This is a genomic window from Variovorax sp. CCNWLW186 (assembly GCF_037203865.1).
Classification (GTDB): domain Bacteria; phylum Pseudomonadota; class Gammaproteobacteria; order Burkholderiales; family Burkholderiaceae_C; genus Variovorax.
Map to the genome: position 1 here is coordinate 56,043 of NZ_JBBCBO010000010.1, position 55,589 is coordinate 111,631.

Consider the following 55,589-nt stretch of genomic DNA (forward strand, 5'->3'; position numbering starts at 1 on the left):
CCTGCCCGGCACGCCGGTCATGCGCTACGGCGACGAGATCGGCATGGGCGACGACCTGAGCCTGCCGGAGCGCAACTGTGCGCGTACGCCCATGCAGTGGTCGACGGAGCGCCAGGGCGGGTTCACCACCTCGTCCAAGCCGGTGCTCCCGGTGGTCACGGGCGGCGCCTACGGCTTCGAGCATGTGAACGTGGCGGCGCAGCGGCGCGACCCCGACTCGCTGCTCAACTGGATGGAGCGCGTGTTCCGCATGCGCAAGGAGGTGCCCGAGATCGGCTGGGGCGACTTCACGGTCATTCCCAACGATGAGCACGCGGTGCTGGTGGTGCGCTACGAATGGCGCGGCAACGCGGTGGTCTTCGTCCACAATTTCGATGCGAACCCGCTGGAGATCAAGCTCGATGCCAAGGCGCTGGGCAAGCACGGCGGGCAACTCATCAACCTGTTGTCGAACGCGCACAGCCGCGCCAATTCAAAAGGAAAGCACTGCATGGTGATCGAGTCGTACGGCTACCGGTGGTTTCGCGTGGGCGCGCTGGACTACCTGCTCAAGCGAGACGAGATGTGAGCCCCTCCCCGGTAACGCAGCGAGGCATGGGGGATTGCGCGAAGTACCCGGGACCCTGCTTCTGACACACTACATGCGCAACGCGGATTCCCTCGCGATGCCTGTCCACGACAATGAACACATCAGGTCTCCGGAAGATTCGCATCAACTTGAATACGCGCCTCGGCATCGGCGTTGCCGCGGTGGTGCTGGCAGCCACGGCCGCCATCGGCACGGTGGCATTGCAGCTGGTCAAGTCCAGCATGAGGGCCTCGATCGAAAGCGAAGAGTTCGCGAGACTGTCGGCCGTTGCAAACACGGTCGACCAGAAGTTCGTCAGCCGGCGCATCCTGCTCGAGACCTTTGCCACCAGCGTGGAATCGAACGACTTCCAGGACCCGGAGGCACTGCAGGCCTTTCTTGAAAAGCACCAGCCGCTGCACAAGGCTTTCAGTAATGTGGCGTTCTTCACCGCCGAGGGCGACCTGATCGCCAGCCTGAACGGCGCGCAGCAGTCCGGCAGGGTGAACATCAAGGACCGCCCCTATTTCCAGAAAACGCTTGCGTCCAAGGCCAGCGTCATTTCGGAGCCCTACCTCAACCGGCTGAGCGGCCTGGCGCAGATCGCCATTACCGAGCCGGTGCTGGACCCGGCCAACAACGTGAAGTACGTGATCTCGGGCGCCCTGAACCTGAAGGACCGCAACCTGCTGGGCGAGCTGGCCGACGTGAAGTTTGGCGAAACCGGCTACCTGTTCATCACCAGCACTGAGGGCGTGGTGATCGACCACCCGCGCACCGAACTCATCATCAACCAGACCGGCCTGAAGGGTGCCGGCAACCCCGAGATCGACCGCCCGATGGAGGGCTACGAAGGCGCCGCGGAAGGCGTCAACCACGCGGGCGTGCAAGGCCTTTATTCCTTCAAGCGCATACAGCAGACGAACTGGGTCATCGGCGCGATGTACCCGACCGCGGAAGCGTTTGCGCGCATCGATGCCATCGAACGCGCAGCCTGGGTGGGCGCGCTGGTGCTCGCGGTCATTGCCGGGGCCGTGGCGCTCACGGTCGTGAGCTGGCAGCTCAGGCCGCTGCGCTACCTGCACCGGCACATGCTGGACGTGGACAACGCGGCGCTCGAAAGAACCTTGCCCCGCACCTATCCGAACGATGAGATAGGCGACATTGCGCGAACCTTCGACGAACTGATGCGCCAGCGCAAGACGGGCGAGAAGTTCCTGCGCGACATCACCGACAACCTGCCCGCGCTGGTGTCGCACGTGGATGCGCAGGGCCGCTATACCTTCGTGAACGCCCCGCTCTGCAGAAAGCTCGATCGCGGCGCGGCGCAGCTGATCGGTCGCACGGCGCAGCCGATTGGCGAGAACGAAGCGGTGGACGCCGCCGTTCAGCGCGTGCTGGCCGGCGAGGCGGTCAGCTTCGAAAGCCGGGGCGACGCACGCCTTCGCGAGGAAGACCGCTTCTTCCAGACCGAGCTGATTCCCGACCGCGACCAGGCCGGGCAGGTGCGCGGCTACTACGCCATGACCTTCGACGTGACCGAGCGCAAGCGCATCGAGGTGAGCCTTGCGCACAGCGAAGCGCAGGTGCGCATCATTGCCGACAACATCCCCGCCCTGGTCTCGCATGTCGATTCGTCCCTGAGATACACCTTCGTGAATGCGAAGGTCAAGGCGCTGCACAAGGACAGGGCCATGATCGGTCGCTCGATGCCCGAGGTGCGCGGCGCCGAGGACTTCGCCGTCGTCGAAGACTCCTACCAGCGCGCGCTTGCCGGCGAAACGGTGGTCATCGAAAAATCCGGCGATCCCTCGTTGGGCATCGGCCACCGCACTTTCAAGGCGCACTACATCCCAGACCGGGACGCGGACGGCGTGGTGCAAGGCGTGTTCGCCATGACCTTCGACATCACCGACGAGGTGAACATCCGCAAGGCCCTGACTGAACAGCAGAAGCGGCTACGCGACGTGACCGACAACATTCCCGCGCTGGTGGGCTACTTCGACAACGACGAGAACTGCCTTTTTGCGAATGTGCGGGCGCGGCGGATGGCGGGCCTGGACGACGGCCCGCTCACCGGCGTAAACCTGCACAGGGCCGTGGGCGACACGGTGTACCGGCAGCAGCAGCCCTACCTTCCCATGGTGCGCGAGGGCAAGGCGGTGAGGTTTCCGGTGCGCACGCCGCTGCATGGCAAGACCGGCTACTTCCAGGTCAACCTCATTCCCGACAAGGACCTGGAAGGCAAGGTGCTGGGCTTCTATCTCATGACCTTCAACATCACCGCGCTGAAGAAGGCCGAGGTGCGGCAGGCCGAAAGCGAGATGCGCCTGCGCACCATCACGGACAACCTGCCGGCGCTCATCACCTACATCGACCGCGACGAAAAGATCACCTTCGCCAACGCCACTTACCGCGAATGGCTGGGCGTGGAGCCATCCGCCATCCTGGGCCACCACATCAGCGACGTCGCGGGCCCCGACCTGTATCTCTCGCGCAAGCCCATGATCCAGCGCGCGCTGGCGGGCGAGCGGGTCGAGTTCGAGGCCCAGACCCTCACGCAGGGAGGCGAGCGCGTCACACGCGTGAGCTATGTGCCCGACACCGGCCCCGACGGCGTCACGCGCGGCATCTTTTCTCTGAGCCTGGACATCAGTGCGCTGAAAGCGGTGGAGCGCAAGCTGATCGACCTGGCGCGGGTGGACACGCTCACCGGCCTGGCCAACCGGCTTGCGTTCAACGAGTTCCTGCCCGGTGCCATTGCCCGCGCGCAGCGCACGCAAAGCGCGCTGGCGGTGCTGTTTCTCGACATCGACCGCTTCAAGACCATCAACGACACGCTCGGCCATGCAACAGGCGACGGCGTGCTGGTGGAATACGCCCGCCGCCTGCTGGCGAGCGTGCGAGCCACCGACACCGTGGCCCGCCTTGCGGGCGACGAATTCGTGGTGGTGCTCGAAAACCTGCAGGCGAAAGAAGCGGCCGCCGCCATTGCGCGGAAGATCGTCGATCAGATCGGCGGCGCGCCGTTCGAACTCGACGGGCAGCGCCTTCGCGTCACCACCAGCATCGGCGTGGCATTTCACCCCGCGGACGAAGCGCCCGCCACGCCGTCGGAGTTGCTCGCGCGCGCCGACGCCGCGCTGTACCGCGCGAAGTCCGCGGGACGCAATACCTACGGTTTTTCCGATTGACGCGCTTCAATTGAGAAATTGAGAACTTTGGTAGTGACGCGGCATTGCAGCGAGCCTTCGCACGAGGTCTGCTCCTGCTGACAAGCCTGCCCGGGCACCCCAGAATCACCGCAACAGGAGATTCAATTCAATGTCGCCCACCGAAGTCGTCACGCCCGAGCAGTTGCTGCACGCCCTGGAAGTTCAAAGCCGCATGCCGATCCTGCGGATCGGCCAGGCGCTGATGGCCCTCGGCGCGGTGACCGAGGAGCAGTTGCGCGAAGGCTTGGCGCAGCAGCAGCTCGACCGCAGCGTGCCGTTGGGCGAAACCTTGGTCCGCATGGGCGTGGTCACCCGAGAGCAGCTGAAGGCCGCGCTGGTACGAAAGATGGGTTACCCGCTGGTCAACCTGCACTTGTTCCCGGTCGCCATCGACGCCTTGCGTACCATCAGCCACGGCGTTGCGCGTCGCCTGCAGGTCATGCCGCTGATGATCCACCAGGGCCGCCTCATCCTTGCAATGGACGATCCGGCCAGCCGCCACGCCGCCATCGACGAAGTGGAGTTCATCTCGCAGATGAAGGTGGTGCCGGTGATCGGCGAATGCCTTGTGCTGGACACGGTGCTCTACAAGGCCTATGGAAAGATCGGCAGCGACACCGTGCTGGACCCGACCATCGTGCACGATCCGTCGCGCCCGCTCGACTTCGAGCCGGCCGCCACCAGCGAGCTCCTGGTCACGCTCGAGAAGGAACGCCCCACTCCCGCGCTCGAAGAAGAAAAAAGCATCGAGCAGTCGGACAACTCGCTGGTGCGAATGATCAACAGCATGATCGTCGACGCGCACCGCGAGGGCGTGTCCGACATCCACATCGAAAGCTATCCAGGCAAGGAAAAGACGCGCATCCGCTTTCGGCGCGACGGACGGCTGCGCACCCACCTGGAGCTGCCGGCCAGCTACCGCAACGCGGTGGTCGCGCGCGTGAAGATCATGTGCGACCTGGACATCAGCGAAAAGCGCAAGCCGCAGGACGGCAAGATCAACTTTGCCAAGTACTCGCCGCAGCACCGCATCGAGCTGCGCGTGGCAACCATTCCGACCAGCAACGGCCTGGAAGACGTGGTCATGCGCATCCTGGCTTCGGCAAAACCCATTGAGCTGGACCAACTCGGCCTGTCGCAGCGCAACCTGTCGGAGTTCACCAAGGCGGTGGAGCGCCCCTACGGCATGGTGCTGTGCGTGGGCCCCACGGGTTCGGGCAAGACCACCACGCTGCACTCGGCGCTCATGCACATCAACACGCCGGAACGAAAGATCTGGACGGCCGAGGACCCCATCGAAATCACCCAGCCGGGCCTGCGGCAGGTGCAGGTCAACCCGCGCATCGAGTGGACCTTTGCCAAGGCGCTGCGCGCCTTCGTGCGCGCGGACCCGGACGTGATCATGGTCGGCGAAATCCGCGACGAGGAAACCGCCAAGACCGCTATCGAGGCCTCGCTGACGGGCCACCTGGTGCTCTCGACGCTGCACACCAACAGCGCGCCCGAAACCGTGACCCGGCTGCTGGACATGGGCATGGACCCGTTCAACTTCGCGGATTCGCTGCTGGCCGTGCTGGCGCAACGCCTGGTACGCCGCCTTTGCAGCCACTGCGTGACCAGCCGGCCGATGCGCCCCGAAGAGGTCGAGGAACTGCTGTCCGACTACATGCATTCGTTCGGCGCGCACGACACCCCGGCCGAGCGCGAGTCAGTGCGCCACGGCTGGCACCGCCACTACGGGCAGGACGGCCAGCTGCTCGCCTATGCAAGCACCGGATGCAAGCACTGCGACAACACCGGCTTCAGTGGCCGCGTGGGCATTCACGAGCTGATGGTGATCTCGAAAACGCTGCGGCGGCTGGTGCAGGGCGGCGCCCGTGCCGAAGAGCTGCAGGAAGCGGCGCTGCGCGAAGGCATGCGCACCCTGCGGCAGGACGGCATCGAAAAGGTCCTGGCCGGAAAGACCACCATCGAGGAGGTCCGCGCGACCAGCAACGTCTGAGTCAGCGCCGCGTGCGGCAGCGGCCCGTCACGGAATGGCTGGTCGCTTCAGGCGGCATCCCATGCCACCGCCGGCAGCATGGCCACGGCGGGCCGGGCAAACAGGAAGCCCTGGAACAGGCCCACGCCCAATGCCTGAAGTGCGTGCACTTCGTCGGAGCTTTCGACGCCCTCGGCCACCACCCGGATGCCGAGTTCGCTGCAGGTGCCGACAAAGCCTTTGACGATGCTGAGCCGGACGGGATCGGTGTGGATGTTGCGCACCAGGCCCATGTCGACCTTGACCACGTCGGGCTGAAAGCCCGCCAGGAGTTCGAAGCCGGCATAGGCGGCGCCGAAGTCGTCGATGGCGGAAGTGAAGCCGAAGGCCTTGTGGGCATGAAAGGCGGCGGCAAGCCCCGGCAGATCGGCCACGTGTTCGCACTCGGCAATCTCGAACATCAGGCGGTGCACCGGAAAGTTGCACCGCCGGGCCGTGTCCATGGCGGTGTGGAAGCACTCGGTGCGCTCGGTGAGATCGTTGGGCCACACGTTGAGGCTGAGCCTCGATTCCATGCCCAGCGCCGAAGCCGTCTCGATGGCCTTGATGCGGCAGGCCTCGTGAAACGCGAACCGGTGCCGCGGACTCACGCGTGAAAGCACCTGGACCGCGCCTTCCCCCGACATGCCGCGCACCAGCGCCTCGTGCGCGAAGATCTCGCGCCGCTCGAAATCCACGATCGGCTGGAAAGCCATCACAAACCCGGCATCGGAGCCGGGAAAGCTGGCATTGGCCGCTGTTGGGGTAGTCACTGGTGTGGATTCTCGCGGGGAGAGTGATGTTAATTACTTTTACCTACAACGCGGACGATAGCGTATAAATGTAACCCGCCCATCAGCCAATACCCTTTTGAGCCAACTGGCGAGCGCGTTCGGCGATGGCGAGCCTCTTGGCTTCATCGTAGCCATGGGCCTTGATCGAGAACGCCTTGCTCACGCTGCCCTTGCCTGCGGTGTAGGTAATGGCCAGCCAATAACCGGGGTGGTCGTGGCGGGGCTGCTTGTAGTGCACGCCGCTCACGCCGCTGGAGTTCGACTTGCGAAGGATCTCGGAGCGGGAGCGCTTGCGCGGCGCGGGAGTCGCGGTCGGCGCGCTTGCGGATTTGCGGATCGACTCTTCGGCGGGATGCAGGGCCGCCAGGCCCGTCATGTGCTGCAACTGCTTCGCCCGCTCCTCGATGGCCATGGTGCGCGCCGCATCGCCCCAGTTTTGAATCGGAAAGTTGGCGCGCAGTATTTCGTCGGCCGCGATGTAGGTCTTGGCAAGCCACGACAGCCCTCTTCCGTCGGGCGACACGAGGCAGAAGACGCCCGTCACGCCAGTGGTGTTGTTCGCCCGTTGCTTTTCCGCCCGCTCGCGCCGCGTGGCCGGTGGCACGCTCCGCACGACGGCATCGCGCCATTCCTGCGCCTGCCGCAGCGCATGCTCGGCGCCGCCGTAGCTGCCGTTGCCGAACTGCTGGAAATACCGGACCCCGCGCCGGACGATGGAAACCTCGAAGCCCCACGGGCGGGCATAGATCCCGTACATGGGCGCTGGATTGGGAACACCTTTGGGCATTGGCGAGAATTCTAGGAGGGCAATTCGAGTCCGATCCACACCGGCGCATGATCGCTCGCGCCCGGACGGCCGCGCACCTCGCGGTCCACATTGGCGTCGACCAGCAAAGGCGCGAGCTCCTCGTTCAGCAGCAGGTGGTCGATGCGCAGCCCCGCATTGCGCGGCCAGCGGTTGCGCCAGTAGTCCCAGTAGGTGTAGATCGCCTCGCCCGGATGGCGGGTCCGGATCGCGTCGGTCCACCCCTGGGCCAGCAGGCGCGCAAAGGCGGCGCGGCTTTCGGGCTGCAGCAGCGCGTCATTGCGCCACGAGGCCGGGTTGTAGATGTCGGCGTCGGTCGGCACCACGTTGAAGTCGCCGGCCAGCACAACCGGCAGGCCGCAGCCGTAGAGGCGCTGCGCATGGGCATTGAGCCGCTCGAACCATTCGAGCTTGTAGTCGAACTTGGGGCCAGGCTGCGGATTGCCGTTGGGCAGGTACAGGCAACCGATCACCACGCCGTTCACCACGGCTTCGAGGTAGCGGCTCTGGCTGTCTTCGGAGTTTCCGTCGAGCCCGCGGCCGGTTTCTATCGGCTCCCTTCCGCGCGCGAGGATGGCCACGCCGTTCCATGAACGCTGGCCATGGAACAGCACGCCGTAGCCCGCCTCGCGGATCGCCGCCGCGGGAAAGTTGGCGTCGGGAGACTTCAGTTCCTGCAGGCAGGCGACGTCGGGGCGGGACTCCTCGAGCCATTCGAGCAGGCGTGGAAGCCGACTGTTGATGCCGTTGACGTTGAAGGTCGCAATCTTCACGGGCGCTGCATGAAACAAGAGGAAGTCGGCGAATCATGGCCCGAAAGCCGCCTTCATCTTGTCGGAGAACACGCCCTGCGATGGAGACGTGCGCTGCCTGCCCTTGCCCGTCAGTGCGCCTTGGCACCTTTTTCGTACCACCCCTGCGACCGGTTGACCACGGCAACCACCAGCAGCATCACCGGCACTTCGATCAGCACACCCACCACTGTTGCCAACGCAGCGCCCGATTGAAAGCCGAACAGGCTGATGGCAGTGGCCACTGCAAGCTCGAAGAAGTTGCTGGCGCCGATGAGCGCCGACGGACCGGCCACGCAGTGCGCCACGCCCAGCTTGCGGTTGAGCAGGTAGGCCAGCCCCGAGTTCAGGAACACCTGGATGAGGATGGGCACCGCGAGCAGCGCAATCACCAGCGGCTGGCCGATGATGGCTTCGCCCTGGAACGCGAACAGCAGCACCAGCGTGAGCAGCAGCGCCGAGATCGACCACGGCCCGAGCCGTGCCGCAACGGCCTGGAAGTGCGCCGTGCCCTTCTTGAGCAGTTGCTTGCGCAGCACTTGCGCAATGATCACCGGCACCACGATGTACAGGCCGACCGACGTCAGCAGCGTGTCCCACGGCACGGTGATCGACGAGAGCCCGAGCAGCAGCGCAACCACGGGCGCGAAGGCCACCACCATGATCGCGTCGTTGAGCGCCACCTGCGAGAGCGTGAAGTACGGATCGCCCTTGCACAGCTGGCTCCACACGAACACCATCGCCGTGCACGGCGCGGCCGCCAGCAGGATGAGGCCCGCGATGTAGCTGTCGAGCTGCGTTGGCGGCAGCAGCGGCGCGAACACGTGGCGAATGAAGATCCAGCCTAGCAGCGCCATCGAGAACGGCTTGACCGCCCAGTTGATGAAGAGCGTGACGCCGATGCCGCGCCAATGCGCCTTCACCTGCCCGAGTGCCGCGAAGTCGATCTTCAGCAGCATCGGGATGATCATCACCCAGATGAGCACGCCTACCGGCACGTTGACCTTGGCCACCTCGAGCGAGGCGATGCCCCGGAACACGCCGGGCAGCCACTGGCCCAGCGCAATGCCTACAACGATGCATAGCGCGACCCAGATCGTGAGGTAGCGCTCGAAGAAGCCGATGGCGGGGCGCGGTGCGGATGATGCAAGGGCCGTAGCGGTATGGGTGCTCATTTCAGCACGCACATGCCTGGGCCGCCGCGGGCAGGCAAGCCTCGCCCTGGCAGCAGTTCTCGGTGAGGTAGCCGATGAGCGCGTTCATTCGTTCGAAGGCGGCGCGGTAAATCAGGTTGCGGCCGCTTCGCTCTTGCGTCACAAGGCCGGAATGGGTCAGTTCCTTGAGGTGGAACGAGAGGCTGGTCGCCTGCACGTCCAGCGCATCGACCAGCGCACCGGGCGTAAGCCCCGCGGGGCCCGCCACCACCAGCGCGCGAAAAACCTGGAGGCGCACGGGCTGGGCCAGCGCGGCCAGGGACTTGACGATGTCTTGTTCTTCCATAATTCAATAATAGTTGCATAATCGCAAGAATGCAATCGCCTAACCCATCCATCACCATCTTTCACAACCCCGCGTGCGGCACCTCGCGCAACACGCTGGCGCTGATCCGCAACAGCGGCGAAGAGCCCCGGGTGGTCGAATACCTGAAGACGCCGCCCGGCAAGGAGACGCTGCTCGAGCTGCTCGCCGCCATGAAGATGCAGCCCCGCGCGCTGCTGCGTGAAAAGGGAACACCCTATGCCGAACTCGGGCTGGCCGATCCAAAGTGGACGGACGAACAACTGGTCGACTTCATGCTCGCGCACCCCATCCTGATCAACCGGCCCATCGTGGTCACGCCCCTGGGCACCCGGCTCTGCCGCCCATCCGAAGAAGTGCTCGACATTCTTCCCTCGCCGCAAAAAGGCCCGTTCACCAAGGAAGACGGCGAAGTCGTCATCGACGCGGAGGGCCGCCGTGTCAAACCCGCTGCCTGAGCTTCCGAACATCGATCCCGCCCTGTTCGACCGGCCCTCGCTCGAGCGCCTCTCCGGCAACCCGCCGGCGCGCCACGCACCGCGCTTTCTGCTGCTGTACGGATCGCTCCGCGACCGCTCCTACAGCCGCTTGCTGACCGAAGAGGCCGCACGGCTGCTGCAGGCCATGGGCGGCGAGACACGCATCTTCAACCCCGCCGGGCTGCCCCTGCCGGACAGTGCTCCCGACGACCATCCCAAGGTGCAGGAGCTGCGCGACCTGGCGCAATGGGCCGAAGGCATGGTGTGGTGCTCGCCCGAGCGCCACGGCTCGATGACCGGCATCATGAAGGCGCAGATCGACTGGATTCCGCTGAGCATGGGCGCCGTCCGGCCCACGCAGGGCAAGACGCTCGCAGTCATGCAGGTGTCGGGCGGCTCGCAGTCGTTCAATGCGGTGAACCAGCTGCGCGTGCTCGGGCGCTGGATGCGCATGCTCACCATTCCCAACCAGTCTTCCGTTGCCAAGGCTTTTCTCGAGTTCGACGAAGCCGGGCGCATGAAGCCCTCTTCGTACTACGAGCGGGTGGTCGACGTGATGGAAGAGCTCGTGAAGTTCACCCTGCTCACGCGCGACGCGGCCGGCTACCTGGTCGACCGCTACAGCGAGCGCCGGGAGAGCGCCGAAGAGCTTGCCAAGCGGGTGAACCAGCGCGCGATCTAGGCCATTTTCGCGCCGCGTCCTACGCCGGCATGCAGGCTTTCCGACATCAGCATGCAGAGGCGTAGTTAAGGTGGGTCCGTTCAGGAGGCATGCATGAACCCATCCAAGCCGAACCCCACCCGCACCCCGCGCACCGTGCAGCCCGCAACAAGCCAGCGGGCGCCCGCCACGAAGAAATCCGAAGGCCCGGTGGCCACGCCCAAGGTCAACGAAGGCGCATCGCTCGGCAAGTCCGCCAACTCTTCCGCCGGCGGCGCGGCAGGACAGCTGACACCCAAGGACTGAAGAGGAAAGCCGGGCGCGCGTTGGCCGACAATCGGCGCCCATGAATGCCAAGCCATCGGCAACAGCCCCGGCGACCCCGCCGCAGCCAGCGCCCCGCCCCGTCCGCATTGCGGCCACGTTGATTCTCTTGCGCGACGGCGCCAGCGGCATGGAAGTGCTGCTGCTTCGCCGCGCGGACAAGGCCGACGATCAGAACAGCGGCGCCAGCGTGTTCCCCGGCGGCGTGGTCGACACGCACGACCGCAGCCTGCACCTGATGTGCAAGGGGCTCGACGACGCAGGCGCGAGCAGGCGGCTCGGCGTGGCCGAAGGCGGGCTCGACTACTACGCCGCCGCCGTACGCGAGTGTTTCGAGGAAGCGGGCGTGCTGTTCGCCTGCGACGCCGAAGACCGCGTGGTCGAGCTCGACAGGCTGCCCGCCTCGCGCCTCGAGGCCATGCGGCATGCCGCCGAGCAAGGCACCGACGCGCTGCTGGCCATGTGCGACGCGCAAGGCTGGCGCCTCGCGGTCGACCGGCTCGCCTACTTCAGCCACTGGCTCACGCCGCCCGGCATGCCGCGCCGTTTCGACACGCGCTTTTTCATCGCGGAGATGCCCGCCGGGCAAGGCGTGAAGCCGGACGGCCGCGAGACCGTCGAGCACATGTGGCTCAAGCCGGCCGATGCGGTGCACCCAGACCGCGGGCTCAAGCTGATGAACGTGACGCGCCGCACGCTCGAGCAGCTCGCCGCATTCGAAAGCACCGCCAGCTGCATGGCGCATGCGCGCGGCCTGGCCGGCATTGTGCTGAACATGCCACGCTTGGCCGACGGCCCTGCGGGGCGCCGCGCGGTGAACATCGACGAGCCGGCCTACCAGGAAATCGGCCGCCTCGACCCGCACGGCAACGGCCATGCGCGCTATGCGCTCGAGGCCGGCCTGGCCATGCAGTTGTCCGCACGCGTGCGACGGGTCACGGGGAGCGCCGGCGCATCATTGTCGGAGCCGGGTTCGAACAGCTATTTCATCGGTGGCGAAAGCGGCCCGTGGGCATTGATCGCCCCGCTGCCGCACGGCGCGTTGCCGAACGAGCTGCTGCGCAAAACGGCGCCGGGAGAGGTGCAATGGCTGCTCTCGACCGCGCCGCGCACAGAGGCGGCCGATAAAGCGCTCGAAAGCCTGCGATCGTCGTGGCCCGGTGCCGTCGCGCTGTGGCCTGCTCCTGGCGAATCGCTCGACCTGGGCGGCGCCACGCTGGTGGCCCTTCCCGCCCCGGGCGGCATCTCAGCTCCCGCGCTTCAGTTTCTGCTGCCCGAGGAAAGCACGCTGTTCACCGGCGCAGCCGACCCAACCGCCGTGCATGCCGGCAACGAGGTCGAATGGATTGCGCCTGCCAGCGGCTTCCTGCTGCGGCACGGTGCCTGACCCGCGCACACCTGCACACGCTCACTGCAGCTTGCCGATGGCCGCCTTGAGCTCGTCGATGGAGGCGGGCTTGGGCAAATGCGCATTGAAGCCGGCTTCCAGCGCGCGGCGTGCGTCGGCACGCCGGCCGAAGCCGGACATGGCAATGGAGCGCAGCTCGCGCGTCTCCGGCCGCCGCCGCACTTCGGCAATGAACTGGTAGCCGTCCATCTCGGGCATGCCGAGGTCGGACACCAGCAGGTCGTAGGCATTCGATTCGAGCAGCTCCAGGCCCTTTTTTGCGCTTGGCGCAATATCGACGATCGCGCCCTCGAGCCTCAGCACCTCGGCAAACGGGGCCAGCGCGTCGGCATAGTCGTCCACCGCAAGCACGCGCCAGCCGCGCAGGCTCACTTCGGCCGGGGCTTTTTCCACCACCGCTTCGACCGCCGCCCCCACGCGGGGCAGCCACACGCTGAACTCGGCCCCCAGGCCCAGCCCCGGTGAATGCACTTCGACGCGGCCGCCGTGGGCCCGCGTCAGTTCATGCACCAGCGCCAGGCCGATGCCCAGCCCGCCGTTGGGGGGCGTCACATCGCTGCTGGCCTGGTTGAACATGCCGAACACGTGCGGCAGAAACTCCGGCGCAATGCCGCAGCCGGTGTCGGCCACGATCAGCTTGCCGAAGTTCTCGTCGGCCGCAACGCGCACCGTGATGCGGCCGCCGTCGGGCGTTAACTTCACGGCGTTGCTGAGCAGGTTCCACACGATCTGCTCCATGCGTATGCGGTCGCCGTTGCACAGCACGCCGGCTTCGCAGCTCGCGTCCAGCGTCAGCTTCTTGCCGGCCACATCGTTCACCGCGGCCTGCGCCGTGGTCTGCACCAGCTCGCCCAGGTCGACGGGCACGCGATTCAGCCGCAGCTTGCCGGTGCGGATGCGCGAAAGGTCGAGCAGGTCGTTGATGATGCGCGTCTGGCTGGCCACGGCGCGCTTGATGGTTTCGCCCAGCCGCCGCACCGCCGGCACCTCCGCGGTGGCCGGCATGTGCATCAGCAGCTCGGCATTCATCTGGATGAGGTTGAGCGGCTGCTTCAGCTCGTGCGACATCACCGCCAAAAACTTGTCTTTCAGCTCGTTGGCCGCCTGCGCGCTGAGGCTGGCCTTCTTTTCCTTGAAGAGCCGGTGCTCCTGGGCGAGCTCATGCTGCTTGGTGCCCGTCATGTCGCGCGCGATCTTGGCAAAGCCACCGCCCGCGGCGGGTTCCATCGGCGTGGTCACGCCACTGCAGAAAAAACGGCTGCCGTCCTTTCGCTGGTGCCAGCGCTCGTCTTCGGCCCGGCCCAGTTCCACCGCGCGGCGCATCTCGCGCTCGGGCACGCCGTTGGCCTGGTCTTCGGCGGTGAAGATCACCGCCAGCGGCCGGCCGATCATCTCTTCCTCGCTGTAGCCGAAGATGCGCTGGGCGCCTGCGTTCCAGGTGGTGATCTGGCCCTGCTCGTCGCAGGTGATGATGGCAAAGTCGCGCGTGGTGGCGGCCACCATGCGCAGCCGCTCTTCGCCCGCGCGCACCTTCTCTTCCGCGGCACGCAGTTCGGTAATGTCGAAGAAGTTGAGGATCGCGCCTTCGATCTTGTCTTCGGCCGTGCGGTACGGGAGTATTCGCGCCATGAAGTGGCGCCCGTCCACGCTGGCAACGTGCCGCTCGGTAATGCGCAGGTCCTTGAAGGCCGCGGCCGTGTCTTCCGCAAGCTCCGGGTAGTTGAGCCGGCTCGTGATGTCGAACAGCGAGCGCCCCAGGTCCGACGGAATCAGGTTGAACAGCTTGCTCGCATGCGGCGTATAGCGCTTGATGTGCATGCCGCGGCTCACGAACACCGTTGCAATCTCCGACGAGGTAATGAGGTTCTGCAGGTCGTCGTTGATGTGCCCGCGCTCTTCCACCTTCATCTTGAGCTCGAAGTTCACCGTCACGAGTTCCTCGTTCATCGACTGCAGCTCTTCCTTGCTGGTCTCGAGCTCTTCGGTGGCGGAGCGCAACTCTTCGTTGATGGCCTGCAGCTCCTCGTTGGAGGCCTTCAGTTCCTCGGTCGAGGTTTCGGCGCCTTCGATGGTTTCCTGCAGATGCAGCTTGAGCTGGCGGATCTGGTCTTCCATCTGGCCGATGAGCAGCTCGCGCGCCGCATCGGCCGTCTCGGCGCCCTCGGGACGCACGCTGTCTTCGACCTCGTCGAACACCACCAGCGTAAGCCGCGGTGCGTCTTTGTCTTCACCGTCGCCCTGTTGAAGCGGGCGCACCGTGATGTTCAGGAACACCTGCCGCCCATCGTCACGGCGTTGCACCAGGCGCGTTTCCACGCTGCCTGAAGTTTGCGCGGCTTTGAAGAGCGCGGTGCGCAGCTCCAGCCGCAGGTCGGGCCGCACGTTGTTCAGCAGGTTGTTCGACGGCTCGCCCCCGGCGCGCTCCAGAAAGCGGCCGACACCGCTGGACAGGTGCAGCACCTCGTACTCGCCGTTGATGAGCACGCTGGGCGGCGAGAACTGCTCGAGCGCGCGCTGGTGCAGCTCGGCAAAGCTCAGGCGTTCGGCGCGCTTGGGGGAGCGCAGCGCTTCCATGGGGCTGGGCGCGCCCGGCTTGAACGGCGCATCGCTGATGAGCGGCATGTGGCGCCCGCTCGGCAACTCTGGGTTTGCGCGGTAGATGCGGTTCTTCTTGTCGACCGCGGTGAACAGGCTGCCCACCGCGTCGATCGATTCCGAAGTGCCCAGGAACAGGTAGCCCCCCGGCCGCAGCGCAATGCGGAACATCTCCAGCACATGCGCTTGCGCCGCGCGGTCCAGGTAGATCAGCAGGTTGCGGCAGCAGATGATGTCCAGCCGCGAGAATGGCGGATCGCGCAGCAGGTTGTGCAGCGCAAAGAGCACCGGCTCGCGCACCGTGGTCGCCACGCGGTACTGGTCCTGTTCGGGCACGAAGAACTGCTGCAGCCGCGAGGGTGAAATGTCCTCGGCGATGCCCTGCGCATAAAGGCCCCTGCGCGCCGTGGCAATGGCCCGCCCGTCGATGTCGGTGGCAAAGATCTGTATGTCCAGCGGCTTGGCCTGCTTGTCGATCTGCTCGCGCAGCAGGATGCTCAGCGAATACGCCTCCTCGCCGGTGGCGCAGCCCGCCACCCAGGCGCGCACCTGATCGCCGGGCTGCTTGCTCTCGATCAGCCCCGGCAGCGCATCCTGCTCGAGCGCCTCGAAGGCTTCGGGGTCGCGAAAGAAATTGGTCACGCTGATGAGCATGTCCTGCAGCAACGGAGTCGCCTCTTCGGGATGGTCGTGCAAAAAGTTGCGGTAGGCCGGCAGGTCGGCCAGGCGGTTCACCTGCAGCCGGCGCTCGATGCGCCGCAGCACCGTCGCGCGCTTGTAGTGGCGAAAGTCGTGCCGCGTGTAGGTGCGCAGCAGGCCCATGATTTCCTGCAGCGCTTTTTCTGCCCGCTTGGCCGCCTCGCCCGTGTCGGGCTCCTGGACGAGTTCCGCATGCCCGTCGTAGGGCATGCGAATGCGCTGTGCGTTGAGCCAATGCTGGACCAGGTGCTCGCCCATCTCGGCCGCGGGCAGCACGATGTCGACCATGCCGGTGGCAATGGCGGCGCGCGGCATGCCGTCATGCGCCGCGTCTTCGGGCGACTGCGCCATGGCAATGCCGCCGTGCTCCTTCACGCGCGTGAGCCCCACCGCGCCGTCGCTGCCGGTGCCCGACATCACGATGCAGACGGCCCGCTCCTTGTGCACTGCGGCCATGGTGCGAAAGAACACGTCCACGGCCAGGTGCTGGCCCTTGATCCGCTCGCTGGGCGTGGCCTGCAGGTGGCCGTCGTTCATCGTCAGGTCGACGCCGGGCGGAATCACGTACACGTGGTTCGCCTCGACCGGCACCGGCTGCGTGACCTGCATCACAGGCATTTGCGTGGAGCGCTGCAGTATGGCGGCCGCATTGCTTTCATGCGTGGGCGACAGGTGCAGGATGACGACGAAGGCCATGCCCGCGTCGGCCGGCATCTGCTCGAAGAAGCGGATCAGCGCCTCCAGCCCGCCCGCGGAGGCGCCAATGCCGACGACCGGAAAACTCAGCGTGCTGGGCGTGAGCTTGCGTTCATCGGCGGAGGAAGGCGAAGGCGGATTCGATTTGGGCATTGGGATGTCATTGCGGGAGCCGCGGCCCCCGAGCCTGCCGCGCGGCGGCATTCGATCCTGAAATTCTGCCCCTTGTGGCTGCCATATTCCGGGTTTGCGGTCGGTTTTTTCCCTGATTTTCGCGGTTTGCACCGTGCGGGCCGGGCAAGCCCGCAGACGGCAGGGTTTTCGCGCTGTTCCTACACACCGCGTCGGCCGCATCTTGCCGCCGACGGGCGCTCGCGGCGCATGGTCGCGGTTTTCTCTTCTCCTTCTTGTGAACCCACCATGCAAGCCATGCCATTGCGATTTCTCCTTCCGCTTGCCCTGGGCGCACTGCTCACGGCCTGCGGCGGCAGCAACACCGGTTCCGCCGTCGAATCGCCGGGTGCCGGCAAGAGCGCAAAAATCGCCACGCTCGAAGCCGGCGCCGCCGCCCTGCAGGACAAGCCGCCGCTCGATGCGCTGAACGCGTACCTGGACGGCTTTCATTTCTACAGCGGCAACATGCAGGCCCAGATGGAGGCGCACCACTACTGCTCGGTGCTGAACGAAGAGCTGATCCAGTGCGTGATCTACGACGGCAACGTGAAGAACGCCAGGATCATGGGCGTCGAATACATCGTGAGCGAGCGGCTCTTCAAGTCGCTTCCGCCGCAGGAAAAGGCCCTGTGGCACAGCCATGTGCACGAGGTGAAGTCCGGGCAGCTCATCGCGCCCGGCATTCCGCAGGCCGCCGAACACGAGCTCATGAAGAAACTCATCGGCACCTACGGCAAGACCTTTCACACCTGGCACACAGACATGCACAAGGAACTCCCTACCGGCGTGCCGCAGCTCATGATGGGATTCACCGCCGACGGCCAAGCCAACGCCGACATGGTGGCGCAGCGCGACAAGCGCTTCGGCGTCGATTCCGCGGAGAAGAAAAAGAACCGCGAGGACATACCCGTTCCCGCCATTGCCGAAGGCGCGGACAGCTGGCAAAACGGCAAGGCGGTGCAGCTCGCGGACCCCACCGGCGCCGAGCCCCACGCTGGGCACGGGGCACCGCCCCCCGGCAAGTAGGACGACTGCCATCGCCACAGGGTGCTCGCACCGGCCGACGGCACGTCGTCCGACGTATCGCTCGCGATGCAATGCCTAGCTTCGGAGCGATGCAACCGCCCGCCCTCACCTCCCTTGTCCTTGCCTTCGATTCGTCAGCCCATGCGCCGGCGCCTCCCGCAGCGCAGCCGATGAACATCGGCGTGCTCACCTTTCATCGCTGCATCAACTACGGCTCGTACTGGCAGGCGCGCCTGCTGGCAGAAGCGCTTCGGAACATGGGCCACCGTGCGGTGCTGCTCGACCATCACTCGCACCGCGTGAACATGGCCGAATGGCGCTGCGCCCTTCAGCCGGTGCTGCCCACTCCGGTCTGTGGTGCGGACCGCAAGCTCTATGCGCACAAGACGCGCAAGTTCCTGGCGTCGATCGCCTCGCTCCCGCTCTCGCGCCCATTTGTGCTGGAGAACCCGCAGGACATGGAGGCGTTCGACGCGGTGGTGGTCGGCAGCGACGAGGTGTGGAACCTCTCCCATCCCTGGTATGGGCGCTGCCCGCTTTTCTTCGGCGAAAGAATCCGCGCCAGGCGGCTCGTTGCCTATGCGGCGAGCTTCGGCAACTACCCCGCCGAGCAAGGTTTGCCGCAGCAGTGGGCAAGCATGCTGCACAAATTTCACAGCGTGTCGGTGCGCGACGCCAACTCGCGCGCGCTGCTGGGCAAGGCACTGGGGCACGCACCCGAACTGGTGCTCGACCCTTGCCTGCAGTTCGCGCCGCCGGCATCAGGCGTGCCTCACCGCAAGAGCGGACAGGCGCCGCGCCACGTGGCCGTGTATGGCCACAACTTCAGCGACTGGTTCGTGGTGCGCATGCGCGAGTGGGCGCGCAAGCGGAATATGCGCCTGGTGAGCATCGGCTACCGCAACGACTGGGCCGACACCCAGTGGCTCACCGCCGGCCCCGAAGACTTCGCGCGCTTCATGGCCGATGCGGACGCGGTGGCAACCAACTTCTTTCACGGCTGCGTCTTCGGGCTGCGAAACCGCAAGCCCTTTCTCTGCGAGAACTCGGCCTACCGCGCGATCAAGATCCGCGACCTGCTGTTTGCGCTCGGCGCGCAGCATCATCTGGCGGATGCCGGCACGCCGGCTTCGCACTGCGACGCGGTGTTGTCCGAACCGCTCGCGCCTTCGGTCGAGGCTCGCATCGCGGCCCTGCGTGCCTCGTCGGCAGGCTTCCTCCACCAGGCGCTGCGGGAGGAGTCGGATGCCCCCGCACGGGAGCGTGCCCATGCATGAACGGCGGCTGCAGCCGACACCCGCCAGCATCGTGCGCTCGGGCCTTTGCATCGGGTGCGGCAGCTGCGTCGCGCAGTCGCGCAGCGCGGAGCCGGCGCCCTTGGCGACCGGCAGCGAGGCGCCCCTCATGCGGCTCGACGGATACGGCGAGCTCAAGCCCCAGGGCCCCGCGGAGTGGCTGCGCATGGGCCCCACGGCCTTCTCTCGCACCTGCCCTTTCTCTCCATCGGCGCGCAACGAAACCGAACTCGCGACCGACCTGTTCCCCGGTGCCGTTCATGACGATCCGCTGGTAGGCCGCTTCGACGGTGCCTACGTGGGGCATGCCGACGAAGCAGACTTTCGCGCGCAAGGCAGTTCCGGCGGCATGGTCAGCTGGACCGCCGCGGAGCTGCTGCGTGCGGGCTTGGTCGATGCGGTGGCCCATGTGCTGCCGTCCGGTGGCGACCGCTTCTTTCGCTACGGCCTGTCGCGCACGCCCGAGGAGATCGGCACCGGCGCCAAGTCGCGCTACTACCCGGTCGAAATGTCGGAAGTGCTCGAGACGATTCGCGCCGTTCCGGGCCGCTATGCCGTGGTCGGCGTGCCCTGCTTCATCAAGGCCGTGCAGCTGCTGCGGCGCGAAGACCCGCTGATGCGCGAGCGCATTGCGTTCACGCTGGGCCTGTTTTGCGGCCACATGAAGAGCGCGCGCCTGGTCGAGAGCTTCGCCTATCAGATGGGCGTGAACGTCGCGGACATCCGCAGCGTGGAATACCGGCTGAAAAACGAGCGGCGGCCCGCCAACTGGTACACCGCGCAGTTCGTGCTGCGCGACGGCCGCAGCGTGCAGCGCGACTGGTTCCACCTGGCGGAGGGCGACTGGGGATCGGGCTTCTTCCAGAACGAGGCCTGCAATTTCTGCGACGACGTGGTTTCGGAAACGGCGGACATCTCCTTCGGCGATGCATGGGTGGAGCCCTACGCGTCGGACGGCCGCGGAACCAACGTGGTGATCGTTCGCTCGCCGGTGCTGCACGAACTCGTTGCCAACGCCATGGCCGCCGCGCGCCTGAAACTGACGCCGGTCGATGCGGCGTTTCTTGCGCAAACGCAGGCCGCGGGTTTTCGCCAGCGGCGCGAAGGCCTGGCCTATCGCCTCAGCTGGCGGCGGCGCGCCTGGCGGAGAGGCGTTCTGCAGCCCGTCAAGCGGGTGCCCCCCGGCCGGGCGTTGCCCTGGCGCCGAAAGCTCATCTACCGCATGCGCGCCGCCATCACCCGATGGAGCCGGCAGCTGTTCGCGGCCACGCGACGCGCGGGCGGCCGTTCGCTCTACGTGCACTGGGCGCGCGGTGCGCTGTCGCTCTACCACGCACTGGCCTATTCACGGGGGCGCATCGGCTCCTGGGTGGCCCGGCTGGCGCCGGACGACCGGGGCGGCTGAAGCCCGCGGCCTCAATCAACCGCCGCCAACGCCCACGTTCACCTTGCCCGTGCCGCCGCACTCGGGGCAGCTTTCGCCGCTGCTACGGCGCCCGCTGCCGCCGCACAGGCGGCACACGGTTTCGCCGGTACCGGGAGCGCCGGGCGGAGCCTCGTCGCCGGGCTGCATCGGCGGGGGTTGCACCAAATCGATGGATGCGCCCGGGTCTTCCTCGCCTGCAACCGATTCCGTAAACGCGCCAGGCCGGATCTCTTTGACCGAATCTTTGTTCATGCCTGTCTGCACCCCAAGAAGTGGAACACGGCAGCAAGCATCGGCTGCATGCAAGCGCGCCGCGCCAGCAGACGCCCACAGGCCCCGTCGGATAGCGCCCACAGCCCGCGGCCGCACCACGCATGGGCATGCCGATTGCCGAAAACGCGTCGGCGCATCGCCGGTATTCCACCGCACGGCCCGCAGCCGGAGAAGAAATTGCCAGGCCCCATTGACCGCACCACCACCGCCCCCGAGATTGCCCGCGCAAACGCCCAGGCACCCGAGGCGGACAACGCGCACGCCGCAGTGCGCTGGAACCTCCGGCGCAATATCGCAATGAAGCCGCGCGTCTTCATGCTGCACATCGGCGCGGCGGCCAGCATCAGCTGCGCAATCGGCGTCGGGTTCTGCATTGCAGGCTATCCGCTGGTGCTGGCCTTCTGCGCCTGCCAGGCCCTTGCGCTGCTGGCTGCCATGGTCCATTACGCGGTTCATGCGCTCGACGGCGAGCAGCTCGTGCTCACCGGCGAGGCGCTCGAAGTGCGATGCACGCGCGGCTTCCGCTCGCATACCGTTCGCCTCGACCCTTGCTGGACGCGGCTCGAATGCACGGCGGGCGCCGAGCCGCCCACGCTGTGCAGCGGCCGCACCCGCGTGCCCGTGGCGGTGTACCTGGCCGAGCCGCAGCGCCGCCGGTTTGCCGCGGAGTTCGGCCGCATGCTCGCTGGCGCCCGCATGCCGGGCACGGTCGATCGCACGCCGGGCACGGCCGATTGCACCTCATAGCGCGTCGTCGCACCAGGCATGCGGCTTGCCGAACGCGAGTGCCCTTCACCCCACGCGCCACCACCATGAGCTCCACCCCGCATCAATTTTCTTCCCTGGCCGCGGCAAACGATGCACTGCCGGCCGCGGACGCGCATGACGAGCACCACGCCATGCCCTACGGCTGGCGCCGGTGGGTGCTGGCCACCAACCACAAGGACATCGGCACGCTGTACCTCCTGTTCAGCCTCACGATGCTGATGGTGGGCGGGGTGCTCGCGCTGGGCATTCGCGCCGAGCTGTTCCAGCCCGGGCTGCAACTGCTCAACCCCGAGGTGTACAACCAGTTCGTCACCATCCACGGGCTGGTCATGGTTTTCGGCGCCATCATGCCGGCCTTCGTGGGCTTTGCGAACTGGATGATTCCGCTGCAGGTCGGCGCATCGGACATGGCCTTTGCCCGCATGAACAACTTCAGCTTCTGGCTGCTGCCGCCGGCCGGGCTGATGCTGATTGCGCCCTTCTTCACGGCCGACGGCGCGGCCGCTTCGGGCTGGACGCTCTACCCGCCCCTGAGCCTGCAGATGGGCCCGGCCATGGACGCCGGCATTTTTGCGGTGCACATCATGGGCGCGAGTTCGATCATGGGTGCCATCAACATCATCGTCACCATCTTGAACATGCGCGCGCCCGGCATGTCCCTCATGAAGATGCCGATGTTCTGCTGGACCTGGCTCATTACCGCCTACCTGCTGATTGCGGTGATGCCGGTGCTGGCCGGCGCGGTGACCATGCTGCTGACGGACCGGCACTTCGGCACCAGCTTTTTCAACCCCGCGGGCGGCGGCGACCCGGTGCTGTTCCAGCACATCTTCTGGTTCTTCGGCCACCCGGAGGTCTACATCATGATCCTGCCGGCCTTCGGCATCATCAGCCAGGTGGTGCCGGCCTTCTCGCGCAAGCGGCTGTTCGGCTATGCGTCGATGGTCTATGCCACGGCGTCCATCGCCATCCTGTCGTTCATCGTGTGGGCGCACCACATGTTCACCACCGGCATGCCGGTGACGGGGCAGCTCTTCTTCATGTACGCCACCATGCTGGTGGCGGTGCCCACGGCGGTGAAGGTGTTCAACTGGATCGCGACCATGTGGCAGTCGTCGCTGACGCTCGAAACGCCGATGCTCTTTGCGCTGGGCTTCATCTTCGTGTTTTCGATCGGCGGGCTCAGCGGGGTGATTCTTTCCATTTCGCCCATCGACATCCAGGTGCACGACACGCACTACGTGGTGGCGCACTTCCACTACGTGCTGGTGGCGGGCTCGCTCTTTGCGATGTTTTCGGGCTACTACTACTGGTCGCCCAAATGGACCGGTGTGATGTACGACGAGCTTCGCGGCCAGATTCACTTCTGGGTGTCGATCACGAGCTTCAACGTGGGCTTCTTTCCTTTGCACTTTCTCGGGCTCGCGGGCATGCCGCGCCGCTATGCGGACTATCCGATGCAGTTTGCCGACTTCAACCATATCGCCAGCATCGGCGCCTTCGTCTTCGGGCTGGCACAGGCCTACTTCGTCTTCTTCATCGTGCTGCCTGCGATGAGGAAGCGCGGGCAACCCGCGCCCGCCAAACCGTGGGAAGGCGCCGAGGGGCTCGAGTGGGAAGTGCCTTCGCCCGCCCCCTTCCATACCTTCGAGACCCCGCCCCGGCTGGACAGCACCGCCACCCGGGTGGTCGGCTGAACCGTGCCGCCGGCAGCAAAGACGAAGCGAGGCACCGCCAAGCGCGCGAGTGCCAACAGGCGCGCAAGCACGGGTGCGCGCGCCGCACCGCGCATCGTGGTGCAAAAGCCCGACGACGAAAAGCTCGCCCAGCTGCGCGAAGCCCACCGGCGCGGCAAGGTCGTGCTGTTCGTGGGCGCGGGCATCTCGATGGGCCTGGGCCTGCCGCCGTGGTCGGCGCTCATCGAGCACATGGCACAGGAGCTCGGCATCGATGCGCACTCTTTCGGCGACAAGGGCGGCTATCTGACGCTGGCCGAATACTTCCGTCTCCGGCACGGCAGCATCGGCCCGCTGCGCAGCTGGATGGACCGCGAGTGGCACAGCGGCGACGTTCGGGTGGAAAGCTCGCGCATCCACGAGCTGCTGGCCAAGGGCCGCTTCCCGATCATCTACACCACCAACTACGACCGGTGGCTGGAGACCGCCTTCGAGCACCACAAGGTGGAGTACACCAAGATCGTGAGCGTTGCCGACCTTGCCAAGCTGCACCCCGGCGTCACGCAGATCATCAAGTTCCACGGCGACCTGGAGGACGACGCCTCCATCGTGCTCGACGAAAGCAGCTACTTCGCCCGGCTCGACTTCGAGTCGCCGCTGGACATCAAGCTGCGCGCCGACGTGCTCGGGCGCTCGGTGGTCTTCATCGGGTACAGCCTGGCGGACGTGAACATCCGCTACCTGTTCTACAAGCTCTCGCGGCTGTGGAAGCAGTCGGTGCCCGACGTGGCGCAGCCGGTTTCGTACCTTTTCTCGCCCTCGGCCAACGAGGTGCAGCAGGCCGTGCTCGCGCAGTGGGGCATCGAGATGATCCCGCTGGCGCGCGACGATCCGTCGAAGGCGCTGATCGAATTCCTGGAGGCCGTGGTCGGCTGACCCAGGGGTTGCCAGTGCGCCCTAGCGGCGCGCGTCCGGATCGGTTTCGCCCTTGTGCGGTTTTGGCGCGTCCCTCGGCGGAGGCTTCTCGCCCACCTGCATGCTTTGCGAGGCATTGGTGCCGATGTCGCGCGAGCCCGGATAGCCGTGGCGCTTGTTCGCCTCGCGGCCGATCTCGCTTCCCTCTTCAGGGCTGTCTTGCCCCACGGCGCGGTTCTGGTCGATGTTCACGGGCGATTGTTCGGGAGGACGGGTCATTCTTTACTCCTGGATACCGGCTCGGCGGCGTTGCCCAGCGGATTTGCAATTCATGATGGCCGACACCGCGGCGCACCTTGTCGTCCTGGCGCCGAGGCCGCTGTAAGCCGCTTCCCGTGCTTTCCGGCGCTTGCAAAACTTGCGGCAAATAGCGGAACGCGCGGCGGCCCTTGCCCTTGCCCTCGCGCCGGGCACGCCGTATGCCATGGAAAGTGTCGCCTTCAATGTTCCAGATTCACATGTCCCAATCTTCCATGGTCGACGACTCGAAGGATCTGAGCCGCTGCGTGCACGACGCGCGCAATGCGCTGGCCGCGATCTCGTCCGCGAGCGAGGTGCTCGCCCGGGTCGAACTTCCGCACGACGTGCTGCACGAAGCGGCGGTCGTGGTGTCGAGGCAGGTCCGCCAGCTCTCGGCCCGGATGAGCGAACTCGTCGTCCACGCGCAGCGGGCCGCGGGCGAACCCGGCCGAGCACTGGTGGTGTCGGACGATGCCAGGCTGCTGGCGGTGCTGAGTGGGCTTCTTTCGGACGCGGGCTACAAGGTCGACCTTGCCGCGAGCAGCGACGGCGGCTACAACGTCCTCATGAAGCGAGCGCCTGAAATCGCGGTGGTCGACGTGCGGACCTCGACCGGCTCGGGGCTGGCGATGGGCCGGCGCGCGCGAGACGCCGGCTTCGAAGGCCGCATGGTGGCCGTGTGGGGTTCACCGCTGGCGCAAGACCAGCAGGACAAGGGTGGAATCGCCGGGTTCGATGCCGTGCTTGCAAGGACCTTCGAGCCCGCCGCCCTGCGCGCTGCAATCGCCTGACCGCGGCGGTCCGCTATCTAATCTACTTACTCCTGCTGCGGCGTGGCCGCGGCGGCTCCCTGCGCCCGCGCGCTCAGGCTCTTGGCCCTCGCATTGCGGGCTTCCTCGGGGGTGAATTCATGGGCGAGCCCCAGTTCGTGGGCGGTGCGCCCGCCCTTCCTGGCGATCTCTCTCTGGCGTTCGGGGTCCATTCCTGCAAAGCCTCGCCGGCTGCGAATGCGCCCTTCTTGATCGTTCATTGACATGCTTTCCTTCGCTCCGCGAACACAGTGCGGGCCTGTGCGCGCAACCGTTGCGCGCCGACCTCACTCGGGGCAAACGGCGTGCCCGCCTCTACGGCGGGTTGCGGGCAGGAAAGCGGGCTCCTGGCTCACTCCTCGGCAATGGCCTCTTCCATGGCCTGCGCCTCGGCCAGCGCGCTGAGCTTGCCGTCCGTGGCGGTTTCCTCGGCCAGCGAGGCTTCGAGCAGCGACACGGCTTCTGTGTGCCCGAGTTTCTTGGCCAGCGTGCACAGCGAGTTGTAGCCCGCGATCTCGTAGTGCTCCACCTTGCGCGCCGCGCCGATCAGGGCCGCGTCGAGCACCGGGCCCTTCTCGATCTGGTCGATCAGCGAATCGCCTTCCTCGACCAGGCCGGCCATGCCTTCGCACTTGATGCGCTTGATCTTGATCTGCAGCAGCTCGGCAATCTGTTCGATGCGCTCGACCTGGCCGCGCGTCTCTTCCAGGTGCGTTTCGAAGGCCGAGGTCAGGCCCTCGTCGGTGGCGGCGCGGGCCAGCTTGGGCAGCGAGCGCGTCATCTGCTTTTCTGCGCTGTAGGTGTCGGAGAGCTCGTGGATGAAAAGATCGGAGAGGCTTTTGACGGGCATGTTGGTTCCTGAAAAAACGAGTTGGTGGAAGAAACAAGGCCGATGTTTGTGGTGCGTGCACAGGGGCCAAGCAAGGCTGCTTCGCAACGCCTTGTCAGTCTTTGCCGCACGCGTGGGGGGCACGCCGCTTGCCGCAAGAAAAGCGCGGTGGTGCCGAAGGGCGCGGCCGTTCGTTCAACAGACCCAGACCCAGACCCAACCCAACGCAAGGAGTCCCCATGTTTTCTCACAACAAGCGACTGCAATACACGGTACGCGTGAGCGAGACCAATCCCGGCCTCGCCAACCTCATGCTCGAGCAGTTCGGCGGCCCGCAAGGCGAGCTGGCCGCGGCATGCCGCTACTTCACCCAGGCGCTCGGTGACGACGACCCCGGGCGAAAGGACATGCTGTTCGACATCTCGACCGAAGAGCTGAGCCACCTCGAGATCATCGGCACCATCGTCGGCATGCTCAACAAGGGCGCCAAGGGGCGGCTCGCCGAAGGCGTGGAAGAGCAAGGCGAGATGTACCGCACCATCACCGGCGCGGGCAACGACAGCCACATCACGCAGGTGCTCTATGGCGGCGGGCCGCCGCTGGTCAACTCGGCCGGCGTGCCGTGGACGGCCGCCTACATCGACACCATCGGCGAGCCCACGGCGGACCTGCGCTCCAACATCGCGGCCGAGGCGCGCGCCAAGATCGTGTACGAACGCCTCATCAACCTCACCGACGATCCGGGCGTGAAGGACGCGCTGACCTTCTTGATGACGCGCGAGATCGCGCACCAGAAGTCTTTCGAGAAGGCGCTGTATTCCATCGAGCCCAACTTCCCGCCGGGCAAGCTGCCCGGCGACCCGCGCTTCACCAACGTGTACTTCCGCATGTCCAAGAGCGATGCGGACCTGCGCGGCCCCTGGAACCAGGGCGAGCGGTGGGACTTCGTGCCCGTCACGCAAGAGTCGGGGCCGGTGGACGGCGGCGACGGCCTGGCCACGGTGGAGCTCAGCGATGCGGATGCACCGGTGCTGCAGCAGATGGCGGCGCGCACGCAGTCGCGCCCCGACGGCGATCCGCTCACGGGCGCGGAGCTGGGCATGGGCGAAGGCCCGGCGCTGGCCGACGGCGCCAACGGCACGATGCAGCCAACAAAGAAGTAATGGCGCAGGAACGAAGGGCTCAGCTCGCGTCGAAACTCGCGGGGCTGGGCGCCTTCAGCGTGAGCTTGCGCAATGCGGCGCTCACCGCCGCGAGCTCGTCGGCTTCGCGCAGCGAGTTCTCGGCGTTGCCGACGCCGTCCGCCTTCTGGACCTCGGCCAGCCGCCGCAGCATGGCTTCCTTCTCCTGCATGGCGCGCAGGCTGGTCCACAGCGCGGCGTCGGTCACCTCTTCCTGCGTGGCCGCAAGACTGCGTGCGCTGAAGGCGTGGCCCGTGTGACAGCGGTAGCGCACCGGGTGCTTGTCGTGCAGCTCGAACAGCACGCCCCCGCAGTCGGGGCAGCTGAACATGGAGGGCTCGCCGATCACCTTCAGGTTTTCCACGGTGCGGTCTCCAAGACCCACGGCATATTCGCGGCGCAGCGCGGCAGGCGCTTCGAAGGCCGGCAGGTCGGGCCTCGGTTGCGCCAACTGGAACAGGAGCTTGCCCATGCCGCGCAACGCGACGACGTGGTCCACCTGCACCGCCGCCATCGCGCTTTGCGGCATGCTGGGCTCATGCGCTTCGGCCGGGTCCTGCACGACGGCAATGCCGCCGCAGTCCTTGATGGCACGCAGGCCGGCGCTGCCGTCGTCGAGCCTGCCGGTAAGAACCACGCCAACGGCGCGCGGGCCGCAATCCAGCGCGGCGGAACGGAACAACGGATCGATGGCGGGACGGGCATGGTGTTCCTTGGGTCCGCGGGTCAGGCGAACCACGCCGCCCTCGAGCAGCATGTGGTGGTCGGGCGGTGCGATGTAGATGGTGCCGGGTGCGGCCACGTCGCCCTGCTTTGCCTCGACGGCGCGGTTCGGCCCGCGGTCGTTGAGCAAGGACGCAAGGTGGCTGCGGTGGGCGCCGATGTGCTGCACGAAGAAAATCGGCGCGGGAAAGTCGGCCGGCAATTCAGCGACCAGATCGAGCATTGCATAGACGCCGCCTACGGAAGCGCCAATAAAGATGGCTTGGTTTTGGGGAACAGAGTTCAGCATTCCTGAGCAGCAGAAGTACACGAATAAGTACGTTGTCTTCCTGCAGGGCAAGCGGCGTGCCCGGCTTGCGCGCCCGCTAGTCGCCCCTTTAGCCGCCTGCCGCCGCTGCCCCGTCGCGCGCCCGCAGCAGGCGCTGAACGTCTGCCGCGGCCACCGGCTTCACCAGGTGCTCGTCGAACCCCGCCTCCAGTGCGGCAAGCTTGTCCTCAGGCTGGCTCCACCCCGTGGCCGCCACAAGAAGCATGCCGCGCCCCCAGGGCTGCGCGCGAATCCGGCGCGCCACCTCGTGCCCGTCGAGCCCGGGCATGCCGATGTCGAGCACGGCCGCATCGGGCCGGAAGTGCTCCGCCACCCGAAGTGCATCGACCCCGTTGTCGGCGGTTTTGACGCTGAAGCCGGAAATCGACAGCATGCGCGCCATGCCCCACAGGGCGTCCACGTTGTCGTCCGCGAGCAGCACGCGCTGCGGAGCGGCCTCTGACGCAGCATCCGGCGAGCCAGGCTCGGATTTCACGTGCCCCGCCACGGTGTCGGATGCAAGCGGCTCCGCAAGCGGAATACGCACGGTGAACCGGCTCCCATGGCCGAGCCCCCTGCTCTCGCCGGTGACCGTGCCGCCATGCAGCTCGACGATGTTGCGCACCAGCGCCAGGCCAATGCCCAGCCCGCCCGCCGAGCGCTCGTGCGCGTGCACGCTCTGCGTGAACATCTCGAACATCGTGTCGACCGTGTCCGGGTCCATGCCGATGCCGTTGTCCGTGACGGTGAAGATCGCATGGCCGGCATCCGCATCGGCATGCACCGCCAGTTGGATCTCGCCTCTTTCCGGCGTGTACTTGGCCGCGTTGGACAGCAGGTTCGAGATCACCTGCGTCAGGCGCATCGGGTCGGCGTCGAGCGGAATCTCGGCGGCGAAGATGTCGAGTTCGAGCTTGTGGCGCCCCTGCTCCATCAGCGGGCGGGTGGCCTCCAGCGCCGCATCGACGATGCTCTGCGCCGTGACCCTCTCGCGGCGCAGCACCAGCCGGCCCCGGCGCAGGCTGGAGACATCGAGCAGGTCGCCCAGCAGCACCTTCATGGCCGCCGCCTGGCGCCGCACTACGCGCGCGGCGCGCGCCTGCTCCTGCGTGGGAAGCTCCTCGGGTGCCAGCAGTTCGGCGGCGCCGCTGATCGATGCGAGCGGGTTGCGCAGTTCGTGCGAAAGCACGGCCAGAAAGCGGTCCTTGGCGGCGTCGGCGGCCTCGAGCGCCTGCCGCGCGGCCTCGTTGGCGCGCAGCGCATCGAGCAGTTCGCCGCGGCTTTGCTCCACCTCTTGCTGCGCCGCGCGCTGCTCGCTCTGGTCGCGCAGCACCTTCACCATGCCGATGACCGCGCCCTCGCCGTTGTGCATGGGCATGAGCGCGCCGCTGGCCCAGAAACGAGAGCCGTCCTTGCGCTGGTGCAGCCGGTCGTCGGCCGCCCGGCCGGCGGTGAGCGCGGTGCGCGCCTCTTCCTGCGGGGCGCCTGCCGCGCGGTCTTCCTCGGTAAAGATGATGTCGGCCGAACGGCCGAGAATCTCGGCCTCGGTATAGCCCAGGAGCCGCTCGGCGCCGGTGTTCCAGCTTTTGACGCAGCGCTCCATGTCGACCGAGAAGATCGCGTAGTCGACCGCGTTTTCGAGCATCAGCCGGAAGCGCTCCTCGCTTTCGCGCAGCGCTTCTTCAGCGGCCCTGCGCTCGCTGATGTCGTTGCACACGATGAGCGCGGAGTCGGGCTTGCCGCCCGCGTTGGTGAGCACGGTCACGCTCTTGTGCAGCCAGATGAAGGAGCCGTCCTTGCGGACATTGCGGCTCTCGCTCTGGAACGGCTCGCCGTACTGTGCCAGCCGCGCGAACAGCGCCGAGATTGCCGGCTTGTCGGCGGCGTGCACCAGGTCGAGCGCGCTCACGCCGACGAGCTCGTTCTCGCCGTAGCCCATGAGCTGGTGATAGCAGGTGTTGGCAAAGGTAATTTCGCCGTCGAGGCGGGTTTGCGCCACGCCCACCGAGGCCTGGTTGACGATGGCGCTGAAGCGCTCCTGCGACTGCCGCAGCGACTCCTGCGCTTCCTTGCGCTCGGTGATGTCGACGAAGGTGAGCACCACGCCCGCAATGCGGTCTTCGATGGTGCGGTAGGGCCGCACGCGCGCCAGGTACCAGTTGCCGGCGGCGTCGCCCACCTCCCGCTCCGAAGGCTGCAGCGTCTGGAGCACCTTGCGCGCATCCGCCGCAAGCTGCGGGTAGTCCAGCGGCGTGGTCAGGTCGGAGAGCGGCCGCCCCACGTCGGTGGCAATCAACTTGAAGATGGCCACCGCGCTGGGCGTGAAGCGGGTCACGCGGAACTCGCGATCCAGAAACACCGTGGCTATGGCGGTCGCATCCATCAGGTTCAGCATGTCGCTGTTGGCCTGGCCCAGGTCGTCCACCTTGCTCTTGAGCTCGTGGTTGACGGTAGTGAGCTCTTCGTTGATGGATTGCAGTTCTTCGCGGCTGGTCTCGAGCTCTTCGGTCGCCGAATGGAGCTCTTCGTTCATGGCGTGCAGTTCCTCGTTGCTCGCCTTGAGTTCCTCGGTCGATGTCTCGTACTGCTCCACGGTTTCGCGCAACTGCGACTTCAAACGCGTCACCTCGCGCTCCAGGTGCTCGGCAAGGGGCTCTGCATCCACACGCGGAACCACAATGCTGCCGCGCGCGCTCGCGGGGTCGGCCTGGCGCAGCAGCACCAGCAGGCCGCCGCCGATTTCTTCCACCGGCATCACATGGAGCGAAACCTCGGCTTCGCCATGGTTCAGCCGCACGCGCACCGGCGCCACCTCCACCGGCTGTCGCCTTTCGTTCACGTGGTAAAGCGCGGTCTGCAGCTCGGCCTTCAGGTCGGGCACGATGGCGCGCAACACGTTGCGCGACGGCTCGCCGCCGCTGAAGTGCAGGAACGGCGTTGCCGCGGGCGAGATATGCAGCATCTCGTGGTCCGAGTCCAGCAGAATGGAAGGCGGCGCCAGCCGGTCGAGCAGCCGCAGGTGCAGCTCGCCCCAGGTCATGCTGCGGCCATCGGAGAGCGGCGCCATTGCGCTGCGTTGCAGCTGCGCAAAGGCCGCCCCTGGAATCACGGGCAGCGCGCGCTTGGCGTCCAGCGCGAGCGCGGTGCTGCTGCGGCCGGTGGGCACCGGCAGCGCGGCCTTGGGCGCATGGCGGTGCGCGTAGATGCGGTGCTTCTTGTCGAGCACAGCGAACAGCGGGCTGTCCTCGTCCACCGCCTCCGATGCGCCGATGAACAACCGGCCGCCGGGCACCAGCGCAAAGTGCAGCGTCTCGAACACGCGGGCCTGCGCCTCCCGGTTGAGGTAGATGAGCAGGTTGCGGCAGGTGACCAGGTCGATGCGCGAGAACGGCGAATCCTTCAGCACGTCGTGCACCGCGAACAGCACCATCTCTCGCAACTCGCGGCGCACGCGGTAGCCGCGCTGCTCGCGGATGAAGAAGCGCCGCAGCCGCTCTTCCGAAACATCCGCCTCGCTGACCATGGGGTAGATGCCTTCACGGGCGGCGCGCACCGCGTCCTCGTCCAGGTCGGTGGCAAATATCTGGATGGTCGGCGGGCTTTCCAGCATGCGGGCGTGCTCGCTGAGCAGCATCGCAATCGAATAGGCCTCTTCGCCCGTGGCGCAGGCCACCACCCACACGCGGATGGTGTCGGCCGAGGTCTTGCTGCGGAACAGCTCGTGCACCATGCCTTCCAGCGCCGAAAAGCATTCGCCGTCGCGGAAGAAATTGGTCACGCTGATCAGCATGTCCTGCAACAGCGCGCCGGCCTCGCCGGGGCGCGTGCGCAGGCAGTCCAGGTAGGCGGCAAGATCGCTCACGCCGTTTACCTGCATGCGGCGGCCGATGCGCCGCAGCACGGTGGCCCGCTTGTAGTTGACAAAATCGCGCCCACTTCGGCTTCGCACGAAGGCCAGCACTTCGCGAAAAGCCGCCTCGTCCACATCGGGCGCGGGCGGTGCGTCGTCGTCGCCGCCGTCCGGCAGCTGCTCGGGCGGCAGCTTCAGTTGCCGCTCGATGCGGTAGTAGGCGTGAATGCGCGCGCCCATTTCGCGCACGGGCAGCACCCAGTCGACCATGCCGGTGGCAATGGCCGACTGCGCCATGCCGTTGTGGCGGGTTTCCTGCGGGTCTTGCGCCACCGTCAGGCCGCCGCGCTCCTTGATCCGCTTGACGCCGATGGTGCCGTCGCTGTCCACACCCGAAAGAACCACCGCAATGGCGTGGGGCCCGTGGGTATCGGCCAGCGTTCGAAAGAAGAAGTCGACCGCCATGTGGCGGCCCTGGCCCGGCGGAAGCGCCGCCAGTTCGATGAGCTCGCCGCGCGTGCGCAGCGTCTTGCCGGGCGGAACCACATACACCGTGTCGGGCTCGATGCGCTCCCTGCCGCCGACCGGCACCACCCGCATGCGGGTGGTGCGCGCCAGCACCTGCGCCAGTGCGTTCTCATGCGCCGCGGGCAGGTAGAGCACCACCACGAAGGCCATGCCCGTGTCGGTGGGCATGCCCTCCAGGAACTCGCCCACGGCCTCGATGCTGCCCGCCGAGCCGCCAAGCCCGACAACGGGCAGCATGCGATAGCCGCGCGACGGCACGGCGTCGTCGATCTGATCGCCCAGCGCTTCCTCGGCATGGTCGGGGTTCATTTCATCCAATGCGCTTCTCCTACTTGCTCTCCGGCAAACGGCGTACCGGCCCGGCGGCGGCACCTCGGCACGCAGTTTGCCGGGCGGTGAACGCCTTGCGCGAGACCTTCGCCTAGCGAGAACCTTCACGCACCCGGAGACACGCATGAACGAACTCAGCAGCTATTTCGCCTGCCATCCACTTGAAAACCCGGCGAATTATCTGGGAACCGACTTCGATCCCGCAGGCGCCGCGGCCTACAGGTTGCGGCTGCGCGGCTGGAAGGAACGCTATCGCGCGCGAATGCGCGGCGCGTCCTCCGCCGCGGGTCCGTCCTCATGCTCCCGTCGGAACACGCCGGCGCAGCCGCCGGCGCCTTCTCATTGCTGGTACTCCTTCAGCCGGTTGTAGAGCGTCTTCATGCTGATGCCCAGCAGCGCGGCGGTGCGCTCCTTGTGGCGCCCGCAGCGCTCGTAGGTGGCAAGAATGACGCGCCTTTCTACCTCCGCGAGTTGCGTGCCCACTTCGATCACGATCTGGTCCTCCCCCGCCTCGGGAGGTGCCACAGCGGCATCCCGCTGGCCATTGATCGGAGGGGGCGCGAGCGCTCGGCCGCGCGTTGCTTCGGGCTCGGGCCCGGCGCCCGCACTGTCCCCTGCGGGCAGCCACTCCTCGTCGATCTCGTTGCCGGACGCCATGACCCATGCGCGCTGCACCACGTTGCGCAGCTCGCGCACATTGCCAGGCCAGCGGTGCGCCGCCAGCCGCGCCAGCGCGCCTGGCGTGAAGTGCTTGCTGCCACCTTCCTGGCGCGCCAGGTCTTGCAGGAAGCTGGTGGCAATGAGGGCGATGTCGTCGCCGCGTTCGCGCAGGGGCGGCAGCCCGATTGGAAATACGTTGAGGCGATACAGCAGGTCTTCGCGCATGGTGCCCCGCGCCACCGCCTCGCCGGCGTCGCGGTTGGTGGCCGCGATGATGCGCACGTCGGTCTGCTGCACCTGGGTGGAGCCCACCCGCATGAAGGTGCCGCTCTCCAGCACGCGCAGCAGTTTTACCTGCAGCTCGAGCGGCATTTCCGTCACCTCGTCCAGAAACAGCGTGCCGCCATGCGCGCGCTCGAAGAAGCCCTGGTGCTGGCGCTCCGCCCCGGTAAAGCTGCCGCGCTCGTGGCCGAAGATTTCGCTTTCGACGAGGTGCGGCGACAGCGCACCGCAGTTCACGGCAAGAAACGGCTGCTCGCGCCGCCGGCTCAGGTCGTGCACCGCGCGGGCCACCAGTTCCTTGCCGGTGCCGCTTTCTCCGTGGATGAACACGGTCACCGCGGTGCCGGCCACGCGCGAAATCTGCCGGTACACGCGCTGCATGGGCTGCGAGCGGCCGATCAGGTGGCCGAAGCGCCCGGTCTCGCGCCAGAGCTCCTGCACCTCGTCGAGTTCAGCGCGCAATTGCGAAGGAGCAATGAGGCGTGAGAGCAGCCCCTTCAGGTGCTGCGGATTGATCGGCTTTACCAGGTAGTCGGCAGCGCCGATACGCAGCGCCCTGATGGAAGTCTCCAGGCTCGCCTGCCCCGTCATGAGGACCAGCATGGTGTCGCTCACGATCTCGGGGTCGTCCAGCAGGTCGAAGCCGCTTCCGTCGGGCAGGTGCAGGTCGAGCAGCAGCAGATCGGGCCGCTGCATGGCAACCAGGCGGCGCGCCGCGGCGATCGAGTGCGCGCACATCACGGTGTGCCCCTCGCGCGCGACCAGGGCGGCAATCATCCGCGCCGAATCTTCGTCGTCTTCAACAATAAGTGTGTGGCCCAACTTCGTACCTGGCTTGACGCCTGTGCTGCACTGCGAATGAGTGCTTGCCTCGAATTTCCCGCGCAATTTCTTTCGCGCGTAGATGTCTCATTTCAGATCTTGCTCCGCCGCGCAAGAAATGCCGGACGGTTCAATCGTCCAAGCCCTGTGCGAATTCGTGCACTTGCTCTGTCAGAGACGTCATACGCGCGACCTGCCGCTCCAGCACTTCCAGGGCTTCGCGTTGCGTGTCGGTGTCGTCGGAGGTCCGCAAAAGCTCCAAGGCCACGGCCATGGCGCCCACCGGGCTTCGAAGATCGTGTTCAAGGCGCTGTGCGCACAGCGCCTGGCGAGCCATGCGCGCTCGATGCAGCGCCAGCTTTTCTTCTGCAGCCCGTGCGGTGCGGGCTTTCTGCCGAAACGCGAGTCCCAGCCCCGCGATCCCCGCAATGGCAAGGCAAGCGCCGGTCAGCAGCGCCGGCCACGCCGCGGGCTGCCCCCTGTCTCCCGATGAATTTTTCATTGCATGAGTTTCCGACAAACGCACCACCCCTGTCTGCCCCGGGAGAACCGCAAGATTTGCCGCAAGGCTTCCAACACCGCGGCGCCGAAGGCGCGCTCGAACCCCATTTATGCGTACTTTAAAACTAGTTTTCGACCCATGCGAGCGCGAAATACCCTGGCGCGACCGTTGCGCAGCCATCCCGCCCCGAGAACCGGAGGCGCTACGGAGAAACATGAACACATCGATTGTTTTGCAGGCCCGCCAGGTGCAGGCCCCCATCTTTTCCCCTCGCCTGCAGCAGGCCGTTCGGCTGCTGCAGATGTCCTCGCAGGAGTACGCGCAGGCGCTGCGCGACGCGGCCGAGCTGAACCCGTTTCTCGAGATTGAACCGCTCGCGCAAGAAGGCCACGAATCCATTGCCGAAACCGTGCCGGCCGCGGCCGATGCTGCCGCCGACATCGAAGCGGCAGCGGCCTTCGACAGGATTACCGCGGCCCCGGCCTCGGGCGACAGGCACCTGTCGCATGACGAGAGCTTCGACCTGATGCAGCGCGTGCCGCTGCCGGATTCGCTGCGCGCCCACCTGCACGGGCAACTTGGCGTACTGCGCATTTCCGCGCGCGAAATGGCATTTGCGCGCGCCGTGGTCGAGGCGTTGGACGACGACGGCTACCTTCGCATTTCGCTCGAAGAGGTGGGCTCCGCGCTCGGAGAAACCGGCGCGGATGCGGAGCGCGAACTGCGCACGGCCCTGCGCCGCGTGCAGGCGCTCGACCCTGCGGGCGTGGCGGCGCGCAGCGTGGCCGAATGCCTTTGCCTGCAACTCGAGGCTTCCCCGAAGCATGCGAACGAATCGGAAACAGTCATCCGGCAACTCGCGCGCCGTATTCTCGAAGCGCACATCGGCCTGCTTGCCACGCATGACGTCGGCAAACTGGCCAAGGCGCTCGATGCGGCGCCGCAGCAAGTGCAGTGCGCAATCGATTGCATCCGGCGCCTGAACCCGCACCCGGGCTGGCAATTCGGCGAAACGGCGGCGCGCATCGTGATACCCGACGTGACCGTGAAGAAGGTGCGCGGCACCTGGCGGACCTCGCTCAACGCCAGCGCCCTGCCCCGCGTGAAGGTGAACTCGGCCTACGCGCAAATGCTCGAGCAGCATGGCGAGAAACACGGCACCGGCCAGTGCGCCGCCATGAAGGAATGCCTGGAGCAAGCGCGCTGGATGGTGGGCAGCGTGTCGCAGCGCGCATCCACCATTCTGGAGGTGGCGCGCGCCATCGTCGCGCGGCAGAAGATGTTCTTCGAGCACGGCCCGCTCGCCATGAAGCCGCTCGGGCTGCGCGAAATTGCCGAAGAAGTGGGCGTGCATCCGTCCACCGTTTCGCGCACCGTGCACAACAAGTACATGGCCACGCCCGTCGGCATCTTCGAACTGCAGCACTTCTTCTCGCGCGGGCTCGAGCACGCCGCCGGGGGCGCGAGCGCGCCGGTGGCACTGCAGGGGCTCATCCGCGAGCTCATTGCCGTCGAAAAACCCGTGGCGCCGCTAAGCGATGCGGCGCTGGCACGCCAGTTGGCGCAGCAGGGCTTTCGCATTGCGCGCCGCACCGTCACCAAGTACCGCCAGAGCATGAACATCGACCCCTTCGAGCGCCGCCGCGTCCATGGGGGAGAACTGGGAGCTGCGGCCTAGCCCGCAAAGGAGAAAACATGTCCATTGAATTTCTGCGTGTGCTCGCAAAGCATCCCGCGCCCGCGACGCTGACCGACCCCCACGACATCGACAGCCTGCTGGTGCTGCGGGCCGCCGGGCTGGTTGCGGCGCTGACCCTCAAGCCCGATGCCGGAGGCCGCGAGGTGGGCCGCTTTCTCGCCCTGACACCCGACGGACGCAGCGCGCTCGGAGCGCCCGTGGACAGCTTCAAACGCGGCGTGCAGGCCAATCCGCAATTGCAGCAGTTGCAGCAGTAAAGAGAGGGGTACCGCATGTCCTACCGCTATCTCGAAAGACTGGCCCGCAAGCGGCTTCCCATCTTCGTGGCACGGCCGTCCAAGGTGCGCGTGCTGCGCCGGCTCGCGGCCACCGGGCACGTGGATGCGCGCTTCTATCCGCCGGACTCTTGCGACGGGCAGTTCGGCGAAGTCCGCGCGCTCACGCCCGCCGGATGGAACGCGATCCGCGGTGACGATTCACCAGCCGCGGCGGAGCACCCGCAATGAACGAAGAGCAGCGCCACGAATTCGTCTACCGCGGCTGGCGCTTCGCGTACTGCGCCCGCCGCATGGCCACGGGTGTGTACCGCCCCGAGGTCGTCTGCCTCGGCGAGGGAACGGCCACCCAGGAAACCATGCTGCCCAACGACACCGACGAGATCGCCTACGCCACCGAAGCAGAGGCGCTGCGCCATGCGCAGCAGCAAGCCATGCGCTGGGTGCACGACCGCACGGGCGACGGCCAGGGCCAGCTCTGAAGCATCCGCCGCAACAAGCGGCGGCAAGCGCCCTCAGCGGCGCCCGGGCGTCAGCGCATTGGCGCTGCGCATCATGCAGGCCGCGCGGCCTTCGGCGGTGATCGCGGTCACGATGGCGCGTTCGATCCGCCGCTCGCCGGTGCGCAACACCACCGTCGGCTCCGTCATTGCCTGCAGCAGCGACGCGCTGCGCAGTGCAAGGATCTTGTGAATGTCATCGGGTTCCGAGCACACCACGGGCATCTGGCGGCGCGACAGGAATTCAAGCAGTTCATAGCACTCGCTCGCATGGCCCATGCGCGATTGCGATCTTTTCATGACAGGACGTCCAGGGCGTTGAAAAGAATGAAGGGAAGAACAGGGACAAACGCGGGCGGCAAGCGGCATGCCCGCATCGCGCCGGGCATGCGCGTTGCCCCGCAAGGAGCGGATCCCGCTCCAACGGGCGGGCCCGAAATCATCACCTTCAAGGAGTACATCGATGACCATCCAAAGCACTGCCTTCCGTTTCGGCATGGCCGCAGTGGCCGCTTGCGCATTTGCTGCGACGCTTCCCGCCGCCGCCCAGAGCGCGAGCTCGCGCGGCGACCAGGCCACGGAAACACGCAGCGCCGCCGGCAAGTCGGACCAGGCAGGCAAGCCGTCGAAGGGCGATCAGCGCTTTATGAGAGACATTGCGCAGGCCAATCTCGCCGAGATCGAAACCGGAAAGCTCGCCCAGGAGAAAGCCTCGAAGGACGAGGTGAAGCAGTTCGGCAAGACCATGGTCGACGACCACACCAAGGCGCTGAGCGAACTGCAGGAAATCGCATCGAAGAAAGGCGTGGAGCTGCCGACCGAGCCCGACGCCAAGCACAAGGCCACCGCAACCGCGCTGAAGGCCCTGAGCGGCGAAACCTTCGACAAGCAGTACATGTCGATGGCGGGCCTTTCCGACCACAAGAAGACGCATGAAATGCTGCAGAAGGTGCAGCGCAATGCGGCCGATGCGGACCTGAAGGCCTATGCAGCCAAGACGCTGCCCGTGGTTCACGGCCACCTGACGACGGCGCAGGGAATCACCGGCAAGAAGTAAGTAGAAAGAGCGGGCGGGTCCGGAAGGGCTGCCCTACCCCTCCGGCTGCCCGGGCTCTTTCGAAGGGCGCTCGATGCGGTCGAGCACCCGCTCCGGCGAAACGTTCTCGCGGAGCTCGTCGAGCTCCGGGTCGTGCGCCGCCGGAATGTCCATGCGCTTTGCGATCTCCGTGACCAGGGTGATGACCTTCGTGATCTCGTGCTCGCCCAAGAGGCTGATCTGAAGATCGAGGTCGGCGCGCTGGTCGGCCAGCGCCGCCATGCGGTTCTGGCTGATCATCACGAAGGTGGAGATGAAGATGGCCTCGACCGACGCCACCATGGCCAGCACCACGAAGGTCGGGTCGAATGCGCGCACCATGGGTACCCACCCCAGGTTGATGACGATCCAGCCCCCGTAGATCAGCAGGTGCAGGTACACGAACTTCATGCTGCCGGCAAAGCGGGTAATGGCGTCGGCAATCCGGTCCTGCAGGCCGGTCGATATCTTCTGCTGCTGGCGCCGCCGCACCAGCGCGGCAATGTTGCGGTCGACCACGCCCGCTACCGGCGCCTCCGATGCTTGGCCTTCCGTGGCCGGTTCAGCCGCCGCCACGGATCGCTCCCGTGGCCGACTCGTATTGCGAACCATAGATGGCGCGGGCACCCTGCGCCTGCGCATCGGGCACGCACAGGTAGATCTCGTGCCCCGGCCGGGCTTCGACGCGCAGCCCGCTGGAGCGCAGCATCGCCTCCACGCCGGCATGGTTGGGCGCCCACCAGTTGGTGGGGTCGTTGGCAAGCCGGTGTTCGATGAAGGCCATGCGCGGCCATCCGCTCTCGAGCAGCGGCGTGCGGTTGTCGATGTTGCAGTCCGCCGTCTCGGTATAGACCGAGTCGCCAGGCATGGTGAGCGTCTGGAACATCATGATGCGGCGCGTGCGCTCGGCCAGCAGGTCGAGCGCCAGCAGCGGATAACGCAGGTGATAGAAAACGCCCATGAACCAGACGAGGTCGAAGGTCTCACTGGAGCGCGCGAGGTCGTACACCTGCATCTCCCGAAATTCCACCTGCGACTCCATGCCCAGCTGGCCGGCGGCCCACCGCGCCTGCGCGAGGTAGTGCGCATCGACATCGATGCCCAGCACCGAGGCCCCGCGCCGCGCCAGCTCGAAGCTGTAGAAGCCTGCGTTGCAGCCCACGTCGAGCACGCGCCATCCGCTCAGGTCTTCCGGCACAAAGGGCTTGATCTCCTGCCACTTGAAGTTGGGAAAGTCGCCGCCGAGAAAATGCTTGGGCAAGGTTTGCACGCCGCCGGGCAGGTGCAGGTTGTGGAACCAGGGGCCGAGCGCCTCGATCTGCTGGCGAACGGAGTCTCTGCTCGAATCGGTTGCCGCTGCTGCGGTTGATTTCTGGTTGTTGTGCATGTGCATGCCTCCTCTTTTCATGCCGCCTCGCGCACTTGCAGCAGCGTGCGGGCGTAGCCTTCGAGCTCGGCGGCGCGGTGAGCGGCGGTGTGCTCCGAAAGAATGCGCCGTCGCGCGCGCTCGCCCACGGCGCGGCGCTCTTCTTCGGGCAGTTCTCGCAAGAGCCGCAGCACTTCGCCAGGCGAATCCGCCAAGAAAATTTCTTCACCCGGCACGAGCAGCGATTCGATGCCGTCCCAGCGGTCGCTGATGATCGGCGTGCCGCACGCCGCTGCTTCGAAGATGCGCACGCTGGGGGACCAGCCGGCCTGGATCATGTCGGCGCGGGTCACGTTGAGCGTGAAGCGCTGCCGGTTATAGAAATCGCGGTGCAGCGCCGGCGGCAGGTGTGCCGTGTAGCGCACGTTACTCGGCCATTCGATGCCACTCGGATACTGCGCCCCGGCCACTTCGAAGCGCCCTTGCGCCCACTGGCGCGCGGGCTCGAGCAGCAGCGCTTCGAGCGTGGGCTGGCGGTCGTCGCTGTAGGTGCCCATGTAGCCGAGGTCGCAATCCTGCGCCACGGGTTCGGGGTAATACAGCTCGGGGTCGACCGAGCAATAGAGCATGCGCGCGGCGGGCGAGCCGAACTCGCGCTCCAGCCGGTCGAGCGTGGGGCCGCCGGTGAAAGACAGGTACATGTCGTAGCCCGCAATCTGCCGCGCCTGCAGGTAGGGGGTGCCTCCGCGCGCGAGGGCTGCGAGCGTGACGGGCGTATCGATGTCGTAGAAGGCGGTGCGGCCCGGCGCCTCGGCCTGCACCCAGTCGCCGACGGCCACGCCGTCAGGCACGAAAGAGCCGACGATCACCAGGTCGGCCTCACCGATCTGCGCCCCATGGTCGCGCTGCAGGCTGGCAACGTCGGCGTACAGCGCGGTACGGCCAAAGGGCGGATCGGGCAGGTCGCGGTGCCCGGCATACCAGGGCACGTCGCGCTCGAGAAACAGCACGTCGTGCCCGCGCCGCACCAGTTCGCGCACCAGGCCGCGGTAGGTGGTGGCGTGGCCGTTGCCCCACGAAGAAGTGATCGAGAGCCCGAGGATGACGATCTTGAGCGGTGAAGCCTGCATGCTCATGCAACCTCCAGGGCTTGTGCCGCATCGCGGCCTTCGAGCAATGCCTCGAGTTGCGCGGCACGGTGCGCGTAGGTGTGTTCCGCCAGGACGCGCCGGTACGCGGCCTCTCCGATGCGGCGTGCGCTTGCGGCGTCGAGCTGGCGCACATGCGTCGCCACTTCTTGGCCGTCGGCCGCCACCAGCACTTCCTTTCCGGGCTCGAGAAAAAGCTCGATGCCCTCCCACGCATCGGTGATCAGGCAGGCGGCGGAGCCGGCCGCCTCGAACACGCGCGTGGCCGGCGAAAAACCGTAGCGCGCCATGCTGTCGCGACTCACGTTGAGCACGGCCATGGGCGTGCGGTTGAATGCGTTGTGGTCGGCGGTGTAGACGTGGCCGACATAGCGCACGTTGCTGGGCATGGCCTTGTCGCTCCAGCCGCTGCCGCCCAGCAGAAAGCGCTGCTCGGGCAGCAGGCTGGCGGCGCGAAGAAAGAACTCTTCCACGCGCGCCTCGCGGTCGGGCAGACGGTTGCCGAGAAAGCCCAGGTCGGCCTCGAAGCGTGCATCGGGCCCGACCGGGTGATGCGTGGAGGGATCGAGTGCGTTGTAGATCGGAATGCAATCGCGCGCGCCGGCACGGCGATAGGCCTGCACCACGGGTTCGCCGCCGCCATAGGTCAGCACCATGTCGTAGCGCGGCACCAGCGCATGGAACGGGTCGGCCGCATCGGCCTGCAGCCGGTCGAGCGTGGCGGGCGCATCGACGTCCCAAAACACGACGCGCGTGCCCGGGCCCTGCAAGTCGAGCACGGCCTCTTCGAGCAGCGCATCGAACACGCCCACGCCGCTGGCCTTGACCACCAGGTCGGCGCCGCGTGCATGCTCGACCATGCGGCGTGCATTGGCATCGCCCTCGCCCGGATACACGATGACCTCCGCCCAGTCGGGATCTTCCATGTCGCGGTACTGCTGGCGGCCGAAGGCATCGGGCTCGTAGAAGCGCACGCGATGGCCACGCTCGTGCAGCGCGCGAACCATGCCGCGGTAATAGGTGGCGGCGCCGTTCCAGTAGGCCGACACGAGGCTGGAGGCAAAGAAGGCGATATTCATCTTTTTCTTCATGCGGGAATGCTCCGGAGGTGGGTGGGGTCGCCTTCGAGTTCGGCGTGAATGGCCAGCAGCTCGTCGACGCGGTGGGCGCAGGTGTGGCGGGCAAGCACGGTTTCCAGGCCCTGTTCGCGCAGCGCGCGGGCCAGGTCAGGGTCGTGCAGCACGTCGCGCAAGTGGCGGCGCATGGCGGCGCCGTCGTCGGCCACCAGAAAATCGCGGCCGGGCGTGAAGAGGCCCTCGGCATCGTTCCACGGCGCGGAAACCAGCGGAATGCCGCAGGCCAGCGCCTCGAACACCCGAATGGTCGGAATGCCCGGCAATGCCTGAACGTAAGGCCTGCGCGGCACGTGCACCGTGACGCGATGGCGGGCAAAGACGCGCGGCGCCCGGTAGTTGGGGAGCCAGCCGCCAAAGTGGATGCGGGCCGTGCGCAGGCGGTCGAGCGCCCTGTCGGGGTAGCGCACGCCGTGCACGCGCGCCTGCAACCGCAGGTCGTGCACCGGCTGGAGCAGGAACTCGTCGAGCTCGGCCTCGCGTTCGTCGTCGCCCCAGTTGCCTATCCAGACCAGGTCGCCCTCTTCCACTTCATCCGGTATTGGATGGAAGTGGCGGATGTCGGCGGCTTCGTGCCAGGTCCACGCACGGCGCGCCCAGCCCTTCTTGCGGTACAGGTCGCGGATCACGTTGCCGAAGGCCAGCACGCCGTCGTAGTGCGAGAGGTCGTAGCCGGCCATGCTCTTTTCTTCGGTCACCGAACGGTGGTGCGTGTCGTGAAAGAAAAGCCGGTAGCGGCCGCCGCCCCGCCGGTGAAGGCCGATGCGGCGCACCAGCGCATGGTCGTTCCATTCATGCACCAGCACCACGTCGGCGTCTTGCAGCGCCTCGTCGAGATCGAGCGTGGCGGGGTCATAGGTGGTGCTGTGCAGTTCCGGGTACACCCGCGCGAACTCTTCGAGCGGCGCCTGGCCGTGCTCGGCCTCCAGGTTGGTGCGGCTCCACGCGCCGTGCGGCTCGTACACCGCAAGCTCGTGGCCGCGCGCAAGCAGCTCGCTGCACACGCCGCGCAAGAAATGCGCATTGCCATGGTTCCAGTCGGATACGAGCGAATGGCAGAACATCACGAAGCGCATGCGGCCTCCTTTGTTTTTCTTCGGGCGCGGCCGGGGCCGCCCGCGCGGGACGCTGCCGGCGCGAGCAAGCGGCCGTAGGCTGACATGTAGGCGCCTGCCATGCGCGCCGGCGTGAAGTGCCGCGCACGCTCCGCTGCCCGGCGCGCCATCTGCTGTCGCAGCGGCGCATCGTCGATCAGCCGCATCAAGGCCGCGTGCAACGCATCGTGGTCGTCCGGCTGCACATACAGCGCGGCGTCGCCCCAGACTTCGCGCAGGCTCGGCACGTCGCCCAGCACCAGCGCGCATTGCGAAAGCGCCGCCTCGAGCGCCGAGAGGCCGAAGGGCTCGTAGCGTGCGGGCAAGGCATAGATCGATGCACGCGCGAACTGCGCGGCCATGGCGTCGGGAGCCAGTTCGCCGAGCCACAGCACGCCGGGCGCCTGGATGCTTTTCTCGCCGGCACCCGGTGCCGATGCCGATCCAGCCACGCACAACGGCCAGGGCAAACGGGTGGCCACGGCCTGCAGTGCCGACACGTTCTTGGCGGCGTCCCAGAGCCTGCCGGCCGAGAGAATGACCGGCTCCTTGTCGCCGGGAGCGAACATCGCCGCGCTGCGGCCGTTGGGCAGTACGAGGCCGCCGTGGATGTACCCGTAGTCGAGCGCAAGCGACGAGAGCATGGCTTCCGTCGGCGCGCCGACAAGGTCCGCGCCGTCGAGCCCTTGCCGCACCGTGCGGCGGTAGGTGTCCCAGCTCGCCGGCGCAAGCTGGCGATGCACGGCGCGCCACCACGAGGCCACGCACGAATGGGCCACCACGAGCTTCGGTGCCGCGAACGGAAGCGCGCCGAAAGCGAACTGGTTCAGGTGCACCACGTCCGGAGCCAGTTCGCGTTCGAGGCCGAGGAGCCATTGGCCCGCGCGGCGCACGTCGTCCCACGGGTTCTCCATCCACTCGAGGCGCCATTCGCTCGCGTGCAGTTCCAGGCCCGCGAGCGACGCAGCCTGCGCGCGCTGGGCCGGCGTGGGCAGCGTGCCCATGGTGGCCAGCGACACGCGCACGCCCCGCTCGGCGAGCGCCGCGGCAAGCTCCAATGCGTGGCTCCAGACGCCGCCGACCGTATCGGCGGTCATCAGCACATGGCGCGGCGATTGTTGCGGTGTTTCAGCGTTCATAGATCGCGTCCAGCACGGCCGCCACCTCGGTCAGCCGCTCGATCTCGGGATCGAAGGCACCGCCGTTCGCGAGCGCACGCGCCCAGTGCACAGCGGCGCGCCCGCCCCAGTCGTCAGGCGGCGAGGCAAGCGGTATTGCACGCGTGCCGTCGAAGCGCTCGGCGACGAAGTCGTAGAAGGAGCCGCCCGCGTTGCGGAACGAGGCTCCGCCGCGCGTGCCGTGAAAGTTGGCTTCGATGACGGCATCCCGTCCCGCCGGCAGGTTCCAAGAGCACGCGAGCCGCGCCACGCAACCGCCCGCGAGATCGATCTGCGCCACCGCATGGTCTTCGACAACCGCCGAAGGCAGCGCAAGGCGCCGGCCGCCGGCATGTAGGCGGCTCGACACCGCCTCGACACGTGGAAAGCCCAGGGTCCAGAGCGCCAGGTCGACCATGTGGATGCCCAGATCGATCACGCAGCCGCCGCCCGAAAGCACCGGGTCGCGGAACCAGGGCTTGTCGGGGCCGTAGGCGTTGTGGAACACCAGGTCGACGGCATACACCTCACCGATCTCTCCGGCGGACACGAGCTCGCGGATGCGCTGCATGCCGGCCGTGTGCCGGTAAGAAAGATCGACGCCCAGCAGCCGGTTCGCGCGCTTCGCTGCATCGATCACGCCTCTGGTTTCCTCGGCGGTGCGTGCCAGCGGCTTCTGGCAAAACACCGCCATGCCGCGCGCGAGTGCCGCTTCGGCCTGCCGGGCATGAAGCGCGCTCGGCGTGGCGATCACCAGTCCGTCGAGTTCGCGCTCGAGCAGTGCGTCGGGCGAGCGCAAGCTGGCCGCGCCGGGGGCCAGTGCGCATGCGGCTTCGCATGCATCGGCCTGTGCATCCGCCACTGCAGCGATTTCCGCGGAGCCGTCTTTCGCAATGGCTTCCATGCGGTTCCTGCCGATCCAGCCCACGCCGAGAAAACCGAGCCGGGGCCTTCGAAGCGGCGCGGCCGGTATGCCTTCGGACGACACCGTCGCCATCCCCGGCTCCAGCGCATTCACCATGTGCGCGGCCCTCACGTGGTCACCACCGCTTTCAGAAAACCGTCGGGCCGCGTGCGCGTGAGCTCCAGCGCCTCGCCCAGCCTGTCGAGCGGCAGGCGGTGCGTGAAGAGCGGCTCGGCATCGAGCACGCCCGCGGCCATCATGTCGACGGCTTCGCGGATGCCCTGCACATACATGCGCGGGTCGCGCTCATGCGCGTTGATCACGTCGATGCCGCGCCAGTTCCACATCTGCATGTTGACCTGGCGAGTCCCGTCCTGGTGATAGCCCGCAATCACGAGGCGGCCGCGCTCGCCGGTGATCTCTCCGGCCAAGTCGAGCGGCCACTGCAGGCCGACCGCTTCGATGGTGCGCTCGCACATCTTCTCGCCGGTGAGGCGCTTCACCTCGTCCAGGATGCGCCAATGGTCCTCCATCACGATGGTGTGCGCGGCGCCCGCCTGGCGCGCGACCTCCAGCGCAAAGGGCCGGCGCGAGATGGCGATGACCCGAGCGCCGGCCTGCGTGGCAAGCCGCGTGAGAACGGCGCCGAGAAACCCGATGCCGACGATGGCCACGGTCTGGCCGACGCGGATGTCGCTGCGGCGGAAGATGTTGACCGCACAGCCGAGCGGCTCGCCGGGCATGGCCACATCGGCCAGCGAGGCCGGCAATGGCACCACCGAACCCGCATCGGCCACGTCGTATTCGGCATGCGCGCGGTAGGTGAGCGCGGCCACGCGGTCGCCCACGGCCAGGCCGGTGACGCCCTCGCCCACAGCCGCGATGCGGCCCCAGCCTTCGTGCCCCGGCGCACCGGCCGGCTGCGGGTATTCGAACCAGGAGCGGCCCTCCCACAGCGGCAGGCTCGATGCACAGACGCCCGAGCCCTCGAGCTTGAGCAGCACTTGGCCCGCAGCGGGTTCGGGCGTATCTACCTGCCGCAGGACGGCCTGTCCCGGCGAAGCAATGACACTGGCGAACATGCTCACCTCCCGGCCGCTGCAAGCACCGGGCGGCGCTGGCCGCTCTTGCGGGCGGTGGCGGGTTGCGCCCGCATCTCTCGCAGCCACTGGTGCAGGCGCTCGATGCCGTGCCGCGCGTCGACAGCGGGCCGCCAACCCGTGGCCGCCTCGAAGCGGCGCGTGTCCGAGACGTAGTAGCGCTGGTCGCCGGTGCGCCAGTCTTCATGCGCGGTTTCGGGGCGCCTGCCTTCGAGCACTTCGATCTGGTCCAGCAGGTCGAGCAAACTGATCACGTTGCGCGGCCCGCCGCCGATGTTGAAGGCGGCGCCGGCCAGCTTGCCGATATTGCGCTGCGCCAGCACGAAGGCATCGACGAGGTCGTCGACGAACAGGATGTCGCGCACCTGCTTGCCGTCGCCGAAGAGCGTGATGGGTTCGCCATCGAGCGCGCGCAACAGGAAGTGCGCCACCCAGCCCTGGTCTTCGGTGCCGAACTGGCGCTGGCCGTAGATGCAGCTCATGCGGAAGACCACCGTCTTCATGCCGTAGCTGCGCGCGTAGTCATGCACATACTGGTCGGCCGTTCCCTTGGAGCAGCCGTAGGGGCTGTGAAAGTCGAGCGGCCGCGCCTCGGAAATGCCGTGGCTTGCAATGTCGGCCGTCACCGGTCCATAGCGCTGGCCCTCGAGCTTGAGCTCCACGTCTTCCAGGCCGCCGTAGACCTTGTTGGTCGAGGTCATCAGCACCGAGGGCGGCACCGGCTGCGCGCGGGCCGCCTCGAGCACATTGAGCGTGCCGAGCGCGTTCACCGCAAAGTCTTCACGCGGATCGACCAGGCTGGTGGTCACCGCCACCTGCGCCGCAAAATGAAAGACGTGGTCGGCCCGGGCGACCGCTCGCTCCACCGCGGCGGCATCGCGGATGTCGGCCACCGCCACGTCGAGCCCGGTCGCATGGTTCTGCTGCAGCCAGTCGAGGTTGCGTTCCACGCCGGGGCGCGAGAGGTTGTCGAACACCAGCACGCGGCGGCCTTCGGACAGCAGCCGGTGCGCGAGGTTGGCCCCCACGAAGCCCGCGCCACCCGTGATGAGCGTGACCCGATCCTTGCCGTTGAGCGCGCGCCGGGGAGTGAGTACTGCGTCCCGGCTGTTCATATGGCCAACCCGCGCGCGGAAAGCTCTGCGCTCGCTTGCGCCACGCGGTCGACCGCCGCTTGCCCCTCCAGCCAGGCCGCGAGCTCGGCCAGGCCGTCTTCCAGGCTCACGCGGGGCGAATAGCCCAGCACGCGGCGAGCCTTGGATATGTCCGCATAGCAGTGCCGTATGTCGCCGACGCGGTACTTGCCGGTGATTTCGGGCAGCAGGTTTTCCTTGCCCACGGCCTCGGCCACGCGCTGTGCGATGTCTCGCACGCTGTAGGCCTCGCCGCTGCCGATGTTGAACACCTCGCCCGCCGCGGCCGGCATTTCGAGTGCGAGCCGCGAGGCGCGCGCGATGTCGTACACGCTCACGAAGTCGCGCTGCTGGTGCCCGTCTTCGAAGATCTTGGGAGGACTGTCGTTGAGCAGGCGCGACGCAAAGATCGCGAGCACGCCGGTGTACGGGTTCGAGAGCGCCTGCCGCGGGCCATAGGCGTTGAAGAAACGCAGCGCCGCGGTCGGAATGTTGTAGGCCCGGCCGATCATGAGGCACATGCGCTCCTGGTCGAACTTGGAGAGCGCATACACCGATGCGAGCGCGGGGGCCTTGTCTTCCGGCGTGGGCGCGGGCACCAGTGCCAGCCCGTCTTCGTCGCGCCATTCCCAGTCGCCGCGCCGCAGTTGCTCGAGCGTGCGCTCCTGCACCGTGCGGAGCTCGCCGCTTGCGGTGCGGTAAAGGCCTTCGCCATACAGGCTCATGCTCGATGCAACGATCAGCTTCTTCACCGGCTTCTCGATCAGCGCCTCCAGCAGCACCGCGGTGCCCAGGTTGTTCACCCGCGTGTAGTGCGCCACCTCGTACATGCTCTGGCCCACGCCCACTGCCGACGCGAAGTGGTAGACCGCATCCACGCCCTTGAGCGCGCTGCGCACCGCGGCCGGGTCGCACACGTCGCCGACGACGAGTTCGATGTCGGTCTCCAGGTAGTCGGGCCTGCGGCCGCTGTCGCCATGCACCTGCGGCGCAAGGTTGTCGAGAACGCGAACGCGATAGCCGTGGGAGAGAAGCTCGTCTGCAAGGTGCGAGCCGATGAAACCGGCGCCGCCGGTGATGAGAATTTGCTGCGACATGAAACCCCTTTTTTGTTTGAGCCGCCGGCGAATCGACGAGGTAGAAATCTTCTTTTTCAACGCCTTGGCGAAGCCCTAAATTCGACGAAAAATTGCCGCCTTCATGTGCGAAGGTACTTACCTGTGTGTAGGCGCGTTGCCCTGTTACGCCACTGCAGAGTTGGGTCTGTGCATCGAGGGTGTTTCACGTGCGCGCGAGGCTTCAAACGAGCGTAGATTGCGAAGGAACAAAGCTTCGGCTTTGTGTTCAATCACGTCCGCCCTGCACTCGCGCGGCGGCTCTCGCAAAGGTCTCCAACATGAGCAAGATACGTGTCGCAATCGTCGGTGTGGGCAACTGCGCCTCCTCGCTGGTGCAGGGTGTTCATTTCTATGCCAACGCCCAGGGCACCGACTTCATTCCCGGCCTGATGCACCTCGATCTCGCGGGCTATCGCCCGTCGGACATCGAGTTCAGCGCCGCCTTCGACGTGCATGCGAAAAAGGTCGGGCGCGACCTGGGCGAAGCCATCTACGAAGCGCCCAACAACACCATTCGCTTTGCCGATGTGCCCAAGCTGGGCGTGCCGGTGCACCGCGGCCCCACGCACGACGGCATTGGCGCCTACCTGAAGGACGTGGTGCCGCTTGCGCCCGGCAAGGCGCAGAACGTGGCGAAGATCCTGAAGGAGACGAAGACCGACGTGGTGGTCTCGTACCTGCCGGTGGGCTCCGAGAAAGCGACGCAGTGGTATGCGCAGCAGGTGCTGGAGGCCGGCTGCGCCTTCGTCAACTGCGTGCCGGTGTTCATTGCTTCGCGGCCCGAGTGGGAGAGGCGCTTTGCCGAGCGTGGCCTGCCGATCATCGGGGACGACATCAAGTCGCAGGTGGGCGCGACCATCGTGCATCGCATCCTGACCGATCTTTTCAGGAAGCGGGGCGTGCGGCTGGACCGCACCTACCAGCTCAACTTCGGCGGCAACACCGACTTCTTGAACATGCTCGAACGCGAGCGGTTGCTGTCCAAGAAGATCTCGAAGACGCAGGCCGTCACGAGCCAGCTCGGCCATCCCATGAAGGCCTCCGACGTGCATGTGGGCCCGAGCGACCATGTGCCGTGGCTGGACGACCGCAAGTGGTGCTACATCCGCATGGAGGGCACCACCTTCGGCAACGTGCCGCTGCAGTGCGAAGTCAAGCTCGAGGTGTGGGACTCGCCCAACTCCGCCGGGGTGGTGATCGATGCGGTGCGCTGCGCCAAGCTCGCCCTCGACCGCGGCGTGGGCGGCGCGGTGCTGGCGCCTTCGAGCTATTTCATGAAGTCCCCGCCGCAGCAGTTCACCGACGACGAGGCCCGCGAACTGGTGGAGGCGTTCATTCGCGGCGACGCCGAAGCCGCCGCGCCGCCCGAACGCAAACCCCGCGCGCATGAACATGCGCCGCGCCACACGAAGAGGAGCAAGCTCGCATGATCGAAGCCGTCAAGTTCTGGAACGAGCCCAACAACAAGTCGCACTGGGACCTCGAGCTCGACCCCGACTGGTCTGCTTACGCACAGATGGTCAAGCTGGCATCGAGTGCCGTCCGCGCGGAGAACAGCACGCTCACGCAGGTGCTGGGCGGTATATCACCCATCGACGCGCACTTCATGGCGGGTCTCCGCGACCGGGGCGTGCTCGACGGGCTCGACGCGGTGGCGGTGCACGGCTTTCCGCTGGACTGGAACAACTGGCAGATCCACGAATGGCCGCGCCGCATCGCAGAGATCGAGGCCGTGACGCACCTGCCGGTGTGGGTGACCGAAGTGGGCGTGTCGACCTTCGGTGCTGAAGAGGTGCAGGAGTTCGGGCTGCGCCGCACGGCCGAGCTGCTGATCGGCCGGGTGCCGCGCATCTTCTGGTATTCGCTCTACGACCTTCCCCAGGCCTGGCCGGCCACCACGCGGCACCGCGAGGCCGAGGGATCGAGCTACTACCGCCACTTTCACATGGGCCTGCTGCGCGAAGACGGCACGCCCAAGCTCGCATGCGAGCAATTTGCAAGCTACACGCCATCGATGGGCATTTGCCAGTGGTTCCACTTCGAAGACCATCGGCTTGACGACGCGGTGCGCTGGCTCGAGCGGCTGGGCGTGCGCCACCTGCGCACCGGGCTGAGCTGGGCCGACAGCTTCCGGCCGAATGCCGAGCGCTGGTTCGACCGGCAGATGCGCGCGCTGGAAGACTTCGACGTGACGCTCACCTTCTGCTTCACGCCCGAGCACCGAGGCATTGCGCCGCACCACACCAGCCCGCCGCAGCAACCCGAGGAGTTTGCCGAGTTCTGCGCGAGCATGGTCCGGCGCTATGCGTCGAACCGGGCGTGCACGGTGTTGCCCTTTGCGGCCGCCGGCACCACGGCGCCGTCGCGCATGCCCGCCGCGAGCTGAGCCGGCGAAAGCTCTCCGGCCGAGAGCAGGCCATCGAAGTATTCGATGGTCTTGCGCAGGCCCTCTTCGAGCTGCACGCTCGGCTGCCAGCCGAACATTTCCTTGGCAAGGCGAATGTCGGGCCGGCGCTGCATGGGGTCGTCCGAAGGCAGCGGCGCGAATGCGAGCTTCGATGACGAGCCCGTCAGCTTGATGACCAGGGTTGCAAGCTCGCGCACGGTGAACTCGACCGGGTTGCCGATGTTCACCGGGCCGGGCCCGCCGGCCGAAGCGTCCATGAAGCGGTTGAGCCCTTCCACCAGGTCATCGACAAAGCAGAAGCTGCGCGTCTGCAGGCCTTCGCCATAGATGGTGATGGGATCGCCGCGCAACGCCTGCACGATGAAGTTGGACACCACGCGCCCGTCGCGCGGATGCATGCGCGGCCCGTAGGTGTTGAAGATGCGCGCCACGCGAATGTCGACCTGGTGCTGGCGGTGGTAGTCGAAGAACAGCGTCTCGGCGCAGCGCTTGCCTTCGTCGTAGCAGCTGCGCACGCCGATCGGGTTGACCTTGCCCCAGTAGCTCTCGGGCTGCGGATGCACGTCGGGGTCGCCGTACACCTCGCTGGTGGAAGCCTGCAGGATGCGCGCGCGCACCCGCTTGGCCAGGCCGAGCATGTTGATGGCGCCATGCACGCTGGTCTTGGTGGTCTGCACCGGGTCATGCTGGTAGTGCACGGGTGATGCGGGGCACGCCAGGTTGTAGATCTGGTCTACCTCGACATACAGCGGAAAGGTGATGTCGTGGCGCATGAGCTCGAAGTGCGGATTGCCGAGCAGGTGCTCCACGTTGCGGCGCGTGCCGGTAAAGAAGTTGTCTGCGCACAGCACGTCGTGGCCTTGCGCCAGCAGCCGTTCGCAGAGGTGGCTCCCGAGAAAGCCCGCGCCGCCGGTCACGAGAATGCGGCGTTGGGAGTTGTAGACACGCATGATCGAAGCTCCTGTTGTGTGTTTGTCTGTCTTTGTTCAGCGGCCGATGGCCAGGTAGTCGAAACCCTGCGACCGGATCTCGGGGTCGTACAGATTGCGGCCGTCGAAGATCAGCGGCTGCCTGAGCGCGGTCTTCAATGCGCTGAAGCTTGGGCTCTTGAAGGCCTTCCAGTCGGTGAGGATGACCAGTGCATCGGCATCCTCCACGGCCTGCATCGGGTTCTCGACGTAGCGCAGGCGCGCAATCAGCTCGGGCATGCCCTCCAGGTCGCCTGCAAGCACCTTGCGCGCCTCGGCAATGGCAACCGGGTCGTGCGCAACGACTTCTGCGCCGCGCACCAGCAGCGCCTTGATCACCAGGCGGCTCGGCGCTTCACGCATGTCGTCGGTGTCGGGCTTGAAGGCCAGCCCCCACACGCCGAAGCGGCGGCCGCGCAGGTCTTCGCCGAAGCGGCGGACGATCTTTTCTATGAGCACCTGCTTTTGCGCGTCGTTCACCGCGCGCACCGCCTCCAGCACCTGCAGGCGCTGGCCGTGCGTGGCGGCGGTGTGCACCAGCGCCTGCACGTCCTTGGGAAAGCAGCTACCGCCGTAGCCCAACCCCGCATACAGAAAGCTGTAGCCGATGCGCGGATCGGAGCCTATGCCGCGGCGCACCTGCTCGATGTCGACGCCCACTTTTTCCGCAAGATTTGCAAGCTCGTTCATGAAGCTGATGCGCGTGGCGAGCATGGCATTGGCCGCGTACTTGGTGAACTCGGCCGCCTTCACGTCCATGTGGATCATGCGGTCGCGCTGCCGGTTGAAGGGCGCGTACAGGCGGGTCATCACTTCCCTGGCATGGCGCCCCGCCTCGCCGGGCTCGGTGCCGACCACGATGCGATCGGGCCGCATGAAGTCGTCGACGGCCGCGCCCTCTTTCAGGAATTCGGGGTTGGACACGATGGCGACCGGAAGCCCCTGCAAGCCGCTGCCCGCCGCATGGTCGCCGTTGCTGCGGCGCTCCGAGAGCTCTTCCTCGATGGCGGCGCGCAGCTTGCCGGCGGTGCCCACCGGCACGGTGGACTTTTCGACCACCACCTTGAAGCCCTGCATGTGGCGGCCGATGCTGCGGCCGGCGGCAAGCACGTATTGCAGGTCGGCACTGCCGTCTTCGCCGGGCGGCGTGCCGGCCGCGATGAAGATCAGGTCGCCGTGGTGCACGGCCCGGGCCACGTCGGTCGTGAAGTGCAGGCGGCCGGTGCGCACGTTGCGCTCGATGAGCTGCGGCAGGCCTTCCTCGTGGATCGGCACGCCGCCCGATTGCAGGATTTCGACCTTGCGTTGATCGACGTCGAAGCAGACGACTTCATTGCCGATCTCCGCCAGGCAACTGCCCGTGACGAGACCTACGTAGCCGGTACCGAGGACTGAAATTTTCATGGGGAGAGAACGGATGAGTGCGGATGTTCGTGGTGGTGTAAGCGTGTTGAAAAAACCTAGCAGAAATTTTTCGGCGAAGGAACAGGACAGCACCGTGGTGCATGGTTGACTGCATTGATGAGCGCAAATAACGTGGCGCATCGAAAACAGAGGCGGCGCCCCGCGGGCATGCCGGTTGCCATGAGTTTTTTTCGACGACTGCGAACGATGACGACGACCTGGACACCCAACTTCAGCTGGATCACGCAGGAGCTTGCCGTCGGTGGCAGCTTTCCATCGGAGCGCGCCGAAGAGCTCGCCTCCGCGCATCGCATTCGTGCGGTGGTCGACCTGCGCAACGAGGCCAAGGACGACGAGGCCGTGCTGCACCGGCACGGCATGACGCTGCTGCACTTGCCGACCGAGGACATGTGCGGCGTCGATGCCGAACAGCTCGATGAAGGCGTGGCCTTTGCCAGCGCCGCGCTCGACCGCGGCGAACGCGTGCTCATTCATTGCGAACACGGCATCGGCCGCTCGGCCACGCTCGCGCTGTGCGTGATGGTGTTTCGCGGCGAGCGACCGCTCGATGCGCTCGAGCAGATGAAAAGCCGCAGGGCGCTGGTGTCGCCCTCCCCCGCGCAGTTCGCGTGCTGGAGCGAATGGCTGGCGCGCCATCGCGAGCTGAGCCGCGCGCCGTGGGAGGTTCCGGATTTCGATGCGTTCCAGGCCATTGCATACCGCCACATGCGGATTCGCTGATGCTGGTCTATGGCGACGCGACGCGGCGGGAGCCAGCCGCCCGAAAGCTGGCGCGGCTGCGCGGGCAGCTTGCCGATGCGCGGGCTTCGCCGGCGGGCCTTGGCAGGCACAGCCTGCTTGTCGATGCGCTCATCGAAGCGGGCGAACTGGTTCAGGGCGTTGCGGATGCGCACTTTCTCGCGGCCGGAAAGCGCGACACGCCGTCGCCCCAGACGGATGCCGCCATCGCGCTCACCGTGGCGGTAGCCAGGCTGTGCGCGCAGTCGTGGGAGACAGCCTTTGCGCATGAATGGCAGCAAGCTCCGCTGGAAGACCTGCTCGCCGCATGCGAAGCCCTGCTTGCTTCCGCCGACCTGGAAGTGAAGCAGCCTGAAGGCTACGCGTTCTACGCGCTCTATCCGGAAGGCCACTTCACCGCCGCCAAGCGGCTGCGGCCCCGGCCTTGGCGCGTGATCGGCCTTCGCAGCATCGGCACCAGCCTGGCCGCGATGGCGGCGGTGGCGCTCGATGCGCCTGCGCCGCTGACGCTCAGGCCGGTCGGGCATCCCTTCGATCGCGGTGTTTCGCTGGGCGACGCGCCGCTTGCAAGACCCGCCTCGCACCATGCCATCGTCGACGAAGGGCCCGGGCTCTCGGGATCGTCGATCGCGGGCGTGATACGGCGGCTGCGCGATGAAGGCGTGCCGGCGGACCGCATCCATCTCTTTCCCGGGCACGCGAACGGACCGGGCGCGCAGGCCAACGATGAAACGCGCGCGCTGTGGACGCAGGCTTCGGTGCACGTGGTCGGGTTCGACGAACTGATCTTGCGCGCCAAACATCCCGCGCATCGGCTGCAGGGCTGGGTCGAGTCGCTGGTCGGGCCGCTTCATGCGCCGCTTGCCGAGATCACCGGAGGCGCATGGCGCCGCGCACATGGCGATGGCCAAGGCGATGTGCCTCCGGCTCATCCATGGCAGGAGCGGCGCAAGTTCCTGGCGCACAGCCATCACGGCGCCTGGCTCGTGAAGTTCATCGGCCTGGGCCACGCCGCGCGCCAGCGTTTCGGCTGTGCGATGCGATTGGCGGAGGCCGGTTTCTCCCCCACCGTCGCGGGCCTGTGCCATGGCTTCATGGTG

51 protein-coding genes and 1 pseudogene (2 of these 52 cut by a window edge) are annotated in these 55,589 nt (G+C 66.8%); 25 read left to right on the forward strand and 27 right to left on the reverse strand.

What is annotated here, in order from left to right; genetic code table 11:
• The 3 genes and pseudogenes from V9K97_RS14105 to V9K97_RS14115 form a co-directional block, all read left to right on the forward strand.
• Positions 1 to 568, forward strand: a pseudogene (locus V9K97_RS14105) (alpha-amylase family protein); it begins 1,096 nt to the left of the window's first position.
• A gap of 149 nt (positions 569 to 717) precedes the next feature.
• Positions 718 to 3,762 carry a sensor domain-containing diguanylate cyclase gene (locus V9K97_RS14110; protein ID WP_337318745.1) on the forward strand — a complete coding sequence of 1,015 codons (3,045 nt, stop codon included), beginning with the start codon at positions 718 to 720 and terminating at the stop codon, positions 3,760 to 3,762.
• A 130-nt stretch (positions 3,763 to 3,892) separates the two neighbouring features.
• Entirely contained in the window at positions 3,893 to 5,785 is a 1,893-nt protein-coding gene (locus V9K97_RS14115) for a GspE/PulE family protein (protein ID WP_337295079.1), read from the forward strand.
• Positions 5,786 to 5,832: 47 nt separating this feature from the next.
• Here V9K97_RS14115 and V9K97_RS14120 read toward each other — a convergent pair whose 3' ends face one another.
• The 5 genes from V9K97_RS14120 to V9K97_RS14140 all read right to left on the reverse strand — a co-directional run bounded on the left by V9K97_RS14120 (position 5,833) and on the right by V9K97_RS14140 (position 9,693).
• Positions 5,833 to 6,576 (reverse strand): EAL domain-containing protein, encoded by a 744-nt coding sequence (locus V9K97_RS14120; protein ID WP_337318747.1) that lies wholly within the window; start codon positions 6,574 to 6,576, stop codon positions 5,833 to 5,835.
• Between the two features lie 82 nt (positions 6,577 to 6,658).
• Positions 6,659 to 7,354 (reverse strand): AP2 domain-containing protein, encoded by a 696-nt coding sequence (locus V9K97_RS14125; RefSeq protein ID WP_337318749.1) that lies wholly within the window; start codon positions 7,352 to 7,354, stop codon positions 6,659 to 6,661.
• 41 nt (positions 7,355 to 7,395) lie between these two features.
• Positions 7,396 to 8,175, reverse strand: coding sequence for an exodeoxyribonuclease III (locus tag V9K97_RS14130; RefSeq protein WP_337318751.1), 780 nt, complete (start codon positions 8,173 to 8,175; stop codon positions 7,396 to 7,398).
• Positions 8,176 to 8,285: 110 nt separating this feature from the next.
• Positions 8,286 to 9,368, reverse strand: a complete 1,083-nt coding sequence (gene arsB / locus V9K97_RS14135; RefSeq protein WP_337318753.1) for an ACR3 family arsenite efflux transporter — start codon at positions 9,366 to 9,368, stop codon at positions 8,286 to 8,288.
• A gap of 1 nt (position 9,369) precedes the next feature.
• Positions 9,370 to 9,693 carry an ArsR/SmtB family transcription factor gene (locus tag V9K97_RS14140; RefSeq protein ID WP_258505600.1) on the reverse strand — a complete coding sequence of 108 codons (324 nt, stop codon included), beginning with the start codon at positions 9,691 to 9,693 and terminating at the stop codon, positions 9,370 to 9,372.
• Between the two features lie 29 nt (positions 9,694 to 9,722).
• Between V9K97_RS14140 and arsC the strand changes: the two genes are divergently transcribed.
• The 4 genes from arsC (at position 9,723) to V9K97_RS14160 (ending at position 12,562) form a co-directional block, all read left to right on the forward strand.
• Complete coding sequence (arsC, locus tag V9K97_RS14145) at positions 9,723 to 10,169, forward strand: arsenate reductase (glutaredoxin) (RefSeq protein WP_258505599.1); 447 nt, start codon at positions 9,723 to 9,725, stop codon at positions 10,167 to 10,169.
• The gene (gene arsH / locus V9K97_RS14150) at positions 10,150 to 10,872 is read left to right on the forward strand and encodes an arsenical resistance protein ArsH (RefSeq protein WP_337318755.1); all 723 of its coding nucleotides are present in this window, start codon (positions 10,150 to 10,152) and stop codon (positions 10,870 to 10,872) included. The genes arsC and arsH overlap by 20 nt, the downstream gene beginning before the upstream one ends.
• Before the next feature lie 93 nt (positions 10,873 to 10,965).
• Positions 10,966 to 11,157, forward strand: a complete 192-nt coding sequence (locus tag V9K97_RS14155) for a hypothetical protein (protein WP_337295085.1) — start codon at positions 10,966 to 10,968, stop codon at positions 11,155 to 11,157.
• Positions 11,158 to 11,197: 40 nt separating this feature from the next.
• The gene (locus V9K97_RS14160) at positions 11,198 to 12,562 is read left to right on the forward strand and encodes an NUDIX domain-containing protein (protein ID WP_337318757.1); all 1,365 of its coding nucleotides are present in this window, start codon (positions 11,198 to 11,200) and stop codon (positions 12,560 to 12,562) included.
• Between the two features lie 21 nt (positions 12,563 to 12,583).
• Here V9K97_RS14160 and V9K97_RS14165 read toward each other — a convergent pair whose 3' ends face one another.
• Positions 12,584 to 16,726 (reverse strand): CheR family methyltransferase, encoded by a 4,143-nt coding sequence (locus V9K97_RS14165; protein ID WP_337318759.1) that lies wholly within the window; start codon positions 16,724 to 16,726, stop codon positions 12,584 to 12,586.
• A gap of 276 nt (positions 16,727 to 17,002) precedes the next feature.
• Between V9K97_RS14165 and V9K97_RS14170 the strand changes: the two genes are divergently transcribed.
• The 3 genes from V9K97_RS14170 (at position 17,003) to V9K97_RS14180 (ending at position 20,473) form a co-directional block, all read left to right on the forward strand.
• On the forward strand, positions 17,003 to 17,773 hold the full coding sequence (locus V9K97_RS14170; protein WP_337318761.1) for an OBAP family protein: 771 nt from the start codon (positions 17,003 to 17,005) through the stop codon (positions 17,771 to 17,773).
• An 89-nt stretch (positions 17,774 to 17,862) separates the two neighbouring features.
• Positions 17,863 to 19,050 carry a polysaccharide pyruvyl transferase family protein gene (locus tag V9K97_RS14175; RefSeq protein WP_337318763.1) on the forward strand — a complete coding sequence of 396 codons (1,188 nt, stop codon included), beginning with the start codon at positions 17,863 to 17,865 and terminating at the stop codon, positions 19,048 to 19,050.
• Positions 19,043 to 20,473, forward strand: a complete 1,431-nt coding sequence (locus V9K97_RS14180; protein WP_337318765.1) for a Coenzyme F420 hydrogenase/dehydrogenase, beta subunit C-terminal domain — start codon at positions 19,043 to 19,045, stop codon at positions 20,471 to 20,473. Before V9K97_RS14175 ends, V9K97_RS14180 begins: the two co-directional genes overlap by 8 nt.
• A gap of 15 nt (positions 20,474 to 20,488) precedes the next feature.
• Here the strand turns inward: V9K97_RS14180 and V9K97_RS14185 are convergent, their stop codons facing one another.
• Positions 20,489 to 20,746, reverse strand: coding sequence for a hypothetical protein (locus V9K97_RS14185; RefSeq protein ID WP_337318767.1), 258 nt, complete (start codon positions 20,744 to 20,746; stop codon positions 20,489 to 20,491).
• A gap of 198 nt (positions 20,747 to 20,944) precedes the next feature.
• Between V9K97_RS14185 and V9K97_RS14190 the strand changes: the two genes are divergently transcribed.
• The 3 genes from V9K97_RS14190 to V9K97_RS14200 all read left to right on the forward strand — a co-directional run bounded on the left by V9K97_RS14190 (position 20,945) and on the right by V9K97_RS14200 (position 24,147).
• Positions 20,945 to 21,514: a DUF2244 domain-containing protein gene (locus tag V9K97_RS14190; protein ID WP_337318769.1), complete on the forward strand. Its 570-nt coding sequence runs from the start codon at positions 20,945 to 20,947 to the stop codon at positions 21,512 to 21,514.
• A gap of 152 nt (positions 21,515 to 21,666) precedes the next feature.
• On the forward strand, positions 21,667 to 23,232 hold the full coding sequence (gene ctaD, locus V9K97_RS14195) for a cytochrome c oxidase subunit I (RefSeq protein WP_337318948.1): 1,566 nt from the start codon (positions 21,667 to 21,669) through the stop codon (positions 23,230 to 23,232).
• A gap of 3 nt (positions 23,233 to 23,235) precedes the next feature.
• Positions 23,236 to 24,147, forward strand: a complete 912-nt coding sequence (locus V9K97_RS14200; RefSeq protein WP_337318771.1) for an SIR2 family NAD-dependent protein deacylase — start codon at positions 23,236 to 23,238, stop codon at positions 24,145 to 24,147.
• A 21-nt stretch (positions 24,148 to 24,168) separates the two neighbouring features.
• Here the strand turns inward: V9K97_RS14200 and V9K97_RS14205 are convergent, their stop codons facing one another.
• The gene (locus V9K97_RS14205; RefSeq protein WP_258505588.1) at positions 24,169 to 24,405 is read right to left on the reverse strand and encodes a hypothetical protein; all 237 of its coding nucleotides are present in this window, start codon (positions 24,403 to 24,405) and stop codon (positions 24,169 to 24,171) included.
• Between the two features lie 239 nt (positions 24,406 to 24,644).
• Between V9K97_RS14205 and V9K97_RS14210 the strand changes: the two genes are divergently transcribed.
• A complete protein-coding gene (locus V9K97_RS14210; protein ID WP_337295093.1) occupies positions 24,645 to 25,217 on the forward strand; it encodes a hypothetical protein in 573 nt (190 codons plus the stop codon).
• A gap of 26 nt (positions 25,218 to 25,243) precedes the next feature.
• Here V9K97_RS14210 and V9K97_RS14215 read toward each other — a convergent pair whose 3' ends face one another.
• Complete coding sequence (locus tag V9K97_RS14215; RefSeq protein WP_258505586.1) at positions 25,244 to 25,456, reverse strand: KGG domain-containing protein; 213 nt, start codon at positions 25,454 to 25,456, stop codon at positions 25,244 to 25,246.
• A 131-nt stretch (positions 25,457 to 25,587) separates the two neighbouring features.
• Positions 25,588 to 26,085, reverse strand: coding sequence for a YciE/YciF ferroxidase family protein (locus V9K97_RS14220; RefSeq protein ID WP_337318773.1), 498 nt, complete (start codon positions 26,083 to 26,085; stop codon positions 25,588 to 25,590).
• Positions 26,086 to 26,303: 218 nt separating this feature from the next.
• Here V9K97_RS14220 and V9K97_RS14225 point away from each other — a divergent pair, with 218 nt between their 5' ends.
• Positions 26,304 to 27,227 carry a manganese catalase family protein gene (locus tag V9K97_RS14225; RefSeq protein ID WP_337318775.1) on the forward strand — a complete coding sequence of 308 codons (924 nt, stop codon included), beginning with the start codon at positions 26,304 to 26,306 and terminating at the stop codon, positions 27,225 to 27,227.
• Between the two features lie 19 nt (positions 27,228 to 27,246).
• On the opposite strand, the gene V9K97_RS14230 is transcribed toward V9K97_RS14225, so the two are convergent.
• Both V9K97_RS14230 and V9K97_RS14235 read right to left on the reverse strand, forming a co-directional pair.
• The gene (locus tag V9K97_RS14230) at positions 27,247 to 28,257 is read right to left on the reverse strand and encodes a chemotaxis protein CheB (RefSeq protein ID WP_337318777.1); all 1,011 of its coding nucleotides are present in this window, start codon (positions 28,255 to 28,257) and stop codon (positions 27,247 to 27,249) included.
• An 88-nt stretch (positions 28,258 to 28,345) separates the two neighbouring features.
• Complete coding sequence (locus V9K97_RS14235) at positions 28,346 to 32,962, reverse strand: PAS domain S-box protein (RefSeq protein ID WP_337318950.1); 4,617 nt, start codon at positions 32,960 to 32,962, stop codon at positions 28,346 to 28,348.
• Between the two features lie 145 nt (positions 32,963 to 33,107).
• Here V9K97_RS14235 and V9K97_RS14240 point away from each other — a divergent pair, with 145 nt between their 5' ends.
• Positions 33,108 to 33,353, forward strand: a complete 246-nt coding sequence (locus V9K97_RS14240; protein ID WP_337318779.1) for a hypothetical protein — start codon at positions 33,108 to 33,110, stop codon at positions 33,351 to 33,353.
• Here the strand turns inward: V9K97_RS14240 and V9K97_RS14245 are convergent.
• Positions 33,323 to 34,747 carry a sigma-54-dependent transcriptional regulator gene (locus tag V9K97_RS14245; protein ID WP_337318781.1) on the reverse strand — a complete coding sequence of 475 codons (1,425 nt, stop codon included), beginning with the start codon at positions 34,745 to 34,747 and terminating at the stop codon, positions 33,323 to 33,325. The genes V9K97_RS14240 and V9K97_RS14245 overlap by 31 nt on opposite strands.
• A gap of 130 nt (positions 34,748 to 34,877) precedes the next feature.
• The gene (locus V9K97_RS14250; RefSeq protein ID WP_337318783.1) at positions 34,878 to 35,249 is read right to left on the reverse strand and encodes a histidine kinase dimerization/phospho-acceptor domain-containing protein; all 372 of its coding nucleotides are present in this window, start codon (positions 35,247 to 35,249) and stop codon (positions 34,878 to 34,880) included.
• Positions 35,250 to 35,463: 214 nt separating this feature from the next.
• Here V9K97_RS14250 and rpoN point away from each other — a divergent pair, with 214 nt between their 5' ends.
• From rpoN to V9K97_RS14270, 4 genes are read left to right on the forward strand one after another with little or no spacing between them, the layout of a single operon-like run.
• Positions 35,464 to 36,927, forward strand: a complete 1,464-nt coding sequence (rpoN, locus tag V9K97_RS14255) for an RNA polymerase factor sigma-54 (protein WP_337295098.1) — start codon at positions 35,464 to 35,466, stop codon at positions 36,925 to 36,927.
• A gap of 17 nt (positions 36,928 to 36,944) precedes the next feature.
• The gene (locus V9K97_RS14260) at positions 36,945 to 37,205 is read left to right on the forward strand and encodes a hypothetical protein (protein ID WP_337318785.1); all 261 of its coding nucleotides are present in this window, start codon (positions 36,945 to 36,947) and stop codon (positions 37,203 to 37,205) included.
• A gap of 15 nt (positions 37,206 to 37,220) precedes the next feature.
• Entirely contained in the window at positions 37,221 to 37,454 is a 234-nt protein-coding gene (locus V9K97_RS14265; RefSeq protein ID WP_258505575.1) for a hypothetical protein, read from the forward strand.
• Positions 37,451 to 37,705 (forward strand): hypothetical protein, encoded by a 255-nt coding sequence (locus tag V9K97_RS14270; RefSeq protein ID WP_258505574.1) that lies wholly within the window; start codon positions 37,451 to 37,453, stop codon positions 37,703 to 37,705. Before V9K97_RS14265 ends, V9K97_RS14270 begins: the two co-directional genes overlap by 4 nt.
• Positions 37,706 to 37,738: 33 nt before the next feature.
• On the opposite strand, the gene V9K97_RS14275 is transcribed toward V9K97_RS14270, so the two are convergent.
• Positions 37,739 to 38,023, reverse strand: coding sequence for a hypothetical protein (locus V9K97_RS14275; protein ID WP_258505573.1), 285 nt, complete (start codon positions 38,021 to 38,023; stop codon positions 37,739 to 37,741).
• Positions 38,024 to 38,186: 163 nt separating this feature from the next.
• Here V9K97_RS14275 and V9K97_RS14280 point away from each other — a divergent pair, with 163 nt between their 5' ends.
• Positions 38,187 to 38,780 (forward strand): DUF4142 domain-containing protein, encoded by a 594-nt coding sequence (locus tag V9K97_RS14280; RefSeq protein ID WP_281150252.1) that lies wholly within the window; start codon positions 38,187 to 38,189, stop codon positions 38,778 to 38,780.
• Positions 38,781 to 38,813: 33 nt separating this feature from the next.
• Here V9K97_RS14280 and V9K97_RS14285 read toward each other — a convergent pair whose 3' ends face one another.
• From V9K97_RS14285 to V9K97_RS14330, 10 genes are read right to left on the reverse strand one after another with little or no spacing between them, the layout of a single operon-like run.
• The gene (locus V9K97_RS14285) at positions 38,814 to 39,374 is read right to left on the reverse strand and encodes a DUF1003 domain-containing protein (protein WP_281150251.1); all 561 of its coding nucleotides are present in this window, start codon (positions 39,372 to 39,374) and stop codon (positions 38,814 to 38,816) included.
• Complete coding sequence (locus tag V9K97_RS14290; protein WP_337318788.1) at positions 39,361 to 40,185, reverse strand: TIGR04290 family methyltransferase; 825 nt, start codon at positions 40,183 to 40,185, stop codon at positions 39,361 to 39,363. Before V9K97_RS14290 ends, V9K97_RS14285 begins: the two co-directional genes overlap by 14 nt.
• 17 nt (positions 40,186 to 40,202) lie before the next feature.
• Positions 40,203 to 41,300 (reverse strand): CgeB family protein, encoded by a 1,098-nt coding sequence (locus V9K97_RS14295; protein ID WP_337318790.1) that lies wholly within the window; start codon positions 41,298 to 41,300, stop codon positions 40,203 to 40,205.
• The gene (locus V9K97_RS14300; RefSeq protein WP_337318792.1) at positions 41,297 to 42,403 is read right to left on the reverse strand and encodes a CgeB family protein; all 1,107 of its coding nucleotides are present in this window, start codon (positions 42,401 to 42,403) and stop codon (positions 41,297 to 41,299) included. Before V9K97_RS14300 ends, V9K97_RS14295 begins: the two co-directional genes overlap by 4 nt.
• Positions 42,400 to 43,521 carry a CgeB family protein gene (locus V9K97_RS14305; protein ID WP_337318794.1) on the reverse strand — a complete coding sequence of 374 codons (1,122 nt, stop codon included), beginning with the start codon at positions 43,519 to 43,521 and terminating at the stop codon, positions 42,400 to 42,402. Before V9K97_RS14305 ends, V9K97_RS14300 begins: the two co-directional genes overlap by 4 nt.
• A complete protein-coding gene (locus V9K97_RS14310) occupies positions 43,509 to 44,678 on the reverse strand; it encodes a glycosyltransferase family 4 protein (RefSeq protein ID WP_337318796.1) in 1,170 nt (389 codons plus the stop codon). Before V9K97_RS14310 ends, V9K97_RS14305 begins: the two co-directional genes overlap by 13 nt.
• Positions 44,668 to 45,732 (reverse strand): Gfo/Idh/MocA family protein, encoded by a 1,065-nt coding sequence (locus tag V9K97_RS14315; protein ID WP_337318798.1) that lies wholly within the window; start codon positions 45,730 to 45,732, stop codon positions 44,668 to 44,670. The genes V9K97_RS14310 and V9K97_RS14315 overlap by 11 nt, the downstream gene beginning before the upstream one ends.
• Entirely contained in the window at positions 45,729 to 46,682 is a 954-nt protein-coding gene (locus tag V9K97_RS14320) for an MDR/zinc-dependent alcohol dehydrogenase-like family protein (RefSeq protein WP_337318800.1), read from the reverse strand. Before V9K97_RS14320 ends, V9K97_RS14315 begins: the two co-directional genes overlap by 4 nt.
• Before the next feature lie 2 nt (positions 46,683 to 46,684).
• A complete protein-coding gene (locus V9K97_RS14325; RefSeq protein ID WP_337318802.1) occupies positions 46,685 to 47,815 on the reverse strand; it encodes an NAD-dependent epimerase/dehydratase family protein in 1,131 nt (376 codons plus the stop codon).
• Entirely contained in the window at positions 47,812 to 48,930 is a 1,119-nt protein-coding gene (locus tag V9K97_RS14330; RefSeq protein ID WP_337318804.1) for an NAD-dependent epimerase/dehydratase family protein, read from the reverse strand. Before V9K97_RS14330 ends, V9K97_RS14325 begins: the two co-directional genes overlap by 4 nt.
• 299 nt (positions 48,931 to 49,229) lie before the next feature.
• On the opposite strand from V9K97_RS14330, the gene V9K97_RS14335 reads away from it, so the two are divergent.
• Entirely contained in the window at positions 49,230 to 50,381 is a 1,152-nt protein-coding gene (locus V9K97_RS14335; RefSeq protein WP_337318806.1) for an inositol-3-phosphate synthase, read from the forward strand.
• Complete coding sequence (locus V9K97_RS14340) at positions 50,378 to 51,337, forward strand: beta-xylosidase (protein WP_337295111.1); 960 nt, start codon at positions 50,378 to 50,380, stop codon at positions 51,335 to 51,337. Before V9K97_RS14335 ends, V9K97_RS14340 begins: the two co-directional genes overlap by 4 nt.
• Here the strand turns inward: V9K97_RS14340 and V9K97_RS14345 are convergent.
• Positions 51,253 to 52,308 carry a UDP-glucuronic acid decarboxylase family protein gene (locus V9K97_RS14345; RefSeq protein ID WP_337318808.1) on the reverse strand — a complete coding sequence of 352 codons (1,056 nt, stop codon included), beginning with the start codon at positions 52,306 to 52,308 and terminating at the stop codon, positions 51,253 to 51,255. The two genes, V9K97_RS14340 and V9K97_RS14345, sit on opposite strands and share 85 nt — an antisense overlap.
• 36 nt (positions 52,309 to 52,344) lie before the next feature.
• Positions 52,345 to 53,730, reverse strand: a complete 1,386-nt coding sequence (locus tag V9K97_RS14350; protein WP_337295113.1) for a UDP-glucose dehydrogenase family protein — start codon at positions 53,728 to 53,730, stop codon at positions 52,345 to 52,347.
• A 207-nt stretch (positions 53,731 to 53,937) separates the two neighbouring features.
• Between V9K97_RS14350 and V9K97_RS14355 the strand changes: the two genes are divergently transcribed.
• On the forward strand, positions 53,938 to 54,471 hold the full coding sequence (locus V9K97_RS14355; RefSeq protein WP_337318810.1) for a protein-tyrosine phosphatase family protein: 534 nt from the start codon (positions 53,938 to 53,940) through the stop codon (positions 54,469 to 54,471).
• Positions 54,471 to 55,589: the 5' portion of a hypothetical protein gene (locus V9K97_RS14360; protein ID WP_337318812.1), read on the forward strand. The gene runs 642 nt beyond the window's last position; 1,119 of the gene's 1,761 nt are visible here — the first part of the coding sequence; it begins with the start codon at positions 54,471 to 54,473; the stop codon falls past the right edge of the window. Before V9K97_RS14355 ends, V9K97_RS14360 begins: the two co-directional genes overlap by 1 nt.

Excerpts from the sequence above, each read along its gene's own strand:
- V9K97_RS14115 (WP_337295079.1), top strand. The coding sequence starts at position 3,893 with ATGTCGCCCACCGAAGTCGTCACGCCCGAGCAGTTGCTGCACGCCCTG.
- V9K97_RS14125 (WP_337318749.1), bottom strand. The coding sequence starts at position 7,354 with ATGTACGGGATCTATGCCCGCCCGTGGGGCTTCGAGGTTTCCATCGTC.
- arsB (WP_337318753.1), bottom strand. The coding sequence starts at position 9,368 with ATGAGCACCCATACCGCTACGGCCCTTGCATCATCCGCACCGCGCCCC.
- V9K97_RS14140 (WP_258505600.1), bottom strand. The coding sequence starts at position 9,693 with ATGGAAGAACAAGACATCGTCAAGTCCCTGGCCGCGCTGGCCCAGCCC.
- arsC (WP_258505599.1), top strand. The coding sequence starts at position 9,723 with ATGCAATCGCCTAACCCATCCATCACCATCTTTCACAACCCCGCGTGC.
- V9K97_RS14155 (WP_337295085.1), top strand. The coding sequence starts at position 10,966 with ATGAACCCATCCAAGCCGAACCCCACCCGCACCCCGCGCACCGTGCAG.
- V9K97_RS14160 (WP_337318757.1), top strand. The coding sequence starts at position 11,198 with ATGAATGCCAAGCCATCGGCAACAGCCCCGGCGACCCCGCCGCAGCCA.
- V9K97_RS14165 (WP_337318759.1), bottom strand. The coding sequence starts at position 16,726 with ATGCCCAAATCGAATCCGCCTTCGCCTTCCTCCGCCGATGAACGCAAG.
- V9K97_RS14170 (WP_337318761.1), top strand. The coding sequence starts at position 17,003 with ATGCCATTGCGATTTCTCCTTCCGCTTGCCCTGGGCGCACTGCTCACG.
- V9K97_RS14175 (WP_337318763.1), top strand. The coding sequence starts at position 17,863 with ATGCAACCGCCCGCCCTCACCTCCCTTGTCCTTGCCTTCGATTCGTCA.
- V9K97_RS14180 (WP_337318765.1), top strand. The coding sequence starts at position 19,043 with ATGCATGAACGGCGGCTGCAGCCGACACCCGCCAGCATCGTGCGCTCG.
- V9K97_RS14185 (WP_337318767.1), bottom strand. The coding sequence starts at position 20,746 with ATGAACAAAGATTCGGTCAAAGAGATCCGGCCTGGCGCGTTTACGGAA.
- ctaD (WP_337318948.1), top strand. The coding sequence starts at position 21,667 with ATGCCCTACGGCTGGCGCCGGTGGGTGCTGGCCACCAACCACAAGGAC.
- V9K97_RS14205 (WP_258505588.1), bottom strand. The coding sequence starts at position 24,405 with ATGACCCGTCCTCCCGAACAATCGCCCGTGAACATCGACCAGAACCGC.
- V9K97_RS14210 (WP_337295093.1), top strand. The coding sequence starts at position 24,645 with ATGTCCCAATCTTCCATGGTCGACGACTCGAAGGATCTGAGCCGCTGC.
- V9K97_RS14215 (WP_258505586.1), bottom strand. The coding sequence starts at position 25,456 with ATGAACGATCAAGAAGGGCGCATTCGCAGCCGGCGAGGCTTTGCAGGA.
- V9K97_RS14220 (WP_337318773.1), bottom strand. The coding sequence starts at position 26,085 with ATGCCCGTCAAAAGCCTCTCCGATCTTTTCATCCACGAGCTCTCCGAC.
- V9K97_RS14225 (WP_337318775.1), top strand. The coding sequence starts at position 26,304 with ATGTTTTCTCACAACAAGCGACTGCAATACACGGTACGCGTGAGCGAG.
- V9K97_RS14230 (WP_337318777.1), bottom strand. The coding sequence starts at position 28,257 with ATGCTGAACTCTGTTCCCCAAAACCAAGCCATCTTTATTGGCGCTTCC.
- V9K97_RS14235 (WP_337318950.1), bottom strand. The coding sequence starts at position 32,962 with ATGAACCCCGACCATGCCGAGGAAGCGCTGGGCGATCAGATCGACGAC.
- V9K97_RS14240 (WP_337318779.1), top strand. The coding sequence starts at position 33,108 with ATGAACGAACTCAGCAGCTATTTCGCCTGCCATCCACTTGAAAACCCG.
- V9K97_RS14250 (WP_337318783.1), bottom strand. The coding sequence starts at position 35,249 with ATGAAAAATTCATCGGGAGACAGGGGGCAGCCCGCGGCGTGGCCGGCG.
- rpoN (WP_337295098.1), top strand. The coding sequence starts at position 35,464 with ATGAACACATCGATTGTTTTGCAGGCCCGCCAGGTGCAGGCCCCCATC.
- V9K97_RS14260 (WP_337318785.1), top strand. The coding sequence starts at position 36,945 with ATGTCCATTGAATTTCTGCGTGTGCTCGCAAAGCATCCCGCGCCCGCG.
- V9K97_RS14265 (WP_258505575.1), top strand. The coding sequence starts at position 37,221 with ATGTCCTACCGCTATCTCGAAAGACTGGCCCGCAAGCGGCTTCCCATC.
- V9K97_RS14270 (WP_258505574.1), top strand. The coding sequence starts at position 37,451 with ATGAACGAAGAGCAGCGCCACGAATTCGTCTACCGCGGCTGGCGCTTC.
- V9K97_RS14275 (WP_258505573.1), bottom strand. The coding sequence starts at position 38,023 with ATGAAAAGATCGCAATCGCGCATGGGCCATGCGAGCGAGTGCTATGAA.
- V9K97_RS14280 (WP_281150252.1), top strand. The coding sequence starts at position 38,187 with ATGACCATCCAAAGCACTGCCTTCCGTTTCGGCATGGCCGCAGTGGCC.
- V9K97_RS14290 (WP_337318788.1), bottom strand. The coding sequence starts at position 40,185 with ATGCACAACAACCAGAAATCAACCGCAGCAGCGGCAACCGATTCGAGC.
- V9K97_RS14295 (WP_337318790.1), bottom strand. The coding sequence starts at position 41,300 with ATGAGCATGCAGGCTTCACCGCTCAAGATCGTCATCCTCGGGCTCTCG.
- V9K97_RS14300 (WP_337318792.1), bottom strand. The coding sequence starts at position 42,403 with ATGAAGAAAAAGATGAATATCGCCTTCTTTGCCTCCAGCCTCGTGTCG.
- V9K97_RS14305 (WP_337318794.1), bottom strand. The coding sequence starts at position 43,521 with ATGCGCTTCGTGATGTTCTGCCATTCGCTCGTATCCGACTGGAACCAT.
- V9K97_RS14310 (WP_337318796.1), bottom strand. The coding sequence starts at position 44,678 with ATGAACGCTGAAACACCGCAACAATCGCCGCGCCATGTGCTGATGACC.
- V9K97_RS14320 (WP_337318800.1), bottom strand. The coding sequence starts at position 46,682 with ATGTTCGCCAGTGTCATTGCTTCGCCGGGACAGGCCGTCCTGCGGCAG.
- V9K97_RS14325 (WP_337318802.1), bottom strand. The coding sequence starts at position 47,815 with ATGAACAGCCGGGACGCAGTACTCACTCCCCGGCGCGCGCTCAACGGC.
- V9K97_RS14330 (WP_337318804.1), bottom strand. The coding sequence starts at position 48,930 with ATGTCGCAGCAAATTCTCATCACCGGCGGCGCCGGTTTCATCGGCTCG.
- V9K97_RS14335 (WP_337318806.1), top strand. The coding sequence starts at position 49,230 with ATGAGCAAGATACGTGTCGCAATCGTCGGTGTGGGCAACTGCGCCTCC.
- V9K97_RS14340 (WP_337295111.1), top strand. The coding sequence starts at position 50,378 with ATGATCGAAGCCGTCAAGTTCTGGAACGAGCCCAACAACAAGTCGCAC.
- V9K97_RS14345 (WP_337318808.1), bottom strand. The coding sequence starts at position 52,308 with ATGCGTGTCTACAACTCCCAACGCCGCATTCTCGTGACCGGCGGCGCG.
- V9K97_RS14350 (WP_337295113.1), bottom strand. The coding sequence starts at position 53,730 with ATGAAAATTTCAGTCCTCGGTACCGGCTACGTAGGTCTCGTCACGGGC.
- V9K97_RS14355 (WP_337318810.1), top strand. The coding sequence starts at position 53,938 with ATGACGACGACCTGGACACCCAACTTCAGCTGGATCACGCAGGAGCTT.